The sequence below is a fragment of the Streptomyces sp. NBC_00878 genome, from assembly GCF_026341515.1.
Taxonomy (GTDB): domain Bacteria; phylum Actinomycetota; class Actinomycetes; order Streptomycetales; family Streptomycetaceae; genus Streptomyces.
Genome location: NZ_JAPEOK010000001.1, coordinates 1,492,131 through 1,549,801 on the forward strand (window position 1 = coordinate 1,492,131; position 57,671 = coordinate 1,549,801).

48 protein-coding genes and 1 pseudogene (2 of these 49 cut by a window edge) are annotated in these 57,671 nt (G+C 70.8%); 26 read left to right on the forward strand and 23 right to left on the reverse strand.

The annotated features are described in order from the left end of the window. Positions 1-881: the final stretch of an AfsR/SARP family transcriptional regulator gene (locus OHA11_RS05980; RefSeq protein ID WP_266492708.1), read on the forward strand. Its footprint begins 2,269 nt before the window's first position; only the last 881 of its 3,150 coding nucleotides appear in the window; its start codon lies beyond the left edge, outside the window; it ends in the stop codon at positions 879-881. A 336-nt stretch (positions 882-1,217) separates the two neighbouring features. Here OHA11_RS05980 and OHA11_RS05985 read toward each other — a convergent pair whose 3' ends face one another. The 5 genes from OHA11_RS05985 to ribA form a co-directional block, all read right to left on the reverse strand. Further along, positions 1,218-2,408 carry a saccharopine dehydrogenase family protein gene (locus tag OHA11_RS05985; RefSeq protein ID WP_266492710.1) on the reverse strand — a complete coding sequence of 397 codons (1,191 nt, stop codon included), beginning with the start codon at positions 2,406-2,408 and terminating at the stop codon, positions 1,218-1,220. Next, a complete protein-coding gene (locus tag OHA11_RS05990) occupies positions 2,401-3,462 on the reverse strand; it encodes a saccharopine dehydrogenase (RefSeq protein ID WP_266492712.1) in 1,062 nt (353 codons plus the stop codon). The genes OHA11_RS05985 and OHA11_RS05990 overlap by 8 nt, the downstream gene beginning before the upstream one ends. Continuing rightward, entirely contained in the window at positions 3,459-4,613 is a 1,155-nt protein-coding gene (locus OHA11_RS05995; protein ID WP_266492715.1) for an FAD-binding oxidoreductase, read from the reverse strand. The genes OHA11_RS05990 and OHA11_RS05995 overlap by 4 nt, the downstream gene beginning before the upstream one ends. Further along, on the reverse strand, positions 4,610-5,587 hold the full coding sequence (locus OHA11_RS06000; protein ID WP_266492717.1) for an ornithine cyclodeaminase family protein: 978 nt from the start codon (positions 5,585-5,587) through the stop codon (positions 4,610-4,612). Before OHA11_RS06000 ends, OHA11_RS05995 begins: the two co-directional genes overlap by 4 nt. 159 nt (positions 5,588-5,746) lie before the next feature. Then, positions 5,747-6,406, reverse strand: coding sequence for a GTP cyclohydrolase II (gene ribA, locus OHA11_RS06005; RefSeq protein ID WP_266492719.1), 660 nt, complete (start codon positions 6,404-6,406; stop codon positions 5,747-5,749). Between the two features lie 39 nt (positions 6,407-6,445). Here ribA and OHA11_RS06010 point away from each other — a divergent pair, with 39 nt between their 5' ends. Further along, positions 6,446-7,237: a creatininase family protein gene (locus OHA11_RS06010; protein WP_323186528.1), complete on the forward strand. Its 792-nt coding sequence runs from the start codon at positions 6,446-6,448 to the stop codon at positions 7,235-7,237. A gap of 203 nt (positions 7,238-7,440) precedes the next feature. On the opposite strand, the pseudogene OHA11_RS06015 reads toward OHA11_RS06010, so the two are convergent. From OHA11_RS06015 to OHA11_RS06035, 5 genes and pseudogenes are all read right to left on the reverse strand, one after another. After that, positions 7,441-8,478, reverse strand: a pseudogene (locus OHA11_RS06015) (YbhN family protein); the annotation flags it as partial. Then, entirely contained in the window at positions 8,478-9,431 is a 954-nt protein-coding gene (locus OHA11_RS06020) for a class I SAM-dependent methyltransferase (RefSeq protein ID WP_266506991.1), read from the reverse strand. The gene OHA11_RS06020 and the pseudogene OHA11_RS06015, both read right to left, overlap by 1 nt. A gap of 149 nt (positions 9,432-9,580) precedes the next feature. Beyond that, positions 9,581-10,681, reverse strand: a complete 1,101-nt coding sequence (locus OHA11_RS06025; RefSeq protein ID WP_266506993.1) for a glycosyltransferase family 4 protein — start codon at positions 10,679-10,681, stop codon at positions 9,581-9,583. 23 nt (positions 10,682-10,704) lie between these two features. Continuing rightward, positions 10,705-11,103, reverse strand: coding sequence for a 6-carboxytetrahydropterin synthase (locus OHA11_RS06030; RefSeq protein WP_266492723.1), 399 nt, complete (start codon positions 11,101-11,103; stop codon positions 10,705-10,707). 170 nt (positions 11,104-11,273) lie between these two features. Next, the gene (locus OHA11_RS06035) at positions 11,274-12,296 is read right to left on the reverse strand and encodes a zinc-binding alcohol dehydrogenase (RefSeq protein WP_266492725.1); all 1,023 of its coding nucleotides are present in this window, start codon (positions 12,294-12,296) and stop codon (positions 11,274-11,276) included. Positions 12,297-12,440: 144 nt separating this feature from the next. Between OHA11_RS06035 and OHA11_RS06040 the strand changes: the two genes are divergently transcribed. Further along, on the forward strand, positions 12,441-13,226 hold the full coding sequence (locus tag OHA11_RS06040) for a CDP-alcohol phosphatidyltransferase family protein (protein WP_266492727.1): 786 nt from the start codon (positions 12,441-12,443) through the stop codon (positions 13,224-13,226). 157 nt (positions 13,227-13,383) lie between these two features. On the opposite strand, the gene OHA11_RS06045 is transcribed toward OHA11_RS06040, so the two are convergent. Beyond that, a complete protein-coding gene (locus OHA11_RS06045; protein WP_266492729.1) occupies positions 13,384-14,811 on the reverse strand; it encodes an MFS transporter in 1,428 nt (475 codons plus the stop codon). Between the two features lie 244 nt (positions 14,812-15,055). Here OHA11_RS06045 and OHA11_RS06050 point away from each other — a divergent pair, with 244 nt between their 5' ends. The 3 genes from OHA11_RS06050 to OHA11_RS06060 all read left to right on the forward strand — a co-directional run bounded on the left by OHA11_RS06050 (position 15,056) and on the right by OHA11_RS06060 (position 17,631). Then, positions 15,056-15,634, forward strand: coding sequence for a TetR/AcrR family transcriptional regulator (locus OHA11_RS06050; RefSeq protein ID WP_266492730.1), 579 nt, complete (start codon positions 15,056-15,058; stop codon positions 15,632-15,634). Positions 15,635-15,990: 356 nt separating this feature from the next. After that, positions 15,991-16,263: a hypothetical protein gene (locus OHA11_RS06055; RefSeq protein ID WP_266492732.1), complete on the forward strand. Its 273-nt coding sequence runs from the start codon at positions 15,991-15,993 to the stop codon at positions 16,261-16,263. A 132-nt stretch (positions 16,264-16,395) separates the two neighbouring features. Further along, positions 16,396-17,631, forward strand: a complete 1,236-nt coding sequence (locus tag OHA11_RS06060) for a N(5)-(carboxyethyl)ornithine synthase (RefSeq protein ID WP_266492734.1) — start codon at positions 16,396-16,398, stop codon at positions 17,629-17,631. On the opposite strand, the gene OHA11_RS06065 is transcribed toward OHA11_RS06060, so the two are convergent. Together OHA11_RS06065 and OHA11_RS06070 are read right to left on the reverse strand one after the other, a co-directional pair. Continuing rightward, positions 17,549-18,760, reverse strand: a complete 1,212-nt coding sequence (locus OHA11_RS06065; RefSeq protein ID WP_266492737.1) for an LCP family protein — start codon at positions 18,758-18,760, stop codon at positions 17,549-17,551. The genes OHA11_RS06060 and OHA11_RS06065 overlap by 83 nt on opposite strands. 30 nt (positions 18,761-18,790) lie before the next feature. After that, a complete protein-coding gene (locus OHA11_RS06070) occupies positions 18,791-20,797 on the reverse strand; it encodes a bifunctional polysaccharide deacetylase/glycosyltransferase family 2 protein (protein ID WP_266506995.1) in 2,007 nt (668 codons plus the stop codon). A 522-nt stretch (positions 20,798-21,319) separates the two neighbouring features. Here OHA11_RS06070 and OHA11_RS06075 point away from each other — a divergent pair. Then, positions 21,320-22,378 carry a hypothetical protein gene (locus OHA11_RS06075; RefSeq protein ID WP_266492739.1) on the forward strand — a complete coding sequence of 353 codons (1,059 nt, stop codon included), beginning with the start codon at positions 21,320-21,322 and terminating at the stop codon, positions 22,376-22,378. Further along, positions 22,351-22,767: a hypothetical protein gene (locus tag OHA11_RS06080; protein WP_266492740.1), complete on the forward strand. Its 417-nt coding sequence runs from the start codon at positions 22,351-22,353 to the stop codon at positions 22,765-22,767. The genes OHA11_RS06075 and OHA11_RS06080 overlap by 28 nt, the downstream gene beginning before the upstream one ends. A gap of 45 nt (positions 22,768-22,812) precedes the next feature. Here the strand turns inward: OHA11_RS06080 and fusA are convergent, their stop codons facing one another. Beyond that, the gene (gene fusA / locus OHA11_RS06085) at positions 22,813-25,002 is read right to left on the reverse strand and encodes an elongation factor G (protein ID WP_266492741.1); all 2,190 of its coding nucleotides are present in this window, start codon (positions 25,000-25,002) and stop codon (positions 22,813-22,815) included. A gap of 341 nt (positions 25,003-25,343) precedes the next feature. Next, a complete protein-coding gene (locus tag OHA11_RS06090; protein WP_266492743.1) occupies positions 25,344-26,204 on the reverse strand; it encodes a DUF429 domain-containing protein in 861 nt (286 codons plus the stop codon). Between the two features lie 59 nt (positions 26,205-26,263). Here OHA11_RS06090 and OHA11_RS06095 point away from each other — a divergent pair, with 59 nt between their 5' ends. After that, entirely contained in the window at positions 26,264-26,641 is a 378-nt protein-coding gene (locus OHA11_RS06095; RefSeq protein ID WP_266492745.1) for a DUF952 domain-containing protein, read from the forward strand. Here the strand turns inward: OHA11_RS06095 and OHA11_RS48285 are convergent. Further along, positions 26,622-26,852, reverse strand: a complete 231-nt coding sequence (locus OHA11_RS48285) for a Gfo/Idh/MocA family oxidoreductase (RefSeq protein WP_323186755.1) — start codon at positions 26,850-26,852, stop codon at positions 26,622-26,624. The genes OHA11_RS06095 and OHA11_RS48285 overlap by 20 nt on opposite strands. Before the next feature lie 40 nt (positions 26,853-26,892). After that, entirely contained in the window at positions 26,893-27,675 is a 783-nt protein-coding gene (locus tag OHA11_RS06105; protein WP_266492747.1) for a TIM barrel protein, read from the reverse strand. Between the two features lie 209 nt (positions 27,676-27,884). On the opposite strand from OHA11_RS06105, the gene OHA11_RS06110 reads away from it, so the two are divergent. The 5 genes from OHA11_RS06110 (at position 27,885) to OHA11_RS06130 (ending at position 34,252) form a co-directional block, all read left to right on the forward strand. Then, positions 27,885-28,919 (forward strand): LacI family DNA-binding transcriptional regulator, encoded by a 1,035-nt coding sequence (locus OHA11_RS06110; protein ID WP_266492749.1) that lies wholly within the window; start codon positions 27,885-27,887, stop codon positions 28,917-28,919. Positions 28,920-29,170: 251 nt separating this feature from the next. After that, positions 29,171-29,659 (forward strand): pyridoxamine 5'-phosphate oxidase family protein, encoded by a 489-nt coding sequence (locus tag OHA11_RS06115; RefSeq protein WP_266506996.1) that lies wholly within the window; start codon positions 29,171-29,173, stop codon positions 29,657-29,659. Positions 29,660-29,856: 197 nt separating this feature from the next. Next, positions 29,857-32,253 carry an excinuclease ABC subunit UvrA gene (locus OHA11_RS06120; RefSeq protein WP_266492752.1) on the forward strand — a complete coding sequence of 799 codons (2,397 nt, stop codon included), beginning with the start codon at positions 29,857-29,859 and terminating at the stop codon, positions 32,251-32,253. A gap of 36 nt (positions 32,254-32,289) precedes the next feature. Continuing rightward, entirely contained in the window at positions 32,290-32,685 is a 396-nt protein-coding gene (locus tag OHA11_RS06125; RefSeq protein ID WP_266492754.1) for a molybdopterin-binding protein, read from the forward strand. A gap of 337 nt (positions 32,686-33,022) precedes the next feature. Next, positions 33,023-34,252: a transposase gene (locus tag OHA11_RS06130; protein ID WP_266492756.1), complete on the forward strand. Its 1,230-nt coding sequence runs from the start codon at positions 33,023-33,025 to the stop codon at positions 34,250-34,252. A 34-nt stretch (positions 34,253-34,286) separates the two neighbouring features. On the opposite strand, the gene OHA11_RS06135 is transcribed toward OHA11_RS06130, so the two are convergent. Next, complete coding sequence (locus tag OHA11_RS06135) at positions 34,287-35,147, reverse strand: NAD-dependent formate dehydrogenase (RefSeq protein ID WP_266492757.1); 861 nt, start codon at positions 35,145-35,147, stop codon at positions 34,287-34,289. 172 nt (positions 35,148-35,319) lie between these two features. Continuing rightward, positions 35,320-35,802, reverse strand: coding sequence for a molybdopterin-dependent oxidoreductase (locus tag OHA11_RS06140; protein ID WP_266492759.1), 483 nt, complete (start codon positions 35,800-35,802; stop codon positions 35,320-35,322). Positions 35,803-36,015: 213 nt separating this feature from the next. Here OHA11_RS06140 and modA point away from each other — a divergent pair, with 213 nt between their 5' ends. From modA to OHA11_RS06160, 4 genes are all read left to right on the forward strand, one after another. Further along, positions 36,016-36,876, forward strand: a complete 861-nt coding sequence (modA, locus tag OHA11_RS06145) for a molybdate ABC transporter substrate-binding protein (RefSeq protein ID WP_266506998.1) — start codon at positions 36,016-36,018, stop codon at positions 36,874-36,876. A gap of 125 nt (positions 36,877-37,001) precedes the next feature. Beyond that, entirely contained in the window at positions 37,002-37,841 is an 840-nt protein-coding gene (modB, locus tag OHA11_RS06150) for a molybdate ABC transporter permease subunit (RefSeq protein ID WP_266492761.1), read from the forward strand. Positions 37,842-37,956: 115 nt separating this feature from the next. Beyond that, positions 37,957-39,015, forward strand: coding sequence for an ABC transporter ATP-binding protein (locus OHA11_RS06155; RefSeq protein WP_266507000.1), 1,059 nt, complete (start codon positions 37,957-37,959; stop codon positions 39,013-39,015). Between the two features lie 151 nt (positions 39,016-39,166). Next, on the forward strand, positions 39,167-39,586 hold the full coding sequence (locus tag OHA11_RS06160; protein ID WP_266492763.1) for a molybdopterin-binding protein: 420 nt from the start codon (positions 39,167-39,169) through the stop codon (positions 39,584-39,586). Between the two features lie 59 nt (positions 39,587-39,645). Here the strand turns inward: OHA11_RS06160 and OHA11_RS06165 are convergent, their stop codons facing one another. Beyond that, positions 39,646-40,899 carry a lipase gene (locus OHA11_RS06165; RefSeq protein ID WP_266492765.1) on the reverse strand — a complete coding sequence of 418 codons (1,254 nt, stop codon included), beginning with the start codon at positions 40,897-40,899 and terminating at the stop codon, positions 39,646-39,648. A 295-nt stretch (positions 40,900-41,194) separates the two neighbouring features. Here OHA11_RS06165 and OHA11_RS06170 point away from each other — a divergent pair, with 295 nt between their 5' ends. The 3 genes from OHA11_RS06170 to OHA11_RS06180 all read left to right on the forward strand — a co-directional run bounded on the left by OHA11_RS06170 (position 41,195) and on the right by OHA11_RS06180 (position 48,295). Then, entirely contained in the window at positions 41,195-44,413 is a 3,219-nt protein-coding gene (locus OHA11_RS06170; protein ID WP_266492767.1) for an NACHT domain-containing NTPase, read from the forward strand. 234 nt (positions 44,414-44,647) lie between these two features. Then, positions 44,648-46,705, forward strand: a complete 2,058-nt coding sequence (locus tag OHA11_RS06175; RefSeq protein WP_266492769.1) for an ATP-binding protein — start codon at positions 44,648-44,650, stop codon at positions 46,703-46,705. A 6-nt stretch (positions 46,706-46,711) separates the two neighbouring features. Continuing rightward, positions 46,712-48,295: an ABC transporter substrate-binding protein gene (locus OHA11_RS06180; RefSeq protein ID WP_266492770.1), complete on the forward strand. Its 1,584-nt coding sequence runs from the start codon at positions 46,712-46,714 to the stop codon at positions 48,293-48,295. 13 nt (positions 48,296-48,308) lie between these two features. On the opposite strand, the gene OHA11_RS06185 is transcribed toward OHA11_RS06180, so the two are convergent. Next, complete coding sequence (locus OHA11_RS06185) at positions 48,309-49,715, reverse strand: hypothetical protein (RefSeq protein ID WP_266492772.1); 1,407 nt, start codon at positions 49,713-49,715, stop codon at positions 48,309-48,311. 278 nt (positions 49,716-49,993) lie between these two features. On the opposite strand from OHA11_RS06185, the gene OHA11_RS06190 reads away from it, so the two are divergent. The 5 genes from OHA11_RS06190 to OHA11_RS06210 all read left to right on the forward strand — a co-directional run bounded on the left by OHA11_RS06190 (position 49,994) and on the right by OHA11_RS06210 (position 56,393). Next, positions 49,994-51,397, forward strand: a complete 1,404-nt coding sequence (locus OHA11_RS06190) for a PHB depolymerase family esterase (RefSeq protein ID WP_266492774.1) — start codon at positions 49,994-49,996, stop codon at positions 51,395-51,397. A gap of 183 nt (positions 51,398-51,580) precedes the next feature. Then, a complete protein-coding gene (locus OHA11_RS06195) occupies positions 51,581-52,528 on the forward strand; it encodes a helix-turn-helix domain-containing protein (RefSeq protein WP_266492776.1) in 948 nt (315 codons plus the stop codon). An 81-nt stretch (positions 52,529-52,609) separates the two neighbouring features. Then, on the forward strand, positions 52,610-54,169 hold the full coding sequence (locus tag OHA11_RS06200; protein WP_266492779.1) for a GMC family oxidoreductase: 1,560 nt from the start codon (positions 52,610-52,612) through the stop codon (positions 54,167-54,169). 308 nt (positions 54,170-54,477) lie between these two features. After that, positions 54,478-55,131 carry a response regulator transcription factor gene (locus OHA11_RS06205; protein WP_266492781.1) on the forward strand — a complete coding sequence of 218 codons (654 nt, stop codon included), beginning with the start codon at positions 54,478-54,480 and terminating at the stop codon, positions 55,129-55,131. A gap of 44 nt (positions 55,132-55,175) precedes the next feature. Beyond that, positions 55,176-56,393: a HAMP domain-containing sensor histidine kinase gene (locus OHA11_RS06210; protein ID WP_266492782.1), complete on the forward strand. Its 1,218-nt coding sequence runs from the start codon at positions 55,176-55,178 to the stop codon at positions 56,391-56,393. Positions 56,394-56,413: 20 nt separating this feature from the next. Here the strand turns inward: OHA11_RS06210 and OHA11_RS06215 are convergent, their stop codons facing one another. Together OHA11_RS06215 and OHA11_RS06220 are read right to left on the reverse strand one after the other, a co-directional pair. Further along, entirely contained in the window at positions 56,414-57,652 is a 1,239-nt protein-coding gene (locus OHA11_RS06215) for an ABC transporter permease (RefSeq protein WP_266492784.1), read from the reverse strand. Next, positions 57,649-57,671, reverse strand: the end of a protein-coding gene (locus tag OHA11_RS06220; protein ID WP_266492787.1) for an ABC transporter ATP-binding protein. 820 nt of this gene lie beyond the right edge of the window; 23 of the gene's 843 nt are visible here — the last part of the coding sequence; its start codon lies off the right edge, out of view — the gene reads right to left on this strand; its stop codon occupies positions 57,649-57,651. The genes OHA11_RS06215 and OHA11_RS06220 overlap by 4 nt, the downstream gene beginning before the upstream one ends.

The window sequence follows — 57,671 nt, forward strand, 5'->3', positions numbered from 1 at the left end:
ACATGGCGACGGGGCAGTACGCCCAGGCCGAGCGGACCGCGGACGACGCGCTGCGGCTCGCCAGGGTCGTGCACGACCGGGACGCCGAGGCGGAGGCGCTTCGCGAACTGGGCATCCTCCATTGGCACATGGGCCAGAACCAGCGCGCGCTGGAACTCCAGAAGGAGTCCCTGGCCCTCTGCGCCCGCGCCGGCGACCAGTGGCGCCAGGCACGCTGCCAGAACAACATCGCGATATGCCTGCTCTACCTGGGCGAACACGACATCGCCCTCTCGTACTTCCAGGACGCGATCACCGGCTTCCGTGCCGCGGACGACCAGCGCATGCTGGCCAAGACGCTGAACAATCTCGGGACCCTGTACCTCCACATGGGAAATCCCAAACTCGCACGACGGACACTGGAGAGTTCGCTACAGATCGCCGAACGGACGGGTAACCGGTCGGACAAGGCGACCCTGCAGATCAACCTCGCGGAAATCCTCGCGTCGTCCGGGGACTCCCACACCGCGCTCACCATGTACCGCGCGGCGCTGCCCGTCTTCCGCGAGCTGGGCGATCGGAAGAACGAGGCGATCACGCTCACCCGCCTCGGACATGTCTACCAGGACGCGTCGGAGACGGAACACGCCGTCACACATCTCCAGCAGGCCCTCACGCTCTCCCGGAGCATCGGCGCGGCCCTTGAGGAGATTCAGGCCGAACGCCTCCTCGGCAGGTGCGAGTTCACTCTCGGCCACCTGGATGCCGCCGTACGTCATCTGGAGTCGGCACGCGACTCCGCCCGACGTATCCACGTGCCCGAGGAGGAGGGGCTGGCGGAGGAGTGCCTGGCGGAGCTGCGCCTCCATCGATCAAATTCGAACCCGGCCGATCGAAGGTGATCGATTGCGATCGTAACGCATCGACTAGCCATCCCGGGCCTTGATCGACGATCTACGCGCATCAATCGTCCACACCCTCCCCCTGACCCCGATCGACGTGATAGACCATGGGTCGTCAACATCACGACGACCCAAGGAACAACGTGTACAGCACTCCCCGGATGGCACTCCTGACGCTGACCATCCTGTCGATCATTGCTTTCGCAAATGTCGGCGGATCGTTCCTTCTGATCTCAGGTACGGACTCCTGCATACCCACGACCGCCGTTGTGGGACAGTCCGCGATCGCCTGATCCACCGCACGGGGGCGGCCCTCCGCCGCCCCCACCATGAGCCTCAGCCTTCGGTCCGGAGCGTGAACTCGATCCCGTCTCCAGCCAGTTCGGCAAGCCACTCCTCCGAGCGCTCGGCCGTCTCCGCCGCCCGGTTGAGGCCGGGTGGCAGATCGTCGCCGAGGATCCGCCGTACCCCGAGTGCCAGCGTCCGCGACACGCAGCGCGCCATCGCGCTCTCCTCCGCGTCGCCCTCCAGGTCCAGCAGGTAGCGGCCCGACCAGATCCGGTCCGTCCCGTCCGTCCGGTCCGAACCGGCGCGTACGTCCAGGGAGACGGCGAGGACGACGCGGTCGCGGTCTGCGTCCGTGGTCGGGTAGCGGGCGGCCAACTCCTGGGCGAGGGCGGTGATTCGCCGGTCGTCGCCCTGGCGGAGTTCCTCGAAGACCGGCTGCCAGGCGTCGAGCCAGCCGTCGAGGCGGAGGGTGCCGCGGATGAAGGTCTGCGGCTTCCAGGCCTGGGGCAGTCCGTACTGGTCGATGAAGGGGAGGCTGTCGCGGTTGGGGTAGACCTCGAACGGTTCGCCGTCCACCACGTGGGGGCGCGTGGCCTCCCAGGGGCGGAGCGCGGTCGTCTCGGCGCCGTCCTCGATGTAACGGGCGGGCGAGCGCAGGGCGTTGAGGACGCCGGCCGGGGCCCAGCTGAAGCGGTACCTGAAGTCGTTCGGGACGGCCGGGATGCCTCCGCAGTACGAGGTGAGGCTCACCTCGGCGGCGGTGTCGGCGCCGATCTCCTCGCGGGCCCGGGCGATGAGGCTGTGGGCGAAGAGGTGGTCGATGCCCGGGTCGAGGCCGGCCTCGGTGAGGACGACGACACCGGCCGCCGTAGCGGCGGGGACCTGGTCCAGGACCGCCTCCGAGACGTAGCTGGAGCAGGCGAAGTGGGCGCCCCGGCGCACACAGGCGGCGAGCAGGCCCGCGTGTTCGGGGGCCGGGAGCATCGAGACCACCACGTCGCCGGACGCCAGTTCGGCCGTGAGGGACTCAAGCGTGTACGCGCGGGGGTCTGCGCGGCCGGTGAGGCCGAGGGTCTCCAGGCTCTGGGCGGCCCGCTCCTCGGTGCGGTGCCACAGGCGTACGCGGTCGGCCGCGTCGCACAGGGCTGCGAGGCCGCTGCCGGTGGACAGGCCCGCGCCGATCCAGTGGACGGTGCCGGAAGCGGGGACACCGATGGGCTGGGCGTTGGTCTCAGGCATTGCCGAACTCCCCTCCCCCCAGGCCGAGTTCACGGCACGTCTCGTGGAACCGGTCCAGGTCGCGTCCCCACGCCCCGGCCACCCCGAACTCCAGGAGCTGTGGCGTCAGCGCCGCCGAGAAGTCCGCGCTCGCCTCCTTGGGCAGCAGGGACGGCAGGTTGTCGATGGCGATGAGGTCGAGGACGGGTCGCTCGTGCAGGCGTCGCACGGGGTCGGTCCAGTCCGTGACGGTGTCGTAGACCGGCAGGACGTTGTACGGGGAGCCGACGTCGCAGGTCACGTCGCACACCGTGCGCAGCCGGCGGCCCGGTTCGTCCAGGTCCTTGTCCGTGAGGAAGGGGGTGCTGGGCCCGGTGGTGAGCACGGTGTTCACCATCAACTCGTGGTCCAGCAGGGCCTGTCGGTCCAGGTCGCGGGTCTCGGCGAGGTCCCAGCAGGTGGGGTCGAGCCCCGCCTCGGCGAGCGCGACGCGGGCACCGCGCCCGGAGCGGCCGAGCGCGCCGATCACCAGCGAGGCGAAATCGGCGTCGCCCAGGGCCGGTTGGAGCCCGGCGTCCAGTTCCTCCTTGGACGTCGGGCGCAGGGGAGCGCTCAGCCTGCCCCGGTGGTGCAGTACCGCAAGGGCCGCGCCCACATAACCCGCCCAGTAGCCGAAGGCCGCGAGTCTGCGGCCGTTGTCGTCCACCAGGTACTCCAGGTCGAACAGCGCCCCTCCCCCGGCGACGAACCGGCGCAGCAGCGCCTCGGCCCCGGGCTGCGCCTTGTACGCGTGCCCGAAGAAGACATGGCGGTGCGTCAGCTCGGGTGGTCCGTCCGGGAGTTCCTTGAGTCCGACGATCACCGCGTCCGCCGGTGCGTCGGCCCAGGAGCCCGGCTCGACGACACGGCAGCCCGCCTCCTCGTACGCCTCGGTCGGGTAGACCCGCTGCGGGGACTCCTCGACGGTGAGCGTCACGCCGTTCTCGACGAGCCGTCGGGCGTCGGACGGCACGATCGGGGTGCGTCGCTCGGTCGTACGGGTCTCGTGGCGCAGCCACAAGTGGAGCTCGGTCATACGCGGTTGACCTCCGGTCGCAGGGCATCGGCGGCGAACCGTTCGGCTCGCAGTGGGGTGATGTCGACGAAAGGATCATGCCCCAGGAAGAGATCGCGGACGACCTCCCCCACGGCGGGTCCCTGGAGGAAGCCGTGCCCGGAGAACCCGGTCGCGTACAGGAAGCGGGAGACCGGACCCGCCTCGCCGATCAGCGCGTTGTGGTCGGGGGTGATCTCGTACAGGCCCGCCCAGCCGCCCGTTCTGCGCAGGTCGAGCAGGGCTGGGGCGCGGTGCTCCATGGCCGCGCAGAGGCGGGGGATCCAGCGGTCGTGGGTGTCGGTGGCGAAGCCGGGCCGCTCGTCGGGGTCGGACATGCCGACGAGGAGGCCGGGGCCCTCGGTGTGGAAGTACAGGCTGCTGGTGAAGTCGATGGTCATGGGCAGTCCGGGCGGGAGGTCCGGGACCGGTTCGGTGACGGCGATCTGGCGGCGCAGCGGCTCCACCGGGAGGTCCACGCCCACCATCGCGCCGACGGCCCGTGACCAGGCGCCCGCCGCGCAGACGACGGCCGGTGTGTCGATCCGGCCCAGGCTGGTGACGACGGCGGTGATGTCGTCGCCGCGTGTCTCGATGCCGGTGACCTCGCAATGGCGTACGACCTTCGCACCGTGGCGGCGGGCGGCGGTCGCGTAGCCCTGCACCACGGCCTCGGGTGTGCAGTGGCCGTCGTCCGGGGAGAAGGCGGCGGCGAGGAGTCCGTCGGTGGTGATCAGCGGCGAGAGGCGGCGTGCCTCGGCCGGGTCCGTCATGCGGCTGGGCACGCCGAGTCCGTTCTGGAGGCGCACCCCGGCCTCGAACGCCTCGACCTCCTCCGGTGTCGACAGCAGGAAGAGGTAGCCGACGCGGTGCAGCCCGATGTCCTGGCCCGTCTCCTCGCCGAAGCGGGCGAACGCCTCCAGGCTGCGCGCCCCCAGCTGGATGTTGAGCTCGTCGGAGAACTGCGCGCGCACGCCGCCCGCGGCCCGCGAGGTGGACCCCGAGGCGAGTTCGTCGCGCTCGACCAGCACCACGTCCGGCACTCCGGCCCGCGCCAGGTGGTACGCGATGCTTGTGCCCATCACCCCGCCGCCGATGACGACGACCCCCGCGCGCCCGGGCACCCCGGTCATGACCGCACCCCCTGGGCGCGGGCGGCGTCGATGACGGCCCAGGCCGCGGCGGCGTCCTGGATGCCGAGGCCGACGCTGTTGTAGTAGACGATGTCCCGCGGTGTCGTACGTCCTTCGCGGCGGCCGGTGAGTACCTCGCCGAGCGGGATGAGGTCCTGGCGGGTGAGCGTTCCGGCGCGCAGCGCGTCCACGACCGGCCCCGCGTGTTCCGCCGCGGTCTCGGGGTCGTCGACGACTACGGCCGCGGCCCGCCGTACGACCTCGGTGTCGACCTCGCTGCGGCTGGGTTCGAAGGATCCGACGCTGACGACCGTGCAGCCCGGCGCGAGCCACTCGCCCCTGACGACGGGTGTGCTGCTGAGGGTGCAGGCGGCGACCATGGGCAGCCCGGCCACGGCTTCCTCCGCCGAGTCGACGGCCTTGACGGGGATGGCGAGTTCGGCCGCGAGGAGCCGGGCCGCCCGTGCCCTGTGGTCCGGGGACGGGCTCCAGATCCGTACGGCTCGCAGGTCCCGTACCCGGGCGACGGAGCGCGCGTGCGCGAGGGCCTGGGTGCCGGAGCCGATCAGGCCCAGCTCGGCGCTGTCGGGGGTGGCGAGCGCGTCGAGGGCGACGGCGCTGGCCGCGGCGGTGCGCAGAGTCGTCACCGTGGTGCCGTCCATGACGGCGGCGAGCCGGCCGGTGACCGGGTCGAGCGCGTTGATCACGGCGTGGATCGTCGGCAGCCCGGCGGCCGCGTTGCCCGGGTTGACGCTGCCGATCTTGGCGACGGCCCCGGTGTCCGCGGACAGCCGAGCGAGGTACGCGAACACGACACTGTCGTCGAACCCGCTCGGATGCATGATCTTGCCGGGCAGTTCCGCGGTGCCGTCACCGAGCGCGGTGAAGGCGGCTCGCTGGGACCGGATCGCGGTGTCGGTGTCGAGCAGGGCGGCCACCTGGTCGCGGGAGAGATGGAGGACGTCGTCGGTCATCCCTCTTCCCTTCCCCTGTCCGCGCCGGTGTCACCACGGGAAGGCGTCCGGGTGACGCCCGCCATGGCCATGACATACAGCGCGCCTGCCGCCGCGCGCCACTGGGGACGGGCGGCGCGCGGGGCGGCTGCGGCGATGTTACTGCTGTGGCGGTGCGGGTCAGACGCGGTGGCCCACCACGGCGTCCAGGTGGGGCAGGTCGTGGTCCAGGCGCTCCCGCTTGGTCCGCAGATAGGTGATGTTGTCCTCGCAGGGCGGGATCAGCAGCGGGACCTGTGCGTCAACCTTGATGCCGTGGCGGAGCAACGCCTCGCGCTTGCGCGGGTTGTTGGACAGCAGCCGCACCGAACGGACGTCGAGATCGTGCAGGATCTCCGCGGCCACACCGTAGTCGCGGGCGTCCACGGGCAGCCCGAGCGCGAGGTTCGCCTCGACGGTGTCGAGGCCCTCCGCCTGGAGCTTCATCGCCTGGAGTTTGGCGAGCAGGCCGATTCCGCGGCCCTCGTGCCCCCGCAGATAGATGAGAATGCCGCGTCCCTCCGCCGCGATCTCCCGCAACGCGGTGGAGAGTTGGGGACCGCACTCGCAGTGCCGGGATCCGAACGCGTCACCGGTGAGGCACTCGGAGTGCAGCCGGGTGAGCATTCCCTCTTCCTGGATGTCACCGTAGACCAGAGCCACTTGTTCGTCTCCGCGGGTACGGTCCAGGTAGCCGACGGCCTGGAAATCCCCGTACACCGTGGGCAGCGGGGCATTCACGACCCGTTCGACACCTGCGGAGTGGGCTTTCCCGGCGAGTACGCCATCTATTTCTGTCATGATTCTGGTTCCTAAGCAGAGACGAAAGGTCGCGAGGACATGGTCGGTTCGGGCGGTTCGGAAACACGGCTCACGGTGTCAGGGCAGTTGCCGACAGACACCACGGAAGACGTACGGGCACGAGGTGCCGGCGCTGCCCGGCAGGTCGCCGTGCTTCCCGTGGGCAGCTTCGAGCAGCACGGTGCGTATCTTCCGCTGTCGACCGACACGCTCGTCGCGTGTGCGATAGCCCAAGAGGTCGCTGCCGCATTCCCCGTTCACCTCCTTCCTCCGGTGACGATCTCCTGCTCGCACGAACACGCGGCCTGGCCGGGCACGGTGAGCATTTCCTCCGTGACGCTCCATGCGGTGGTACGGGACATAGCCGACTCGCTGCGCCGGTCGGGCGTGGACACCCTCGTGGTGGTCAATGGACATGGCGGCAATTACGTATTGGGCAATGTCGTCCAGGAATCCACCGCCGCCGGCGCCCGGATGGCCCTTTTCCCGGCCGCGGAGGACTGGGAGGCGGCACGGGTGCGGGCCGGAGTACAGACCTCGCTGCTCACCGATATGCACGCGGGGGAAATAGAGACCTCCATTCTGCTGCACACTCATCCGGAATTGGTCAGGCCGGGTTACGAGACCTCCGACTTCGAGGCCGACGACCGCCGGCAGCTGCTCACGCTGGGCATGTCGGCCTATGCCAAGTCCGGTGTCATCGGGCGCCCTTCGAGGGCGTCCGCCGGGAAGGGGAAGGAACTCCTCGCGTCGCTGGCCGACTCCTTCGGAGCGTACTTCTCCCTGCTGACATCGGAGACCGGGCTTCCGTCGGTCGTCGATCGGCACTGAGTGTCCCCGTTTCCCTCCGCGCGGGCCGAGATCCGGGCTCCCGTCGACTCCACGTGCGAGTCCGGGGCCGGCTCGGCGGCCGCGCTCTCCTGGGGGCGCCGCAGCCCCGCGTACCAACGCGCCACGAGTACGGCGACTCCGGGCAGGCTCGCGGCAAAACTGAGCACGCCGTAGACCACGGCCACGGTCAGGCCCTGGGTCGCGCCCAGGCCCGCCGCGCCGAACGCCCAGGCGGTGACGCCTTCCCTGGGCCCCCAGCCGCCGACGTTCAGCGGCAGCCCCATGGCGATCAGGGCGAGCAGAGCCAGCGGCACCAACTCGGCGACGGACGCGGTCGATCCGGCCGCCCGGGCCGCGAGCAGGAACATCAGGACATGTCCCGCGAGCACCACGACCGACGAGATCAGCACACCCGGCCAGCTCCCGCGGGCGAGCAGTGCCCCGCGTGCCTCGGCCAGCGCGCCGCGTACGGCGCGGTAGCGACGGGACGCGCGCGGCGCCCTTCCCCTGCCGCGAAGCGCGCCCACGGTGACGACCCCGCACAGCGAGACGGCGACCAGCAGCAGGGCGGCGTCCCGGGTCTGGGACAGCACCGGCGAGGGCAGGGTGAGCAGCACGCTCACGCCCACGACGGCCAGGACCGCCTGTCCCGCGACCCGTTCGAGGACGACCGCGCGCACTCCGCGGCCGATGTCCCCGGCGCTCTGCCCGTGCCGTACCGCGCGGTGCACGTCGCCGAGTACGCCGCCCGGCAGGGCCGCGTTGAGGAACAGCGCACGGTAGTAGTCCGCGACGGCCGGGCCGAGCGGCAGCCTGAGCTTCATCCCGCGGGCCACCACGCACCAGCGCCAGGCGCTGAACACGGTGGTGAGCAGGCCGATGCCGAGCGCCGCGAGGAACGTGGCGCCGTCGATCCGGCGCAGGCCGTCCAGGAAGACGCCGGTGCCGAGGCGCCAGGTGAGCACGGTGAGAATGACGACGCCGACGATGGTGCCGAAGTGGGTGCGCAGGACACGGGAGTTGAGGCGGGCCCGGACGGAACCGGCGAAGCGGCCCCGTCCCTTGCGCGGACTCGCGGCGGGCGTGCCCGCCGTCGCGTCCACAGGGTCCGCCGGGTCCACAGGGGCGACCCGTACGCGTCCGGTCTCCTCCTGCGCACCGCCGTCACGGACCGCCGACGACAGTTCGTCGTCCAGGGCGGCCAGTGTCTGTGCCTCGTCCGCCACCGCCGGCGTGCTCATCAGGCTCCCCCTGTCGGGCGGGCCAGTGCGAGCAGGTCGCTGTGGTGCACCACCACGTTCAGCTCGCCCGCCTCGCAGGCCGCGAGGCGCTCCTTGAGGTAGGCGTCGGCGCGCGCGGCCAGTTCCGGGCGCTCCTCGACTGCCGCGCCGACCCAGCCGCGCAGCCACTCCGCCGTCAGCGCGGACTCGTCCCGGCCGAGGCGCCACGCGCTGGGGTGCACCCGAACCGTCGCGCCGTGCCGGGCGAAGGCGTCGCAGGCCGCGTTGATCGCTTCCGGGCCGAGCAGGTCGCCGCGCCGCTGGTGGTTGTTGAACGCGTGGGCGATCTCGTCGTCCAGCGGGTGGGCGGGGGTGAGTTCGACGCGTCCGACCACGGAGAGCGTCAGCAGCGCGGGGCAGCCGGCTCCGGCGCAGGCGGCGGCCAGGGCCTCGATCTCCTCCTGGCCGAGGACGTCCAGCAGCGCGGAGGCCGTCACCAGTGAGGCGCCGGCCAGGGCGTCCGCGGTCAGCCGGGCGACGTCGCCGCGCTGGGTCTCCACCGTGACGCGGCTGCCGTCGGCTGCCGACCGGGGCGACCCGACGGCGGCGAAGTGCAGCAGATACGGGTCGCGGTCGTGGAGCACCCAGTGCTGGGGTCCGTCGAGCCGGGGCGCGAGCCAGCGGCCCATGGAGCCGGTGCCGCAGCCGAGGTCGTGGATGACGAGCCCGCCCGCCCGGCCCGGCAGGTTCGCGAGCCGGATCCGCAGCGGGTCGAGGAGTTCGACCGCACGGGCGGCCGCGTCGACGGGTTCGCGCAACTCCAGCCACTCGGGGGCGTATCGGGGCGTGTCGTCGGTGGCCTCACCGCGGGTGCGGTCGCCCAGCCGAATCGTTCCTTTGTCCCGTACCTGGCCGTCTCGCCCCTGACCCGGCACCACGGCCGCGGCTGCGGCTTCGGCCTCGGTTGTCGTCATCTCGTCGCGTCCCTGTCCTGCCGTGGTCGTCCTGCTCGTCCCCTCGCCACGTCCCGGTGAGGCCGTCGTCGTCTCCTCGTCGAGGGCCGGTTCGGCCGTCGTCGTGGCGTGCCCCGGAGTCCCCGGCTGCGTCGTGCTCGTACTGCTGCTCATGCCGCCCCCCTCCGTGCCTCGCTCTTCAGTCGCCCCAGGACACCCGACAGACTCCGGGCCGTGGCGGCCCAGCCTCCGAGGGAGGCCCTGCGGGCGCGCGCGGCGGCCTTCAGGCGACGGCGTACGTCGGCCTCGCCGAACCAGCCGCGCAGTTCGGCCGCGAGGGCCGCGGGGTTCTCCGGCGGTACGAGGAGCCCCGGCACCCCGCCGTCGGGCGCGCGCCCGACCGCCTCGGGGAGCCCGCCGACGTCCGTGGCCAGCACGGGGATGCCGCGGGCGAGCGCCTCGGTGACGGCCATGCCGTACGTCTCGGCGTACGAGGTGAGGACCATGAGGTCGGCGGCGGCGTAGCTCGCGTCGAGGGCGGCGCCGGACCGGGGGCCGGCCAGCTGGAGCCGGTCGCCGAGGCCGTGCTGGTCGATCAGCGCCCGGAGCCGGGCGACGTACTCGGGGTCCTGGTTGAGGCCGCCGACGAGGACGCAGCTCCAGGGGAGGTCGGTGACGGCCGCGAGGGCCTCGACCAGGCGGTGCTGTCCCTTGCGCGGGGTGACCGAGGCGACGCACAGCAGGCGCGAGACACCGTCGGTGCCGGGAGCCAGGGGCGCGATGTCGGCGCCGGGCGCGGCCACATGGACCCGGTCGGGCGCGAGCCCGTGGTGGGCGACGAGCCTGCGGGCCGCCCACTCGCTGGTGGCGACGACGGCGGGCACGGCCCGCAGCGTGCGGCGCTCACGGGCGTCCAGGTCCGCGGCGAGCGCGGGCGTGAGTCCCGTCTCGTCGCCGAGCGGCAGGTGCACGAGGACGACCAGGCGCAGTCGTTCGGCTTCCGGGATGACGATCTCGGGGACCGCGCAGGCGACCAGGCCGTCGAGGAGTACGACGGTGCCGTCGGCCAGGTCCGCGAGGGTGCGGGCCAGTTCGGCGCGGGCGGGGGCGCCGGGCTGGGGCCAGCTGCCGTCGATGGCGTGCTTGTGGACCTGCCAGCCGAAACCGGGCAGGTCGAGGCTGATCCGGGCGTCGTAGACGTTGCCGCCGCTGGGCATGGTCGGGTCGTCCACCGCGCCGGGCATCACGAAGTGCATGGCGCGCAGGGACATGGGGATGATGTCGGCGTTGTGGCTCACAGGGCACGCTCGTAACTCGCCCAGGCGATGTGCGACTCGTGCAGGGTGACGGTGATGCCGGCCAGGCCGCGGGCCCCTTCGCCCAGCGCGCCCTTCTCCACTCGCTCGGCGAGGCGGTCGGCGACAACCTTGGCCAGGAACTCCGTCGAGGTGTTGGTGTCGGCGAACGCGGGCTCGTTGTCGAGGTTGCGGTAGTTCATCTCGGCCACCACCTCCCCGAGTTCCCTGGTGGCCAGTCCGATGTCGACGACGATGTTGTCGTCGTCCAGCTCGGCGCGGCGGAACGTGGCGTCCACGAGGAACGTCGCCCCGTGCAGGCGCTGCGCGGGTCCGAAGACCTCTCCGCGGAAGCTGTGGGCGATCATCAGGTGATCGCGGACGGTGATGCTGAACAACGGACGACCCTCCAGGTGCGGCGCGTCTGACCCCTCTGCCGGGGCGTGCCGTCTAGTACGGCCGGTCCGTTCTCCGTGTTCAGGGGGTTCGGCTCGGAGTTTCGGACGGTGCGCTCCGCTGGGTGGGGCGGTTGGGTTCGGTGTGGTGGGGGTGACTTGGTGACTGCGGGTCAGTGGGGGCTTGTCGCGCCGTTCCCCGCGCCCCTGAGGGGCGCGGTTGCCTCGTGGCGGACGAGGTGGCACATCCCCGTCGATTCTGCCGCAGCGAGCCCGGTCATCGTCTCCGGCAGCTCCTCGAAGGAGGACTCGCCGGTGATCAGAGCGTCGAAGGCCGGGTCGTCGAGCAGGTCGAGCGCGAGGGCGAGCCGGTCGGCGTAGGTGCGGCGGGCGCTTCTGGCCGGGGAGACGGTGCCGACCTGGCTGCCGCGGATGACCAGGCGGCGGGAGTGGAACGCCTCGCCGAGCGGCAGGCTGACCAACCGGTCGCCGTACCAGCTCAGTTCGAGGACGGTGCCCTCCGGGGCGAGGAGTTCGAGCGAGCGGGCGAGCCCGGCCTCGCTGGCGCTGGCGTGGACGACGAGGTCGCGGTCGCCGGCGGCGTCCGCCGGGAGCGCGAAGTCGACGCCGAGGGCCTGGGCGATGTCGGCGCGCGCCGGGTTGGCGTCGACGAGTTGGACGCGGGCTGCGGGGAACCGGGCGAGGAGCGCGGCGACGCTCGCGCCGACCATGCCGGCGCCGACCACGGTGATGCGGTCACCGATCAGGGGGGCCGCGTCCCAGAGGGCGTTGACCGCGGTCTCCACGGTTCCGGCGAGTACGGCGCGCGAGGCGGGCACGGTCTCGGGCACGGGTGTCACGGCGCTCGCCGGGACGACGTACCGGGTCTGGTGCGGATAGAGACAGAAGACGGTCCGCCCGAGGAGTTCCGCCGGGCCCTCCTCCACCAATCCCACGTTCAGGTAGCCGTACTTGACCGGCCCGGGGAACTCGCCTTCCTGGAAGGGCGCCCGCATGGCGGCGTGCTGGCTCTCCGGCACGCCTCCCCGGAAGACGAGCGTCTCGGTTCCCCGGCTCACCCCCGAGAAAAGTGTTCGCACCACGACCTCGCCCTCGGCGGGTTCGGGCAGTTCGACATCGCGGATCTCGCCATGGCCGGGAGAGCGGAGCCAGAAGGCGCGGGCGGAACGGTCCATTCGGCATCCTCCTGAGTAATCCATGTGCAGGGGCTGAGCAAATGAGCTGAACGATCGGGCGGCGAGCCACGTACCGACCTTTGCGAAGCCGCGCACAAGGTACGCGGCATTGATCGACTCTGTCACCTGGCCGGAGGATGTGCGGTGGCCCTGAACAACACGTACGACGCGAGGCTCTTGCAGCAGGAGACGGCCGTGGGAGCGGGTGTGCAACTGCTGTTGCTCACCGTGCTCGGCACGGCGCTCGGCATGGGGCCCGCGGGCTGGCTGACGGGACTGGCGTTCGCGCTCGCGACGTGGGCCGTGCTCTCACGGGCCCTGCACCGCACGCGGCCCCGGTCCTTCGGTCCCGCCAACCGCGTGACCCTGGGCCGGGCCACCCTCGTAGGCGGAGTGACCGCGCTGGTCGCCGACTCCTTCCAGAGTCCGCCGCCGGTGACGGTCCTGGTCGCCCTCACCGCGGTCGCCCTGATCCTCGACGCGGTCGACGGCAAGGTCGCCCGCCGGACGGGTTCCTCCTCCGCGCTGGGCGCGCGGTTCGACATGGAGGTCGACGCGTTCCTCATCCTGGTGCTCAGCGTGTACGTCGCCACGACCGTGGGCCCCTGGGCCCTGCTGATCGGCGGTATGCGCTATGCCTTCGTGGCCGCCGCGAAGTTCCTGCCGTGGCTGAACGGCACGCTTCCGCCGAGCACGGGCCGCAAGACGGTGGCCGCCCTCCAGGGCGTCCTGCTGCTGCTCGCGGGCTCGGGGGTCCTCCCGTACGCCCTGATGTTCGGCGTCGTCGCGCTCGCCCTGGCCCTGCTGACGTGGTCGTTCGGCCGGGACATCGCGTGGCTGTGGCGCACGAAGGGCTCCGCCGAGCGGGAGATGGCGGCGGTGGAGGTGGAGCTCCTCTACCGGGAGACGGCCGGTGTGGGCGCCCCGTAGGGAGGCGCCCACACCGTCCAAGGGGTGCGGGGAACTGCGCGCCCAGCCACACACAACCCGCAGCGAAGGCCGTATCTCGACTGCGGGTTGTGTGTGGCTGGGCGCGCCCACGCGGCGGAGCCGCATATTTCACAGCCCCGCGCCCCTCGGTGGTGGATCAGCGGCCGATCTTGTCCAGTTCCGCGATCTCGTGGAACTCGTGGCCGAGGACACGGCCCGTGCGCTGGGCCGGGACGAGCAGCGCGGCCAGGGCCGCGGCGAGGCAGAGCACGGCGAGCAGGGTGAATCCGTGGGTGTAGCCGGAGGCGTACGGCAGGCCCGAGGGCTGTAGGTGGCCGGTCACCAGGACGCTGGTCACCGCGGCGCCGATGGAGCCGCCGATGGTCCGGATGTTGGCGTTCATGCCGGTGGCGGCGCCGGTCTGCTCGGGCGGGACGCTGCCCACGATCAGGTTGGCCATCGAGGCGAAGGCCAGTCCGATGCCGAGGCCGAAGACGCCTGCCACGAAGGCCACCTGCCACTGCTGGTCGTGCCAGAGGGCGAGGAAGCCGCAGGCGACCGCGCCCAGCGCGGCACCGGTGGTGAGCAGTTTCTTGGCACCCAGTACGGGTTCCAGGCGGCCGCCCAGGATGCCGGAGCAGAACATCGCGATCAGCATCGGCAGCATGAGCAGCCCGGACTCGGTGACGCTCGCGCCGAATCCGTACCCGGCGGAGCTGGGTGTCTGGACGAAGCCGGGCAGGAAGGACCAGATCGCGTACATGCCGGCGCCGAACAGCAGCGCGGCGGTGTTGGTCGTCCACACGGCGGGCAGCCGCATGATGCGCAGGTCTATCAGCGGGCTGCGGGAGCGCGACTCGGCGAGCAGCCACAGTGCGAAGAGCACCACGGCGGCGGCGAACAGCCCGATCACCCGGGCCGAGCCCCAGCCCCACTGGCCGGCCCGGCTGAGCGGCAGCAGCAGCGCCACCAGCCAGGCCGACAGCAGGACGGCGCCGAGCCAGTTGACGCTCCCCTCGGCCCGGCGGGGCGACTCGGGGACGTAGCGGACGGCGATCAGCGTGGTGACCGTGACGATGCCGACGGGGATCCAGAACAGCCACCGGTAGTCGAGCGCGGTCACGATGGGGCCGGCCGCCACCATGCCGACGCCGCCGCCGGCCGCGATCACGGCGGACAGGTTGCTGATACTGGGGCTGACCTGGGACGCCGCGAACTCATCGCGGATGATGCCGAAGGACAGCGGGAACAGGGCGCCGCCGATGCCCTGGACGACCCGGGCGACGATGAGTACGCCGATGGTCGGCGCGAGCGCGGCGAGCAGACAGCCGACCGCCACGGTCACGAGGACGGCGACGAGGGTGCGCTTCTTTCCGATCAGATCGCCGACCCGGCCGAGGATCGGTGTGAAGACCGAGGCGGACAGCAGATACGCCGTCATCACCCAGGTCACGGTGGACTGCGAGGTGTCCAGCGCGTGCTGAACGGTCGGCAGGGCCGGCGCGATCAGCGACTGGAGCATGGAGAACACGCCCGCACCGGTCGCGAGGACCGCGAAGGTGAGGCGGGTGGACGTCCTGGGCATGAAAAGCCTCTCCGAACAGGATGCGGCCGAGGGTCTGTGGCCACGGTCGTACGGGGTGGGCGGGCCGCGGGGCGGCGTCAGGTGCCGCGGGGCAGCGTCGAGCACGCCGACGACCGCGCGATGCGGTCGCGGAGGGGTGTGATGAGGGGGTGGTGAACGCACCCCGACTGGTAAAGTGGAGGTGTGCCTCCACTGTAGCGGAGGCACACCTCCGCTTCAACCGTGTCCGACCCTGGGAGGCACCGTGACGGCTCAGCCGTTCCCCGTCAGCGAGATCGTCGCGTCCCAGCGCCCGCACCGCAAAGACGCCGCACGCAACTACGACGCCCTGCTGGCGGCCGCCCGTGAGGCGTTCGCGGAGAAGGGCGCGGAGGCCTCCCTGGAGGACATCGCCCGTCGCGCGGGGGTGGGGATCGGCACGCTCTACCGGAACTTCCCCACGCGTCGCCACCTCTTCGAGAGCGTCTACGCGGACGAGGTGAGCGCGCTGTGCCGGCTGGCGCAGGAGGTCGCGGACCTGGAACCGTGGGAGGCACTGGCCTCGTGGCTGCGCCGGTTCGTGGACTACACCACGACCAAGCGGGCCATCCGCGAGGCGCTCAACAACGAGTCGGACATCTTCCTGGCCTGCCGGGACTCGATGTACGCGGCGGGCGGCCCGCTGTTCGACCGGGCGCAGCAGACCGGTCAGGTCCGTACGGACATGACCTTCGACGACCTCCTGCGGATGGTCGCCGGCATCACCTCGACGGCCTACCTCGACGACGCCCAGCGTGACCGCGTGCTGGCCGTCGCCCTGGACGGGGTCCGCACAGCACGCTGAGGCCCGCGGCGGGCGCGCGTACGCACAGCCGTGCACGGCAGGGTGGCGCCCCGGCGGGCCGGCGCCGGGGTCCGGATGCGGCGCGGGCCGGGTCCTGAGGGGAGTACGGTTACCACACCGAGCGCACCTCGCACGCCGTCATCCGTTTCGGCGTCGCCCTCGGGACAACGGCACAGGCCGGCGCACTTCGGATCCGGCCGGAAATGAGCCGCACCATGCCTCCTGGCTCGTACTGTCCCGCCGCCTTCCTTATCCGGTCCCGCGCAGCGCATTAGCGGATTTCCCGCTCACCGGTGTGCCCCGAGGCATTCCGGCATCCCGTGCACGGCCTGAACCGATCAAGAGGATGCGGACACATGTATTCACAGGACTCCATCTCCAGCCACCGCCGCGGCCGTCCCGAACCGACCCCGGAGATGCTCTCCGGACTGGCCTGCCTCATGTGCGGCACCGACTACCGGAACACACCCGACCCGGAGGCGGTGGTGGTCTCGCACCGCGACGACAAGCAGCTCCTCGCCTGCCACGGGACGTGCGCACGGATGGCGAGCGGGTCGGTCAACGGCCTGGACGAGACGCCCCTCCCCCTGGCCGAGCGCGTACGCAGGCACCGGGCCGACGGCTCCTGACGCCGACGGCTCCCGGGACCAGGACCCCGGGCAGCCACGACGAGCCCGACGAACACCACCAGCACACGAGCACCACACGCACGTCGAGCACCACGAGCGCCACATGACGCGAACCAAATGATGAGGAAGCGTATGAGCCTGTTGAGTCTCGGAGTAGTCGCCTCCTCCAGCAAGGAAAACGAGTTCCGCCTGCCGTTGCACCCCGCCCACCTCGGCCGGATCGCACCGGACGTACGCGAGAAGATCTTCCTCGAACAGGGCTACGGCGAACGCTTCGGCGTCGCCGACGACGCGCTGCGACCGCTCGTCGCGGGCCTGCGCTCCCGCGAGCAACTCCTCGACGAGTGCGACGTGTTGATGCTGCCCAAACCCATGCACGAGGATGTCGCCGCGCTGCGCCAGGGCCAGGTGCTGTGGGGCTGGCCGCACTGCGTGCAGGACGAGGCGATGACGCAGCTCGCCATCGACCGGCAGCTGACCCTCATCGCCTGGGAGGCCATGAACCACTGGACGTCCACGGGCGCCTTCAGCGTCCATGTGTTCCACAAGAACAACGAGCTCGCGGGGTACTGCTCGGTGCTGCACGCCCTGCAGCTCGGCGGGCTGACCGGCAGCTACGGGCGGCGCATGCGCGCGGTGGTCATCAGCTTCGGCGCCACGGCGCGCGGAGCGGTCACGGGTCTGGGCGCCATGGGTGTCTCCGACGTCACGGTGCTCACCCAGCGCGCGGCGGCGGCGGTGGCCTCGCCGATGCCGTCGGTCGTGATGGGCCATTTCGAGGAGGAGCCGGACGATCCCTCGCGCCTGCGGGCGCTCACCGGGCTCGGCCCCGTACCGCTCGCGGAGTACCTGGCCGGCTTCGACATCATCGTCAACTGCATCCGGCAGGACACCGACGCGCCGCTGACGTTCGTCACCGAGGAGGAACTCGCCGTGTTCCGGCCGGGGACCTTCTTCATCGACGTCGCCTGCGACGAGGGCATGGGCTTCAGCTGGGCCCGGCCGACCACCTTCGTCGATCCGATGCCGACCGTCGGTCCCGGCTGCCACTACTACGGGGTGGACCACAGTCCGTCCCACCTGTGGAACTCGGCCACGTGGGAGATCAGTGAGGCGCTCCTCCCCTATCTGCGCAAGGTCATGAGCGGCCCGGCGGCCTGGGACTCCGACGTCACGGTCGGAAAGGCCATCGAGATCCGCGACGGTATCGTCCTGAACCCGAAGATCCTGTCGTTCCAGCACCGTTCGGCCGACTTCCCCCACACCCGCGCCAAGCCCGGCAAGGTCACTTCGCGGGCGGGAGCGTCACCGGCAGGTCGTCCCGCAGTTCCGCGAAGAGTTGCCGTGCCCGACGGTCGTCCCATGTGACGGCGCTGCCCTTGGAGGTGGCGAAGGCGGGGTCGGAGACGGGCACGTTGATCTGCCTGCCGTTGCCCGCCGAGACGCTCCGCATCGCCTCGAACAGCGACATGAGGTCCTTCAGGCCCGTGTCCTTGTCCACCACGAGCGTGTCGAGGCCCGCGCTGAGGGTCGGGAAGGACTTGGTGGGGTTGAGGAGGGTGCCCGGGGTGACCGCCTTCTTGGCGAGCGCGGTCAGGAACTTCTGCTGGTTGCGGGTGCGGCCCAGGTCGCCCTCCGCCTCCTGTTTGCGCTGCCGGACGAACGCCAGTGCCTTGGTGCCGTCGAGCGTCTGGCAGCCCTTGGGCAGGTCCGCGCCGGACTTCTCGTCCTTCACGGCCCGCTCCAGGCACAGGTCCACGCCGCCGACCGCGTCCACCACCCCGACGAAGCCCGCGAAGCCGATCTCCGCGTAGTGGTCGATGCGCAGCCCGGTGTTGCGTTCCACCGCCCGCACGAGGAGGTCGGGGCCGCCGAGCGAGAACGCCGCGTTGAGCTTGTCCGGCTCGGCGGAGAAGCTCCTGCCGGTCTCGGGACGGACGTACGGCGGAAGGGTCACCCACGAGTCGCGCGGCAGGCTCATCATCGTGGCGCCGTTCGAGCCGGTGTGCAGCAGGATCATCGAGTCGGTGCGGCGGCCCTCGGCCGAGCCGGTGCGCAGATCCTTCCTCGCCTGCTCGGACAGACCGGCGCGGCTGTCCGAGCCCACGATCAGGTAGTTGGTCCCCTTTCCGGCCTGCGGGCGGTCCGGCAGCGCGCCGAGGTCCACCTCCTGGTCGAGCTTGGTGTCGGCCCACACGTACGTCCCTGCGGCGGACGCGAGCACCGCGACGACCAGGAGGATCGCGAGCCGCGTGACCTTGCGGCGCCTGCTGGCGGGCGGCTTGGGGGACCTGCCGCCTCCCGCGTCCCCGGGAGGCCGGCGTCCGTGCCCGGTGCGGCCCGGCGTCGCGGGCGAGGGCATGCCCGGCAGTGGTGCCGTACGTGTCGAGGGCGAGGACGCGTTGCCGCGCGCCACCCGGCCCGTGACGGCACTCGGCGGCTGGGCCGCGCCGCCGCTCCGGTCAAAGCCCACCGGAAGGTCGGTGCGTTCACTCATCGGCCTGTTCAGTCCCTCACCACATGGGGGTCATCTCATCGGCACGCTCTTATACGGTGACGGACCGTCGATCTGTTCAGCGGCCGTGCCCGAACGCTTCATACGCTGCCACTTCAGCCGGCTGCCGAGGAGCAGGGCGACCACGGACTGGATGACGACCAGGTACATGAGCTGCCGGTAGACGACCAGTTGGAACGGCATCCACCACAAGGTGCGTACGCGCTCCCCGTCGAGCTTCAACGCGTAACCGGCGCAGAGCAGTTGGATGCCCAGGAAGCCGAACCACACCCCGGCCGAACTCAGCGGATCGAGGAACAGCACGCCGTACAGGGCGAACACGTCGATGACCGGCCCGAGCAACGGCAGGGCGACCTGGTTGATCGCGAGGTAGGTGAGTCCGCGCCGGCCGAAGCGTCCGGCGACGCCCCCTTCCAGGACGGCACCGCGGTGCTTCCACATCGACTGGATCGTGCCGAAGCACCAGCGGTAGCGCTGCCGCCACAACTGCCGCAGCGAGGTGGGTACTTCGGTCCAGGCGACGGCGGACTCCTCGTAGAGCACGCGCCAGCCCGCCCGCCACAGGGCCATCGTGAGATCGGTGTCCTCGGCGAGGGTGTCGTCGCTGACCCCGCCCACGCCCAGGATCGCGTCCCGGCGGAACGCCCCGATGGCGCCGGGGACGGTGGTCATGCACTCCAGCACCTCGAACATCCGGCGGTCGAGGTTGAAGCCGAAGCAGTACTCCAGGTGCTGCCACTTGGCGAGCAGGCCCCGCCGGTTGCCGACCTTGGTGTTGCCGCTGACCGCGCCCACGGCGGGGTGCGCGAGCGGCTGGACGAGGTGGTGGATGGCGTCCGGTTCGAAGACGGTGTCGGCGTCGACCATGATCACGATGTCGTGACTCGTGTGTTCCAGGCCGGTGTTGAGGGCCGCGGCCTTGCCGCCGTTGGGTTTGCGGACCACCAGGACGCGCGGGTCTGAGATGCCTTCGGCGAGCACCGCCGTGCGGTCCGTCGAGCCGTCGTCGATCACGATGATCTGCAACTGCGGGTAGTCGGAGGCGAGCAGGGAGCGGACGGTGGACTCGATCCCTGCCTCTTCGTTGTAGGCGGGCACGAGCACGGACACCGGTTCCGTGACCTCCCGCAGCCAGGGCGCGCCGGGCCGGGAGCGTTCCAGCCGGCGGACATGCGCCCGGGCGAAGACGACGAGCGCCGCCATCCGCAGCACCCCGAGAGCCCCCGCGATGCCGAGCGTCCAGGTCATCGCGTTCGAGAACGCGCGTCCCAGGGAAGTGGCCCAGACGAGGGCGGTGCCGCGCCAGCGCTCGACGGCCGACACCGACTCGTACGGGGCCAGCCCGAGGCCGGCCGAGACGGTGGTGAAGCGGTCGACGCCCGGGTTCTTGAGCAGCTTCTCCGTCTCCCGGTAGGCGGTCTCCGTCTGGCTGAACTGCCGGACCAGACCCTGAGCCGGTTTCCGGGACCCCTTGTCGGCGGCGACCAGCACGTACCCCTGGGCGGCGGCACGCCGCGCGGCCGCCCACTCGCGGCCGCAGAGCGTGTCCGGCGAGGTGGTCCTCGGCATCCGCAGCAGATTGGTACGGATACCGGTGGTGCCCGCCAACGTGGCCTGTGTCAGGTCGAGTTCGGCGGAGAAGCGGACGGACGACGCCTCGCCCAGGGCGGCTCCGGTGTAGGTGTTCGAGCCGATCTCGTGCCCCTCGGCGCGGATGCGGCGCACCAGGTCCGGATGGCGGGCGGCCTCGGCGCCGAAGAGGAAGAAGGTGGCGCGCGCCCGGTGCCGTCGCAGCAGGTCGAGCAGGCGCGGGGTCCACACGGGGTCGGGGCCGCCGTCGAAGGTGAGCGCGACGGTGCGGGCGGGCATCGAGCCGGTCTGTATCCCGTTGCCGTTGATCCCCACCACGGGACCGCCGGCGACCACCGCATCGGGGGCGGGTGAGGTGCAGGCGGACCGCGTCTTCGCGGCGTCCACCTCGTGGTTGGTCCAGCCCTCGAAGAGCAGGGCCGCGAACATCGCGGGGAGGACGAGGATCAGTAGCAGCCAGTGTGCGCGCGGATCGCGTGACTGCTTGTGCCGAGCCTTCACGGGCCGTCGTCCCCCCTCTCCGCGGCTGTGCGGTACGGCTCGCGGCCGGCCTGTTCCACCGGCGGTGCGACCGGCGGCGGGACCGGCGGCGGGACCGGCGGCGGGACCGGCGGTACGAGGCTCATCCGGTCGCCTCGTGGGGCCGTGTTCGGGGTCGTTCTTCTCCAGCCGTGAACGTTGACGCGCGACGCGCGAAGGGTTGTCTTCTTCCACTGCCGGATGGGGCTGGCGCTACGCATGCTGCGCGAGTCTAGCCACAGCTTTGCGACCGCACGGCCGCAACAGCGAGCCTCACAGAAACGCGGCGAATGCTGTCACGACCGTGAGTGCCTGGCGCCCGGTCCTCGTCAACTGGCAAGAGGGGCAAGCGTTTTCGGTAGCTGCCGAGGTGGCGGGTTTTAGGGCCTACTGTGTGGCGCACGGGTCGAACCGACATGGTGCCGATGCCCCGTGGCTGAGCTGGGCACGTCCCCGGACGCGGTCACCGGGACGGATGCCGTCGCCGAGGCGTACGCCGACGTGCTGCCCGCCGTGCCCGAGCCCCGCCCGGTGCCGGGCCCCATCGCGACGGCTGCCGAGGTCGCGCAGGAGGTCGCGGCGGTCGTCGCGAACGACCAGGACGTGGTGGCGTTCGAGCGTGCCCTGGACGGACTGGTCCGGCACGCCCACCTCGACCGGACCGCACTGGCCGACGCGCTGAGGCCGGTCATGCGCAGGGAACCGAAGAGCAAGGTCGACTGGGTGCAGTCCGACCTCTACGACGTGGCGCGCGCGGTACGTGGCGACGAACCGCGAGGCCGGGCCGCCCTGATGCTCCGGGCCGTCCACCTCAACCGGACCACCCCGAGCCGCAGCCACTCCCTGGCCGGCTCGATGCTCGCGTCACGCCTGGCCGAGGCGATGGACGTCATCGAGTCCGGCACCCAGCCGTTCCTGCTGGCCGTGCCGACCCTCGCCACCGGCGCGCTGGACGCCGCCGTACCGATGGAGCGGATCTCGGCACTCGACGAACTCGGTGTCACCCCCGCGCCCGTCGACCTGGCCCAGGCTCTGCTGCGGGTCACACCGACCACGGACCAACAGGTGCTCCGCGCGGCCGAGTCACTCGCCTCCGACGCCGGACAGCGGCTGGCGCGCTGGCTGCGCGAGGGCGGCCCGGCGCACCAGGACGCGGAGCCGAAGGGATGGCCCCACCGCAAGCCGCCGAAACCGGCGTCGCAGGGCTGGTGGACACCCGCACGCCCCGGAGTCGTCATCGATCCCCCGCTCCCCCAGGTCGCGGCGTCCCTGATCGGCCCGTATGTCGGCAACTCGGGCCTGGCCGACCCGATGGCACCCTTCTGGGTGGCCCAATTGCCGCATCACCGTGAGGAGTTGATGGCACGCGACTACTTCGAGCCGCGCATGTCCCAACAGCGGTGGCCCCGCAACCTGCCGTACGTCGTGGAGTCCGGCGGTCCGGCGGTCCGGCGGGTTACTCGGTGCACCTCGCGCTCGCGTTCGGGCTGATCTGGCAGATGGATGGCGGCGCGGTGGTGGACGCCGTGCTGGTACTCGCCGCACGGAAGCAGCTGGACACAGGACTGCTCGGACGGCAGTTGGAGGCGCTGCTGAATCACGGGTGGCCCTACGCGGACAAGGCAAGCGGCTCGCTGCGGGCTGTCGCCGAGACAGGCGCGTACGCCACCGTGTGGTCCGTACTCGAAGCCGCTCTGCCCGGTCTGCTGGGCGACGGCACCCCGGTCCGGGGCACGGGGGCCCTGCTCGCGCTCGCCGTCGAGTGCGCGTCTCGGTGCGGGGCCAAGGGAGAGATCGCCGAGGTCACGGCGCTGGCCGACCGCAAGGGATCGAGCCGGACGGCGAAGAACGCCAGGCTGCTGCGCGACGCGTTGGGCTGAGGGGACGACGGTCCCGCCCGCGTACGGGCGGGACCGTCGCCGCGGCTACCGGGCCGGTGTCCCGTCGGACATCGGGCTCGGTGCCGAAGCCGCGGCCGGAGCCGGTGCGTAGCCGGTGGGCAGGGCGGTGAAGGTTCCCCGGCCCTGCGTCCGGCTGCGCAACCGGGTCGCGTAACCGAACAACTCGGCCAGGGGCACGGTGGCGGTGATCACCACCGTGCCCGCTCCCGTCCCCGCCCCCATGCCTGCTCCCGCTCCCCCGCGCGTGGTGGAGTCGGAGACCCGCCCGCGCCGCGCGGCCAGGTCGCCGAGCACCCCGCCCACGGAGTCCTCGGGCGCGGTGACCGTGACCTCGACCACCGGTTCCAGGAGGACCATCGCGCTGGCGCGCAACGCCTCCCGGAGCGCGAACCGCCCGGCCGTCCGGAACGCCATCTCCGAAGAGTCCTTCGGATGAGTCGCGCCGTCGGTCAGGACGACCCGCAGTCCGGTCACCGGATGACCACCGAGCGGCCCTTCACTCAGCGCGTCACGGCAACCGGCCTCCACCGCCCGGACGTACTCCTGCGGTACGCGACCGCCGACCACGACCGACCGGAACTCGAAGCCCGTCGCACTGTCACCGGCCGTGCCGGAGGCAGTCGGCAGCGGCTCCACATCGAGGACGACATGCGCGAACTGCCCCGCGCCACCGTCCTGTTTGACGTGCCGGTGGACATGTCCGGTGACCCCGCGTACGACCGTCTCCCGGTACGCCACCTTCGGCCGGCCGACCCGGACGTCCAGCCCGTGGGCGCGCCGGATCTTCTCCACCGCCACCTCCAGATGCAGTTCGCCCATGCCGGACAACACGGTCTGACCGGTTTCGGGGTCGGTTCGTACGACCAGCGAGGGATCCTCCTCGACCAGCCGTGTCAACGCCGACACCAAGCGGTCCGTGTCCGTACGGGCACGGGCCTCGACCGCGACGGAGACGACCGGTTCGGCCGTGGTCGGCGGTTCGAGGACCAGCGGAGCCCCGGGCGCGCACACGGTCGCACCGGCGCGGACGGCCTTCAGCCCGACCACCGCGACGATGTCCCCGGCCACGGCCCGATCCAACTGGGCGTGCCGGTCGGCCTGGACGCGCAGAATCCGCCCGATCCGCTCGGTACGCAACGCGCCCGCGCCCGCGCCACACACAGCCACGGCCTCTCCCTTCCGGATCGTTCCCGAGTACACACGCAGGTAGGTCAGCCGCCCGGTGGCGGTGGCGTTCACCTTGAACACCAGCGCCGCGAACGGAGCCGCGGGGTCGGCGACCCGCTTCTCCTCTCCACTGTCCAGGTCCCCGTCCCGCTCTTCTGCCCGGACACCGCGCACGGCGGGCACGTCCAACGGCGAGGGCAGGTACGCCACCACGGCGTCCAGCAGCGGTTCGATCCCCCGGTCGCGATAGGCCGAGCCGCACAGCACGACCACACCGTCACCGGTACGGGTCAGGTCGCGCAGCGCGCCTTCGAGGGTCCGCGCGGAGAGGGCGGACTCCGCGCAGAACTCCTCCAGCGCACCGGGATGGAGTTCGGCGACGGCTTCTTCCAGCACCCGACGCCGCCGCCGGGCCTCGTCGAGCAGGTCGTCGGGTACGGGGCCCTCCTCGACCGAGTCACGGCCGTCGGCCCAGACCAACGCCCGCATACGCGGCAGATCGACGACCCCGATGAACCCGTCCTCCACGCCGATCGGCATCTGCACGACCAGCGGGGCCGGATGCAGCCGCTCCCGGATCGACGCGACCGCCGCGTCGAGATCGGCGCCTGCCCGGTCCAGCTTGTTGACGAAGGCGATGCGCGGCACGCCGTACCGGTCGGCCTGCCGCCACACCGACTCGCTCTGCGGCTCGACGCCCGCGACGGCGTCGAACACCGCGATCGCTCCGTCGAGCACGCGCAGCGACCGCGCGACCTCATCGGAGAAGTCGACGTGCCCGGGGGTGTCGATGAGATTGATCCGATGCCCATCCCAGGCACAACTCACCGCCGCGGCGAAGATGGTGATCCCACGGTCACGCTCCTGGGAGTCGAAGTCCGTGACGGTCGTGCCGTCATGGACCTCACCGCGCTTGTGCGTGGTCCCGGTGACATACAGGATCCGCTCGGTGACGGTGGTCTTCCCGGCGTCGACATGGGCCAGGATGCCCAGATTACGGACGGCGGTCAGCGGGTTGACGAGATCGCGGTGCAGTTCGGTACGCACGGCCCATGGCCTTTCAGGATGATCCAGAAGGGGTCGGCGCGATTCCCGGACGAACGGGCCATGACCTACGGGCACTTCCGCACCGGCACGCCCGAACAGACGCAACCGCGACGGGATGCGCGTGCGGGGCGGGCGAGGGAGCGTACGGAGATCAGGCGTTCGTGTTCGTCAGGACAATCCGGTCACGGCCGCGCAGCCGTCACCGGACACCCGAAGACACGAGGATCACCTCGTACCGCGACAGGGGAACAACAACAGCGGTGCGGTAACGCATGGCCGGGCTCCCCTCATTGGTCACGGGGCGCGCCACGGTGATGCGCGGCGCGCGGTGTGGGGCGAGTCTAGGGAACAGGACGGGGGCGGGGCACTGGATTTTCCTTGTCACGCCGCTGCTCCGGGCGGGCGGGCGCGATGATGGTCGGGGCGCTGCCGGGCGGCACGAGGCTGTCTCCGCCGAGTACTTGGCAGCGTGCCGAGCCGTGCCGGGACCACAGAGCGGCCGTCCACGCGCAGAGCAGGGCGTCGATGAGGTCTTCGCGGTGCTTGTAGTCGGCGTCCCGTTGAGGTGAGGGCTCGTCGAGCAGTTGCCGGGAGACCGGGTGGGAGGCGAGCAGGAGGGGCGGATCGGCGGTGGCCAGGCCCGCCATGCGCCCGATCAGCTTGTCGCATTCCGTTGCCCGCACGGCTCGCCACTCCGCCGTCGGCACACGCGCCGGCCGACGTTTGTACGTGGGCCGCTCCTGGTCGTATCCCAGCTCGGAGGCCCCGACCAGCGTCGTGTACGGATAGCACTCGGACATGACAAGACCGCCCGTCGGGGGTCCGTCCCTGCCGTCGTCGTAGACCCAGCGGTTCTCCTCCAGACCTGCCCGTAGGAGCACGCCGGCCCGGCGGGGAGTGCCCTGGTTGGTGCTGTTCGCGCTCACCTTCCAACGCCCGTACCGTTGGCCGACCTCCCGCTCGCACGACCGCTGGCCTGCCGGATTGTCGACGACCAGCGGCGCGTCGACGAAGACCAGGGTCGATCCGTCGACGGCTGTCCTGGCCAGCCATGCCATCGTCTCCTCGGGCCCGCGGGTCCAGCCGCATTCGAGCACCACGCCGCGACGGTCGATGGCGGCCACGCCGGTCTCGTTGGCCTTGGCACGCGTTCCGCCCTGCGCCCAGGCGAGGTCGATGCCGATGAACCGCTCTATCCCCATGGGTCGGTAGTACCAGACATCCCGTCGCCCTCGCGTGGAGGAGCGGCTATAACCGGACCATGATCTATCACGCCGTGCCGCTCGGTGACTGGACCACCGATCCCGACCAGCCGTACGCCCCGGCTTCCCTCGCGGAGGACGGTTTCGTCCACTGCTCCCCCGACGAGAAGACCACGCTGGCCGTCGTCAACGCCTTCTACCGAGACGCGCCGAGGCCGCTGCTGGCCCTGCTCCTCGACGAAAACCGGCTCACCGCGAGGTGCATACGGGAGGCGGCCGATCCATCGCCGCCGCCGGGGGTCGACGACGGCGTCCTGTTCCCGCACGTGTTCGGCCCGATCAACCGCGACGCCGTCGAACGCGTACTGGAGATCCAGTGGGATGAGGAAGGCCGGGCGACGGGGTTCGAGGAAGCGCCTACTCGGCCTCGGCCTTGAGTTCGGCGACACGGACAGGACCGCCGGTGGTGACCGACTGGATGGCGGCCATGGCGATGGACAGTGCGGCGCGCGCGTCCTCGCCAGTGGCGGAGGGGGTGCGCCCGGTACGGACGCTGTCGGTGAAGTCGGCGAGTTCGGCGACGTACGCGTCGTGGAATCTGTCGCGGGCGGCGCGGAAGCCGGGGTCGTAGCGGCGGTTGAAGCCGATAGGGAGTGACGCGGCGTCGTCAGGGCGTCAAACAGCACCGTCAGGGCGTGAAGGCCGAGCGGAACCTCTCCAGGGCGAGGTCGCTGTCGCTGGACGCCCAGGCCTCCATGGCGACGGTGCCCTCGTAGCCGAGGTCCACGAGGGCGCTCGCGACGGCCGGGTAGTTGATCTCCCCGGTCCCCGGTTCGCAACGGCCGGGTACGTCGGCGACCTGGATCTCGCCGATCAGGCCCAGGCCGTGGGCCCGGCGGACCAGTTCGACGAGGTTCCCCTCGCCGATCTGCGCGTGGTAGAGGTCGAGGTTCATCCGCAGCCCGGGGCGGTTCACGGCGGCGACCAGCGCCAACGTGTCGGCGGCTCTGGCGAACGGCACCCCGGGGTGGTCCACGGCGGTGTTGAGGTTCTCCAGCGTGAAGGTGACTCCGGCGCTCTCGCCCAGCTCCGCGAGGCGGGTGAGTGTGCGGTGGGCGGCGATCCACATCTCGCCGGTGGGCTCGCCGGTCACGGGCACCACCGGCAGTCCCTCGCCGTCCAGGCCTGTGCCGTGCAGGTTCAGCCGGGGGCAGCTGAGCTGCTCGGCCGCGCGGATCGACTCCTCGGCGGTGCGCAGGAGTTCGGCCGCTCCGTCCTCGTCGGTGAGGCTGCCGCGGATGTAGCCGGTCATCGAGGAGAACTCGGCCGGGGTCCGGGCGAGGGCGTCGAGGTCGTGCCGGGTCCAGTCCCAGATCTCGGCCTGGAAACCGGCGTCGTGAATGCGCCGTGCCCGCTCATGGATCGGCAGGTCCCGGAAGACCATCTCGGCACAGACCCCCAACGTGAACATCGCTGCTCGTCCTCTCTCGGTTCGCCACGGGCACACCCGACTAGAACGTTCTATATTCAGTCGGGAGTAGCAGTACGCCAGCCGCCGAGGCGCCGTGTCAAGTTCAGGACGACCCGGATCTAGAACGTTGCAGCTCTCTCCGACCAGCGCGTTTCCCCTTGGTCTACGATCGTCGGCGGAAGCACACACCTCGACCGGGGAGGCCGACGATGCCAGCGACCCCCGTGGTCCCGGACGGAAAGCGGCCGACCCTCGCCGACGTGGCGGCCCGGGCCGGTGTGTCCACGGCGTTGGTCTCCATCGTGATGCGCGAGGCGAAAGGCGCCAGCGCGGCGACGCGCGAGCGGGTGCTCAAGGCCGCGCGGGAGATCGGCTACCGGCCCGACTCCCGGGCGCGGTTGCTGCGCAGCAACCGCTCGCGTCTGCTCGGGGTGCAGTTCGGTCTCCAACAGCCCTTCCACACCGACCTCGTGGAGGGCATCTACGCGGCCGCCGAGCCCGCCGGCTACCAGGTCGCCCTCAGCGCCGTCGCCCCCAGCCGCGGTGAGCGGCAGGCGGTGGAGGCGCTGCTCGGCGACCGCTGCGAAGCCCTGATCCTGCTCGGTCCGCAGGCCCCTGCCGCACGGCTCGCCGAACTCGCGGCACACCTGCCGGTGGTCTCCGTGGTCCGGCGGCTGCGTCCGGCCGCCGCCGGTGTGGACGTCGTGCGCACCGCCGACGACGCGGGTGCCCGCCAGGCCGTCGATCATCTGGTGGCCCTCGGCCATCGCGACATCGCCCACATCGACGGCGGCCGGGCACCGGGCGCCGCCGACCGACGCCGGGGCTACCGCACGGCCATGAACGGCCACGGTCTCGCCGACCTCGCGCGCGTGCTGCCCGGCGGCCTGACCGAGGAGGACGGCGCCACGGCCGCCCGTACTCTCCTCGACGTCCGGCCGCGGCCCACCGCCGTCCTCGCCTTCAACGACCGCTGCGCCACGGGCATCCTGGACACCTTCCTGCGCGCCCGCGTCCCCGTACCCGACGAGGTCTCCGTGGTCGGCTTCGACAACAGCCACCTCGCCCGCCTCGCCCATATCGACCTCACCACCGTCGGCCAGGACATCCCCCGCCTCGCCGAACTCGCCGTCGGCCGGGCCGTCGCACGGCTGGAGGGCGAGGAGCCGTCCGGTACGGATACGGTCATCGCCCCGCGTCTCGTGACCCGCGGCACCACGGCGGCACCGCCGCACGGCGTCTAGCCGGTCGTACGTGGTGAAACGACCGAGCCGGTCGTACCTGGTGAGGCGCCTGAACGCATCGGTCAGGAATCGAGAAGCGCCGCCCCCGAGCCGCGGCTAGCGTGACCGTCATGTGCCTCACCACTCAGCCGGGTTTTCCCCCGCGTGACAACACGAACGCGTCCCCGGCGAACGCGTCCCCGGACTCGTCGCCGGACTCGTCAGACACGACGGATACGACGGATACGACGGATACGACGGACGGTCCTGCGGTGCGGTCGGCCCCGCGGACCCAGACGTCACCGCCGGCCAGCGCCGCTCCCCGCTCCCGCGCCCAGCGTCGTCGCGACACCCAGCACCGGCTCACCCACGACGTCGATCTCTGGGTGGCCAGCGCCTCGGCGGACGGTGCGCCGTACCTCGTACCGCTGTCCTTCGACTGGGACGGCGAAGCGCTGCTGGTGGCCACGCCGACGGACAGCCCCACCGGCAGGAACCTCGCCGCCACCCGAACCGTTCGGCTGGGGCTGGGCCCTACCCGAGACGTGGTCATGATCGATGGCGAGGTCGAGGTCCTGGAGATCGACGCGCTGCCGAAGGAGCGGGGTGACCGGTTCGCCGCGCAGACCGATTTCGACCCGCGGGCCCTGGCCACGCCGTACCGATGGTTCCGTATCTCTCCGCGCCGTATCCAGGCCTGGCGCGAAGTGAACGAGCTGGCCGACCGCGAGCTGATGCGCGACGGCCGCTGGTCGGTCTGACGCCTCGGCCGGGCGCGCCACATGGCCAGGGCCGGACCCGGCCGACGCCGCCCATCAGGGAGTACGGCGGACCGTTGCCGGGACCGCCGCCGACGAAGTAGAACCAGACATGCTGCTCGAAGCCGGTCGGGTCGATCGGGCCAGGCGACAGCGACGGAGAACCGCGGGAGCGGTCCCGTCCCACGGAGGGAGACACGATGAGCAAGGCCACGAGGACGGACGCGCAGTCGCCTGCGCCGCACGACGCCGACAGCCACGACATGATCCGCGTGCACGGCGCGCGCGAGAACAACCTCAAGGATGTCGACATCGAGATCCCGAAGCGGCGGCTGACGGTGTTCACCGGTGTCTCCGGCTCGGGCAAGAGCTCCCTGGTGTTCGACACGATCGCCGCGGAGTCGAAACGGCTGATCAACGAGACCTACAGCGCCTTCCTGCAGGGCTTCATGCCGACGATGGCGCGGCCCGAGGTCGACGTACTCGACGGGCTGACGACCGCGATCACCGTCGACCAGCAGCGGATGGGCGGCGACCCCCGCTCCACGGTCGGCACCGCCACCGACGCCAACGCGATGCTGCGCATCCTCTTCAGCCGGCTCGGCAAGCCCCACATCGGCCCGCCCAGCGCGTACTCCTTCAACACCGCCTCGGTCCGGGCGAGCGGCGGGATCACCGTCGAACGCGGTGCCGAGAAGACCAGGACCGTGAAGGCGACCTTCAACCGCACCGGCGGTATGTGTACGCGCTGCGAGGGCCGGGGCAAGGTCTCCGACATCGACCTCACCCAGCTCTACGACGACTCCAAGTCGCTCGCCGAGGGCGCGTTCACCATCCCCGGCTGGAAGTCGGACAGCCAGTGGACCGTGCAGGTCTACGCCCAGTCCGGCTTCGTCGACCCGAACAAGCCGATCCGCCAGTTCACCAAGAAGGAGATGCGGGACTTCCTCTACGGCGAGCCGACCAAGGTGAAGGTCAACGGCGTCAACCTCACCTATGAAGGACTGATCCCCAAGATCCAGAAGTCGTTCCTGTCCAAGGACAAGGAAGCGATGCAGCCGCACATCCGGGCGTTCGTGGAGCGGGCGGTCACCTTCGCCACCTGCCCCGAGTGCGACGGCACCCGGCTCGCCGAGGGGGCCCGCTCGTCGAAGATCAACGGGAAGAGCATCGCCGACGCCTGTGTGATGGAGATCAGAGACCTGGCCGAGTGGATCCGCGGCCTCGACGAGCCGTCGGTGGCGCCGCTGCTCACCGCGCTCCAGCAGACCCTCGACTCCTTCGTGGAGATCGGTCTCGGCTACCTCTCGCTCGACCGGGCGTCGGGCACGCTGTCCGGCGGCGAGGCGCAGCGCGTCAAGATGATCCGCCACCTCGGCTCCTCGCTCACCGACGTGACGTACGTCTTCGACGAGCCCACCGCGGGCCTGCACCCGCATGACATCCAGCGGATGAACAGCCTGCTGCTGCAACTGCGGGACAAGGGCAACACCGTGCTCGTCGTGGAGCACAAGCCGGAGGTGATCGCGATCGCCGACCACGTCGTCGACCTCGGCCCCGGCGCCGGTACGGCGGGCGGCACCGTCTGCTTCGAAGGCACCGTCGAAGGGCTGAAGGCCGGCGACACCATCACCGGCCGCCACCTCGACGACCGGGCCTCCCTTAAGGAGGAGGTGCGCAAGCCCACCGGTGCGCTGGAGATCCGGGGCGCGACGGCGAACAACCTGCGGGACGTCGACGTGGACGTCCCGCTCGGGGTGCTCAGCGTCATCACCGGTGTCGCCGGCTCCGGCAAGAGCTCGCTCGTGCACGGGTCGATCCCCACCGAGGAGGGTGTGGTGTCGATCGACCAGAGCCCGATCCGCGGCTCGCGCCGCAGCAACCCGGCGACGTACACCGGCCTCCTCGAACCGATCCGTAAGGCGTTCGCGAAGGCCAACGACGTGAAGCCGGCGCTGTTCAGCGCCAATTCGGAGGGCGCCTGCCCCACCTGCAACGGCGCCGGGGTCATCTACAGCGACCTGGGCATCATGGCCGGAGTCTCCAGCACCTGCGAGGACTGCGGCGGGAAACGGTTCGACGCGTCGGTGCTGGAGTACCGCCTCGGGGGCCGCGACATCAGCGAGGTGCTCGCGATGCCGGTGACGGAGGCCGAGGAGTTCTTCGGCGCCGGTGAGGCGCACACGCCTGCCGCGCACAAGATCCTCCAGCGGCTCGCCGATGTCGGACTCGGCTACCTCACGATCGGCCAGCCGCTCACCACGCTGTCCGGCGGCGAGCGGCAGCGGCTCAAGCTGGCGACCCACATGGGAGACAAGGGCGGCGTCTACGTCCTCGACGAGCCGACCACCGGCCTCCACCTCGCCGATGTCGAGCAGCTGCTCGGCCTGCTCGACCGGCTCGTCGACTCCGGCAAGTCCGTCATCGTCATCGAGCACCACCAGGCGGTCATGGCGCACGCCGACTGGGTCATCGACCTCGGCCCCGGCGCCGGCCACGACGGCGGAAAAATCGTCTTCGAGGGCACGCCCGCCGATCTCGTCGCCGCCCGCTCCACGCTCACCGGCGAGCACCTGGCGGCCTACGTCGGCGCTTGATCGCCTGTCTCGCCCGCATCGCCTATCTTGGCGCGCATGCAGTCCTACACGATCGGCCAGGCAGCGCGGCTGCTCGGGGTGAGTCCGGACACCGCGCGGCGGTGGGCGGACGCGGGCCGGGTGGCCACGCACCGGGACGAGGGCGGGCGGCGCCTCGTCGACGGGCGGGACCTGGCCGCCTTCTCCGTCGAGCTGGCCAAGAGCGGCGGTGGCGAGGAGGACGTCTCGTACACCTCCGTGCGCAACGCCTTCCCCGGCATCGTCACCGCCGTGAAGCTCGGCGATGTCGCGGCCCAGGTGGAGATCCAGGCCGGGCCGCACCGGCTGGTTTCGCTGCTGACCCGGGAGGCCGTGGAGGAGCTCGGCCTGGAGGTCGGGGTGGAGGCCACCGCCCGTGTGAAGTCGACGAACGTGCACATCGACCGCGCTTGAGGGGAACGGGGGTGACCTCCGCCGGTCATGCCCCGGCCGAGAGGCCGATCACTCGTCTCTTGTGAGGGGGCCCGGCGTTCACGCCGGGGTGGGGGTACCTCCCGCTTGCGGGGGAGAATCGCATCCCGTGACAGTGATGCGGAGCGTCGCCGCATCCTGCTTTCCGGGCGCGGTGCGCCGCTGCGGGTTGCCCGGCGGAGCCGGGTGCAGGCGAACGCGTGTGCCCGTGTTCGCTGATGGGGGTGATAGCGGTGGGAGAGGGGCGCGGGTGTGTGGATCTCGTACGTATGGTCGTCCGGCAGGGTTCGGGGGCCGGAACGTGGATGGGGGTGAGGGCGTGGCGGAAGCGGCGGGGGCCGACGGGGCGGGGCATGCGCGGTACACGTTCCGGCTTCGGGTGCCGTCCACCGCCCACACGCTGCTGATGGCGGAGTGGGACCGGTGCCGGTGGGTGTGGAACGAGTGCGTGGCCAAGTCGAAGCAGGTCCACGCCTGGAACAGGAATCGTCCCGAGGGCACCGACAAGCGGACCTGCGGCCCGGCCCAGCTCGACAAGATGCTGACCGAGGCCCGCAAGGTGACACCCTGGCTGCGGGAAGGCAGCTCGGTCCCGCAGCAGCAGCTCATCCGTGACTTCGGCAAGTCCAGGGCCAAGGCCCAAAAAGACATCCGTGAGCGCGTCCCGCAGCACCGCCGGTCCGGGATGCCGCAGTGGAAGAAGAAACGCGAGGCGGCGCCGACGCTGAACTACACCCGGCGCGGCTTCCGCCTCAAGGACGGCAAGCTGCACCTGGCGGGCGGCATCGCCTTGACGGTGGTGTGGTCGCGGGACCTTCCCACCACCCCCTCCAGCGTGCGCGTCTATCAGGACACCATCGGGCACTGGTACGCCGGCTTCGTCGTCCCCGCCCAGGTGCAGCCGCTCCCCGCCACCGGCCGCGTGATCGGCGTCGACTGGGGTGTGAACGAGACCGCGACCACCACCAGCGACGCCCATGACCTCCCGCACGCCCAGCACGGGCGGAAGGCCAAAGAGAAGCTGACCCGGTACGACCGGATGATGGCCCGCCGCAGACCGAAGAAGGGGAAGACCGGGTCGAAGGGCTACCGCACAGCGAAGCAACTCCGGGCCAAGACGCACCACAAGGTCACCCGGCAGCGCCAGGACACGGCCCGCAAGTGGGCCAAGTCCGTCGTCCGCGACCACGACGCCCTGGCCGTCGAGGACTTCAGACCGAAGTTCCTCGCCAGGACCACCATGGCCAGGAAGGCCGCCGACGCCGCCATCGGCGCCACCAAGCAGGCCCTGATCGAGATGGGCCGCAAGCACGGCAGGATCGTGCACCTGGTCCACCCCGCGCACACCACGATGGACTGCGCGCAGTGCGGAGCGAGAGCCAAGCACACACTGCCGCTGGGGACGCGCACCTACACCTGCACCGCCTGCGGAACCGTATCCCCACGGGACAAGAACTCCGCACGCGTCATGCTCGTCCGGGCTGGTCTCAACCCGGCTGGTGCCGAGGGCACAAGACCACCCGGGGCGCTGCCCCGGACGGCTGCCTGAGCCAGGAATCCCCTCCCTTCAGGGAGAGGAGGATTCAATTGGCGACCGAGTACGAGTGCGCGCCCGTTCCCGCCAGTGCGCCGCCGTCCACGATCAGGTACTCGTCGCGGATCGCGCGCCCGGCGAAGAAGGCCTCCAAGATCTCCCGGGTGCCCGCCGCGTAACGGGCCTGCGCGGAGAGGGAGGAGCCGGAGATGTGCGGGGTCATGCCGTGGTGCGGCATGGTCCGCCAGGGGTGGTCGGGCGGCGCCGGCTGCGGATACCAGACGTCGCCCGCGTAACCCGCCAACTGGCCGCTGCGCAGCGCCCGGTCGACGGCGTCGGGGTCGGCGATCTTCGCCCGCGCGGTGTTGATGAGGTACGCGCCGCGCTTCATCCGGCCCAGCAGCTTGTCGCCGAACAGCCCTTCCGTCTCAGGATGCAGCGGCGCGTTGATCGTGACGACGTCGCAGTACGGCACCATGTCGGCGGCCGTCGGATGGAAGGTCAGGCCCAACTCCCGCTCGACGTCCTCGGGCAGGCGGTGGCGGTCCGTGTAGTGCAGCTGTACGTCGAAGGGCGCGAGGCGTCGCAGCACCGCGAGGCCGATGCGCCCGGCGGCCACCGTGCCGACGTGCATGCCCTCCAGGTCGTACGAACGGGCCACGCAGTCGGCGATGTTCCAGCCGCCGTCGAGCACGACCTGATGGGACGGCAGGTAGTTGCGGACGAGGGACAGCGTCATCATCACGACGTACCGTCTCCCGCGCCGCACGATCGGGACGCGCAGCTCGTGTTCGAGGCGGCGGATCGCGGCGGACAGCGAGGGCTGGGAGACGTAGCAGGCCGCCGCCGCACGGGCGAAGTGGCGCTCGCGGGCGAGGGCGACCAGGTATTCCAGCTGGCGCAGTTGCATGCGTGACCTCCGCGGGAGGGGGCTGCGCGCCCGGGGTGCCGGCGTGCCGCTGTGCCGACGTACAGGGACGTACGGCGACGTACAGCGCGACGTACAGCATGGGCCGGGCGACGCGCGGCAGGGGAGGCGATCGGGAAGGCCGTGGACTAGGCGGGGCAGGTCGCGGGCGGTGTCACGCCCACTCGGTGTAGCCGCCGTCCACGCGGATCGTGTCGATGCCGCTGATGTGCCGGGCGCCGCAGCGGTCCTGGGGCAGGACGAGCTGAGGTCCCTCGCGGTCGAGTGCGGTGTCGTCGATGCCGACCGCGAGCAGGACCGGCGCACGGCCGAAGTCGGGGTCGATCTCGGCCCAGGACAGCAGCGCGTGGTGGCCGTCCCTGCCGGACACCGCGATCAGGAAGCGCAGCCGGTCCTTGCGCCGGACGGGGTCGAAGCCGGGGCCGGCGGCCGTCAGCACGTCGTGCAGGAGCGGTCCGGTGAAGTGGTGGTGCTGGATTCCGCTGGTGGCGCACTCGAAGCTGACCTCGGCCTCGTGCTGCGGCCAGGCGAGCAGGTCGGGCACCGTCAGCCGCGCCGGACGGTCCAGATCACCGGTGAGGATCAGTTCCGGCACCGGACCGGCGGCCGTACGGGCAGCTGCGAGGGACTGGCTCACGGGCTACCACCTCCCGGATGACCGTACCCGGACCGGCATCCCGTACAAACGCACATGCCATCCCAATGGAGATCAGATCCGGCTCATGCAAAGCGACAGGAGACTTTTCCCTGGTATCTGCGGCACTATCATCTGCACGTGCATACCTACCGGGCCCTGTCGGCGTACGTCCGGCAGGCGCTCCGCGTCAGGACCAGAGGGAGTGGACCCGTGATGACCCGTACCGCGCGCCGCAGTCGCCGGAGCAGCCAGACCCGCCGCACTCTGCGGGCGGCCGGCGCAGGCGCCGCCGCCCTGCTGGCCCTGAGCGCCTGCTCGTCCGACGACTCCTCGTCGGCGAAGTCGGACGCCTCGGACTCGTCGTCTTCTTCGTCCTCGTCATCCTCGTCGGACGAGCTGTCCGGCACGGTGACCGTGTTCGCCGCCGCGTCGCTCAAGGAGAGCTTCACGACGCTGGGCAAGGAGTTCGAGAAGGCGCACCCGGGTACGAAGGTGACCTTCAGCTTCGGCGGCAGCGACACCCTCGCCGCGAGTCTCACCAGCGGTGCCCCGGCCGACGTGTTCGCCTCCGCCAGCCCCAAGACGATGAAGATCGTCACGGATGCGGGCGACGCCTCCGGGACGCCCGCGACCTTCGTACGCAACCAGCTGGAGATCGCCACCCTGCCGGGCAACCCAGACAAGATCTCCTCGCTCAAGGACCTCACGAAGTCGGGTCTGAAGGTCGTGCTGTGCGACAAGGAGGTGCCGTGCGGAGCCGCCGCGCAGAAGGCCCTGGACGCGAGCAAGCTGAAGCTCACCCCGGTGTCGTACGAGCAGGACGTCAAGGGCGCGCTGACCAAGGTCGAGCTGAAGGAAGCCGACGCCGCGGTCGTCTACAAGACCGACGTGAACGCGGCGGGTGACAAGGTGGAGGGCGTGGAGTTCCCCGAGTCCGCCGACGCCATCAACGACTATCCGATCACCCTCCTCAAGGACGCGCCCAACGCCGAGGCGGCCAAGGCGTTCATCACGCTGGTGCGGTCCGCCGACGGCCAGAAAGTGCTGACCGAGGCCGGGTTCCTCAAGCCGTGACCTCCCCGACCGGCGCGTCCGGTTCATCCAGCCCGTCTGGTCCGGCCGGTACGTCTGGTCCGGCCGGTACGTCTGGTCCAGCCGGTACGTCTGGTGCACCTGGCACGCCCGACAAGTCCGCCGCCGTGGGCGACACCCTCCGGGGTGGGCCGCGGCGGCGGCGCGTGCGGGTGAGACGCGGTGGCGGTCGAGGTGTGCCCCTGCCCCTGCTGGTGCCCGCGCTGCTCGGCCTGGCGTTCCTGCTGGTGCCGTTGATCGCCCTGCTCGTGCGGACGCCGTGGCACAGCCTGCCCGAGCAGCTGACGAGCGCCGAGGTCTGGCAGGCGCTCCGGCTGTCCCTGGTGTGCGCCACGGCGGCGACGGCGGTGAGTCTGGTCATCGGCGTGCCGCTGGCCTGGCTGCTGGCCCGGGTCGAGTTCCCCGGGCGCGGGCTCGTACGCGCCCTCGTCACCCTGCCGCTCGTCCTGCCCCCGGTGGTGGGCGGTGTGGCGCTGCTGATGGCGCTCGGCCGCAACGGCATCGTCGGGCGGTGGCTGGACTCGTGGTTCGGGATCACGCTGCCGTTCACCACGGCGGGGGTCGTGGTCGCGGAGGCGTTCGTGGCGATGCCGTTCCTGGTCATCAGCGTCGAGGGCACCCTGCGGGCCGCCGACCCCCGCTACGAGGAGGCGGCCGCCACGCTCGGCGCCTCCCGCTTCACGGCCTTCCGCCGCGTCACGCTCCCGCTGATCGCGCCGGGCATCGCGGCGGGCGCCGTACTGGCCTGGGCGCGGGCGCTGGGCGAGTTCGGCGCGACGATCACCTTCGCGGGCAACTTCCCCGACCGTACCCAGACCATGCCCCTCGCGGTCTACCTCGCCCTCCAGAGCGATCCGGAGGCCGCGATCGCCCTCAGCCTGGTCCTGCTCGCCGTGTCGATCGCGGTGCTCGCGGGCCTGCGCGACCGTTGGATGGCAGCGGGATGAGAGCAAGATGACCGAGGTCCACCGGATGGCAGTGGGACGATCGAGGTCCACGGATGAGAGCAGCATGACCGAGACCCACGACACCCACGACACTCACGGCACCAGCGCCCACGGCATGCGGACCGATCCCTCGGCCGACGGGCTCGACGCCCGGCTCGTCGTCGACCGCGGTTCGTTCCGGCTCGATGTGGCGCTGACCGCCGCGCCCGGCGACGTGGTCGCGCTGCTGGGTCCCAACGGCGCCGGCAAGACCACCGCCCTGCGCGCCCTGGCGGGCCTCGTCCCGCTCACCGGCGGCCATCTCCGCCTGGACGGTGCGGAGTTGGAGCGTACGGCGCCGGAGTCGCGCCCGGTCGGCGTCGTCTTCCAGGACTACCTGCTCTTTCCTCACCTCACCGCCCTCGACAACGTGGCCTTCGGTCCGCGCTGTCACGGCGTCGGCAAGGCGGAGGCCCGTGCTCAGGCCGCCGAGTGGCTGGACCGCATGGGCCTCGCCGAGCACGCCGGTGCCAAGCCCCGCCGCCTCTCCGGCGGCCAGGGCCAACGCGTCGCCCTCGCCCGCGCCCTGGCCACCCGCCCCCGGCTGCTCCTCCTCGACGAGCCCCTGGCGGCGCTGGACGCCCGGACCCGCCTGGAGGTGCGCGCCCAACTCCGCCGCCATCTGGCCGAGTTCGAGGCGGTCGCCGTACTCGTCACGCACGACCCGCTCGACGCGATGGTGCTGGCCGACCGGCTGGTCGTCGTGGAGCACGGCCGGATCGTCCAGGAGGGCGGTCCCTCCGAGATCGCCCGGCACCCGCGCACGGAGTACATCGCGCAGTTGGTCGGGCTGAACCTCTACCGGGGAGACGCCGAGGGCCACTCGGTGCGGCTCGACGCCGACCTCACGATCACCACCACGGAAGGCCTGTCCGGGCCGGTCTTCGTGGCGTTCCGGCCGAGCGCGGTCACCCTCTACCGCGATCGCCCCACCGGTTCCAGCGCCCGCAACCTCTGGCGCTGCGAAGTCGCCGGACTGGAGACCCACGGCGACCAGATCCGCGCCGACCTCACCGGCGAGCTCTCCCTGGCCGCCGACCTCACCACCGTCGCCGCGGCCGAACTCGACCTGCACCCGGGCGCACCGGTCTGGGCCACGGTCAAGGCGACACAGACCCACGCCTACCCCGTCTGACAACGGGCGGAAAGCGGGCGGGAAGGGCGCGGGGAGCGGTCGGCGAGTCGAGCCGTGCCGCCGATAATGCCCGCGTCCGACTACGGTGAAGTGACAGTAGGGGATAAATGCAACAAATCCGCTCTTTTGTTTCTCCGTGAGGCGTTCCACCATGAGCCTGAGCATCCGCAACCAGATCCCCGGCACCGTCACCGCCATCACCCCCGGGGAGGTGATGGCCACGGTCAAGGTCCGCCTCGACGGCGGCCAGGACCTCACCGCGGCGATCACGGTGGAGGCCGTCGAAGACCTCGGTCTGGCCGAGGGCTCGGCGGTCCGCGCCCTCGTGAAGTCCACGGAGGTCTCCCTGGCCACCGGCCCGCTCGAGGGCCTGTCCATCCGCAACCAGCTGCCCGGCACCGTCACCGGCGTGGTCACGGGCGGCGCCATGGCCTCGGTCAGGATCACGGTCGACGGCGCCGAACTGACCGCCGCGATCACCAAGGACGCGCTCACGGACCTCGGCCTGACGGCCGGCTCCCCCGTCGTGGCCCTGATGAAGTCGACCGAGGTCTCCCTCGCGACCGCGTGAGCCGACGTCCGGGACATCCTGGGCTTCCGCCGAGGACCCCGGAGCCGGGTCGTTCCAGGTCACCTGCCGCGCAACTCACCGAACCAGCGCACGATCGCCGACGTAGCCGCGACATTGGCCCCCAGGTGACGAGACCCCCGGTAGTCGACATCGCCGAGATCGACCACCGGAGCGTCCACGCCGTTCCCCGAGAAAGCCGCCTGGCAGTGCTCGGTGTTGGCGGTGACGGCTTGCTCGTCCCCGGTCGCCATGTACAGCCGGACCGGGGCGCTGGGGGCCCAGTCAGCGCATACCGCGTCGGTCGTGCGCAGCGCCGCCGCCAGCGGCCCCGTCGGATGCGCGAGCACCTCACGACCGTGTTCGGTCAGCAACTCGTCCAGAGTGCCCGGGGTTCCCCGCATCAGCTGCTCCCCCGTGTGGGCGCCGTCGAACAGCGCCTCGACGGTACGGTCATAAGGAGCTCGGAAGACGTCGCCAGGGCTGTCGTAGATGTGGTGGAGCCGGTTGAACGCCACCAGTGTGTACGCCGCGTACAGCACACCGGACTTGGGGTCCACCCGGCCCTCGACCAGTGCGGGCAGTTCGGCGCCGCCGAAGTCGTACGCGCCGCTCACCGGTGCCAGCGCGCCCAGCCTGAACCAGCGGTCCTCGCCCGCCTCCAGAGCCCGGCCGAGCCCCAGCGCCGCCGAGGCGCCCTGTGAGAAACCGGTGACCATGACGTCGCGCTCCAGCAGGTGGCCGGTGCGGGGCGCGAAGGCACGGGCCGCGCGCAGCATGTCCAGGGATGCCGTGGTCTCCGAACCGATGTCCATCCAGGGGTGCGGTCCGGGTCCTTTGCCCATTCCGAGGTAGTCGGGGGCGATCCCCGCGGCACCGGCCGTCGCGTATGCGATCACCGGCGCGGACTCGAAGTCGCCACGCCGCATGGACGGGGAATCGTCCTTGTGAGTGCCGGTGCCGTGCCCGAAGGACATCGCCCACAGCCTTCTTTCGCTCTTGAGCGGCAGCGCGAACAGCCCGCTCGCCGTGGTGGGCCGTCCGTACACGTCGACGGTCCGGTAGATCAGCCGGTACGCGACCACGCCGTGCCGGACGGTGACGTCGTCGAACCCGGCCCCGCGCAGCTCAGCGGCCACGGCCCGCGGCGTCGCGAGCGTGTACAGCCTCTCGGCGGAGACCAACGTTCCCCGGCCGCGCTGTTCGTGCTGGTGCTCCTCGTGCTGCGCGTGCGCTGGGGCATGGACGGCGGGCGAAGCTGCGGCGACGGCGACTGCCGGCCCGCCCAGCAGCAGGCCGCAGCACACCGCTGCCACGTGCGCTCGGAGAGCGCCGCGGTGCCGGGTTCCGCGGCGCGATGATGTTGAGGTCGGGAAGACCACGATTTCCCCCAAGTACGGCTCGACAACTGTCCGTTCAGCCTCACGCGCAGCGACATTCGCCGCACTGGTGCAGGCCCCCGAGCCCTCCTGGTGTCCACACCCGGCCGGGAGCCGAAGCGGCTGCGGCCTCTGACGCGAGGCGGGTGTCCGCGGCTAGGGTGAACGGGATTCGAGGGGCCTGCGAGTTCGGGGCGGGCGTGCGTCGGCGCTGGTTGAGGGAGGGGCTGCTGTGGACGGCGGCACGGTAGGCCTGCGGATCGCGTCGGCGGTGGTCGTGCCGGTGCTCAAACGGCTGCTGCTGCCGCCCGCGAGCGTGCCGGGGGCGGAGTTCGGCGAACGACCTGTTCCGATCCGTCGTCTGGTGTCGTTCGGCAAGGAGCCCCGCGCCCTCACCGAGGACGATCTGCACAAGCTCGCCCGCGAGTTGGTCCGCCGCGCCGTACGGGCCGCCGGGCCGCACGATCCGCCGATCGGCGCGGATGAGCACGACGCCGTCGGGCAGGCGCTGACCCGCACCCTGCACGCGCTCGGCGATCTCGACATGGACGACGTCCACGCCTTCGGGCTCGGCCCCGAGAAACTGGCCGCGGAACTGTCCAGGAGCGCCGGCCCCAGCACGCGAAGGCTCCTGAGCGACGACGCCGCCCGCTTCCACGACCGTCTCCTGGAGACGGCCTGCGTGCATCTCATGCGCCTCTTCAGCCAGCGGCCCGGATTCGCAGCCCGTGCCCAGATCGAGCAGAGCCGCGAGATCCGGGAGCAGAGCGAGAAGTTGGACAGAATCCTGCGGCAACTGCCGGACATCAGCCGCCAGGATGCCGAGTTCGAGGAGGAGTACGCGCGCTACATCGTCGAGAACCACGGCAGGCTCACGATCTACGGTGTCGACCTGCGCGAACCCGACGGCCAGGACTGGCCGTTGGAAGCCGCGTATCTGAGTCTGGAGGCCGTGCCGTACCGCGACGGAGCCGATCCGGTTCCGGTGGTGAACGGCGGGCCGGGAGCCGACCGGGACACGGAGGCCGAGCAGGCCGCGGGTCCGGCCGAGGCGGTCCTGGCCGGCCATGAGCGCGTGCTGCTTCGCGGGGTCGCGGGCACCGGCAAGACGACCCTGGTGCAGTGGCTGGCCCTCGCCACGGCCCAGCAGGAGCAACTGCCCGGCAGACTGTCGCAGCTGTTCGGACGCGTCCCCTTCGTTCTGCCGTTGCGCACCCTGGCGCGCAAGGACGCCGAACTGCCCGTGCCCGAGGACTTCCTGCGCCGGATCGGCTGCCCGCTCGTAGGCACGGAGCCCGACGGATGGGCGGCGCGGGTGCTGCGGCACGGGCGCGGCGTGATCCTCATCGACGGGGCCGACGAGATTCCGAAGGACGACCGGACCCGCACACGGGCCTGGCTCAGAAAGCTGCTCGCCGTCTTCCCCGGCAACCTGTGGCTGCTCACGTCCCGCCCCTCGGCCCTGGAGCGGGGCTGGCTGGCCCGCGAGGGCTTCCAGGAGTTCGCGCTCGCCGCGATGCGGCCCGCCGACATGAAGCAGTTCATCCGGCGCTGGCACACGGCGGCGGGGGCTTCGGAGGAGCTCGGTGAGTCGCTCACGCTGTCGTTGCGCAGCAGCCCCGAGTTGAGCCGCCTGGCGACCAATCCGCTGATGTGCGGCCTGATCTGCGCTCTGCACCGGGAACGCCGCGGCTTCCTGCCACAGGGCCGCGCCGCCCTGTACGAGGCGGCGCTCTCCATGCTTCTGGAGCGGCGCGACGTGGAGCGCGAGGTGTACGGCCGCGACCGCCCGGCACTGGACCAGAGGTCGGCGACGGAACCGCTCCAGAGACTCGCGTACTGGCTGATCCGCAACGAGCGGACGCAACTGGACCGGGCGGACGCGGTGGACGTGGTGCGACGGCTCCAGCCGTCCGTGCCCCGCCTCGCGGAGGTCGGGACGGCGGAGGAAGCCCTGCAACACCTCCTGGAGCGTTCCGGCCTGCTGCGCGAACCCGCCACCGGCACCGTCAACTTCATCCATCGGACCTTCCAGGACTTCCTGGGCGCCAGGGCCGTGCTGGAAGAGCGTGACATCGGCATGCTGGTGAACAACGCGCACCTGGACCAGTGGGAGGACGTGGTCCAGATGGCCGTCGCGCAGGCGCGTCACCAGGAGCGCGCCGACCTGCTGACCCGGCTGCGTGAACGGGGCGACCGGGAGCGGGACACGGCGGTGCAGGCGCGGTTACGGCTCCTCGCGCTCGCCTCCCTGGAACAGGCCACCCGTCTCGAACCGGCGGTGCGTGAAGCCATCGAGGACCGGGCCGCACGGATGCTTCCGCCGCGCAGTCTGCGGGAGGCCGGGGCACTGGCGCAGACGGGCCCGCTGCTCATCGGGCTGCTGCCCAGGGCGAAGGACCTGGAGGGCGACGAGGAACTGGCCACCGTCCACGCGATCTGTCAGATCGGCGGGGACGCGGCCATCCCCAGGCTCCGGGAGTTCCTGGGGACCGGCCAGGGGGCGGTACGCGCTCAACTCCTCGGCCACTGGGACCGGTTCGACACGACGGTGTACGCCGAGGAAATCGTGCGGCCGCTCCTCCACACCGCTCCCGACGAGACCGTCACGGTGCGCTCGCACGCCGAGCTGGACGCCCTGCGCTCCATGTCCCGGTACCAACGGGTGGGTATCCACGGCGACTTCAGCCCCGAGGAGATCCGTACCTCGCTCGATCCTCGGCGGCTGCGCGAACTGCGCCTTCGCCACACCCTGCAACTGCGGGACCTCGACCTGCTCTCCGCCTTTCCCGAGCTCGAAACACTCGTCCTGCAAGGCTGCCGGAACGTGAAGGACCCCACGCCCCTGACGCGGCTGCCGCAACTGCGGAGGCTGGAACTGCGGGATCTCCCCCAGTTCGAGCCCCTGCTGAAACTGGCGGACTGCCCACGGCTGGAGGCACTCCTCGTGGGACCGGAGGTGCCCTGGCGCGGCTTGCCCGATCTCCCTCGCGCCGCCGAGCTGCGCCTGCTGTCGCTCCCGTCGTCGGCGGCACAGCTCTCCGGCATCGTGGCGTGCCGGGAACTCGAAGAACTGCGTCTGCAGGACGCGAGCGAGCGCTTGACGCCGGACGGCTGGGGCTCTCTTCTCAGTGCGCTGCCGAAGCTACGCAGACTGACGCTCTCCCCTCAGCAGTTGAGCATCCTGCTGTTCGCCCCGCGCACCGAGATCCCTCAGGTCACCCACCTGGATGTGCGGGCCAGGTCCGGTTCGGCCGTTCCGCTGCGGCGGATCGCCCGGCGTCTGCCGGGGCTTGAGGAGATCCATCTGTCGCAGGTCGCGGAGCTCGATCTGGCACCCCTCGCCGGACTGCCCCGGCTGCGCCGGGTACGGCTCGCCTACCCCGGCGAGATCCGCGGGGCGGATTCGCTTCCCGAAACCGTCGAACTCGACATCCACCCGCACCCCTGACGCCCCTGCGTCGCGGTCCCGAACACACGTATGAACTGGGGTGTCCCACCGGTCACTTCCGGGTAACACAGCCCCGAGTGCACCTGGCGGGATGTTTGCGGGAACGGTAAATTCTGCGCCTCCAGGTATACCTGGTAACGATGTCAGCGGCTGAAGTCTCGGGGGACGGTGCCGCCTGCCTCCGAGGTTGTGGCTGCCGGGCAACACCGGACGACGGAAGCGGGACGCAGCCAGATGCACGTATCGGAAGGGTCGCCGCTTCATGGCCGGGACCCGCTGCTGCGTTCGCTCGTGCCCCGGCTCACCGGCCTGGCCTACGACGAGCACTCCCGTACGGTTCGGGAGCACCACGGCGACCTGCCCGTGGTGCTGGTGACGGGACATCACGGCATGGGGCGCAGCGCCGTCCTCGAGGAACTGGCGGCACGCTACGCGGGCCGGCTGCCCCTCGCCCATGTCCGGGCCGTGGCAGCCGACTCCGGCGCGTTCCCGCTCGCCCCGGTCGACGGTACGGCTCCCACCGCCTCGACGCTCGTCGAGATCCTGACAGAACTGGTCTGCGGGCTCGCGCCCGAGCTGCGCCGAGGCTTCCCCGTCCTGGTGCCCGGCCTGTTCGCCGTCTCCGGCTGGAACCACGACAACGCCGATCAGCGGGACGCGGCATGTCTCCGGTACGCCCGGCTGCTGCTCGCCTGCCGCCTCACCGGTGGGGACGAGAACGCGCTGCGGCATGCCTGGGCCACCGCGGTCGAAAGTCGGCTTGAGGGCGCCGACGCGCCCCAGAGCCGGGACGCGGTCACCGCGGCCGTGGTGGCGGAGTACGCCGGCCAGTACCGGGCGACCGCGGCTCAGGAGTGGTACCGGCACCGCTTTCCGCGGGGCGCGGAGGTGCACGACCCCCTGGTGCTGCTCGGTGAGTGGTTCCAGCAGGGCGGCGACTTCCGGCACGCGGCCGAGCAGAGCCTGATGGCCGCCTTCCTCCACGATGTCGCCGCCTCCTACGGCAGGCTGCAGCGGTGGAACCGTGAACCGTGGCCGCTCATCCTGCTGGACGACGTGCACCGCGCCGCGGGGAAGGACTTCCTCGAACTGCTCCTCGAACACCGTGCGATGCCCGAACGCCCCGACCGCGAGGAGCTCGTCGTCGTGGCCACCCGGCTCGGCGGCTTACCGGAGGACGCGTCCGCCGCGATCCGCCGCGGCCTCCCGGAGCTGGTGAGATCCTCCGGCTGGGAGCGCAGGGGCCTCCTCCCTTCCGCCGGGCTGCTCGCCGTCCCCCTCACCCCACTGAGCCGGGACGACATCCTGCCCCTGCTCGTACAGGACCGGCCCGCCCGACCGCTCCACCCTCAGCTGGCCACCGCCGTGCACTCCCTGACCGGTGGGCATCCCACGGTGGCCACCATGCTGTGCGCCGCGGTCCTGGCCGCCGCCGAGCAGGGCCGGGACGTGGGTCCGCGGAATCTCCTCGACCTGAGCACGAAGGACGGCCGTCCGGTCACCGAAGCGGTCCTTGAGCGGCTGCTTCCGGACCGCCGTCAGCGCGACCGGCTCACCGTGCTCTCGCTCGCCCGCGACAGCACCGCGGCGGAGGCACTGGCGGACCACCTGCGTCTCCAGGGCCCCGATCAGCTGCCCGCCAACTCAGCCACCGACTACCTCGAAGAGCAGCAGTGGCAGCAACTCACCGACCCGGACGAGCCGTTGGTCACCGACCCGTTGCTGCGGACGCTGCTCGTACACGAGATGCGCCGTACCTCTCGTGGCGGCGACGACGGCCGCGGCTGGCAGGAGATCCACCGTTTTCTGCAGTTGCATCATGCCCAGCGCGGCGAGAGCGGCGAGGCGGACGCGCTGCGGCACATGCTCGCGGCCGGGAACGCCGAGACGGTGGTGGCCACCCTGGCGGAGGAGTTCCAGTCGGAGCAGGACGAACAGGCCGCCGCGCACTGGCTGCTGTGCCTGCGGTACTCCGCCACGGCACCCACACCGCCCACCCCACCCGCCGGGGAGTGGACCGACGAACGGAAGCAGGTCGCACTCGGTGCGCACGATCGCCGGTACGCGAACCTGCACGAGATCGAGCGCTGCGTCAACCGGCTGCTGCACGCCCTGTGGCAGGTTTCCGAGCCGCACGCCGAGACGGACGCCGACCTGTGCAGGGCGGTCGGCGAAGAGCTCGCGTTCCTCTCACCGCGGCACCCGTCCTGGCACGCCGCCCTGGGCCAGGCCGCCCGCGGCTGGCCGACGGCGGCTCGGCAGAAGCGTCCCCTCCCCATACCTGGTCAGTGAGGAAGCATGCTCGTCCGTCTGTTCCGTCGTCATCCCCGCGAGTGGGGGCCGGTCGCATGGCTGGCCGCCCTCGGACTCGGTGCGCTGGTCGCCGTCGTGATCACCGTCATCGTCGGCGTCGCGCGGGGCCCCGGCAGGTGCGGTGACGAGCTCCAGGAGATCAACGGAGACTGCGTGGGCGTCACCGCGGACGCCTTCGAGGCGGACCCGGGCATCGCGAGTCTCATCGACGCGGTGGCGAAGGAGAACGCCCGGGTGAAGAAGGGCTGGGAGTCCCCGCCGAGCGGCCCCAGGATCCCGTACGTGCGTATCGCGCTGATGATGCCCTTCACCTCGGACGAGCACAGCGCGATGACGACGGACATGATCCGCCGCGGACTCGCCGGTGCGCTGGTCGCCCAGCAGCAGGCCAACCACTTCGGCGGACCGCGCTACCAGTTGCTGCTCGCACCTGACGGCCGGAACCTCGACGCGTGGGAGCCCGTCGTCGCGCGGCTCGCCGAGTTCGCCGAGGACACCCGGGCGCCGCTGGTGGGCGTGACCGGCATACCGAGCAGCACAGGCGAGACACGTAAGGCGATCGCCGCGCTCAGCAAGCATGAAATCCCCACCGTCGGCCCTGTCATCACCGCGGCCGACATGAATTCCCCGTACTTCTTCAAAACCTCGCCCAACAACGAGGAGTTCGCTCGCGCCCTCAATCTCTATCTGAACGAGAAGCCGGAGCGGCGCAAGGGTTTCCTGGTCTGGGACAACCGCAAGGACGACGTCTACTCGCAGAATCTGCGCAGCGTCTTCGAAAGGCATTTCGCCGGCGAGTACGACCTCACGAACCACAGCTCGAACTTCACCGGCTCGTCCGGAACCGACGAGGGCATCCCCCAGCGGTTCACCGATGCCGTGCAGAAGATCTGCAACGAGCAGTCCGACACCGTTTTCTTCGCCGGCCGTGACCAGGACCTGCCCGCGTTCATCGAGCGCCTGGCCGAGGAGGGCCCCTGCGGGCGCACCACGAAAGTGCGCATCCTGAAGGTCGGCATCGGCCTGGAGCCCACCCTCACGACGGGCGCACTCACGCGAAGACTGGACGAGGCAGAGGCCATGATCGTCGACGCGTCCTCCGTCGATCCGGCCTGGTGGGCCGGGAAGAACAAGCCCGGGAAGGGGCTCGGCCCGTTCCTCGACCGCTTCGAGACGATCAAGAACCGGCACGAACTGGGTACCAAGCCTCTCGACGACGGCTATGCCGTCATGTACTACGACGCCTTCGCGCTGCTCACCGACGCCGTGGACCGCACGGTCGACGAGTTCGACAAGGACGGCGACCAGGCCTCGACCGCCCTGCGCATGCCCGGCAAGGACGACGTGTACAACACCCTCATCCTCCCGAGCATCGCCGGCAACACGTGCAGCAACAACAACTGCCTGGTGGGCGCCGCGGGAACCTACGGCTTCGAGGGCCCGGACAGGAACAACCAGTGGGCCGTGTGCAAACCGGTACCCGTCGTCGAGTACCCGGCCGGCCGTGAGAACTCGCTTCCCCTGTACCGCACCTACCGGAGCGGCTCCGAGAACGCCTGCCCGCGTTGACGGGAACGAGTGTTCAATCGCGCAGCGAGTGCAGCATGGTGGCTATCTTCGCCGCGACCGTCTCGGCCGCGCCCTGGGCGTACGACGAGTCCATCGCCTCGTAGGTGATCCGGGCGTAGCTCTGTGCCTCGGCCATGTTCTTCGAGCCGCCTTCGAGCATCGACATGACGGCGGTGTGCGGGAACGGCGAGTGCTTCTTGATGGCCAGCGCGGTGTCGGTGGACAGCTCCGGTGCCACCCCCACGAACGCGCCGCTGCCGACCTGGAGGATCCAGACCGGTACGTCGGCCGTGCCGGTCGGGGTGAAGTCGTACGTCGTCGCCGGTCCCGTCGGGTGTCCCATCGTCATCGTGTTGACCGTGACCGAGTCGGTCAGGAGGCGCAGCGTCGAGCCCGCGCCGCCGCCGGAGGTTCTGATCGTTTCGCTGACCCGGACCGCCTCGGTGCCGAGGCGCTCGCCCTGCACCGTGAGGAGCAGCCAGCCGGCGTCCCGGGCGTCGACCTGGGACCACTTCTTGTCCTTGTCGATGGTGTAGCGCTTCGACCTGAACGCCGGAGCCTGGTCGCCGCAGGAGCCGACCAGGAAGAACCCGACGACATCGCCGCCGTACTGCTTCTCCAGGTGTTGCACCGCCGCGCCCGCCAGGTCCGCGGTGATCGGCAGGTCGCCGTTGGCCATGACCGACTCCATCATGACCGAGGACTGGACGCCGTAGTTGATGAGGACGGCGATGGGGTTGCCGTCCAGGTCGTCGAGGCGGGTGACGCCCACGCTCTTGTCCGACGAGCCCGTCTCTCCGGTGCCGAGCCACCAGCCGTCGGCGGTACGGACGTCCCGGTTGACGTTGACGTCGCAGGTACCGGTGCCGAAGCCGGCCCGCGCGGACGTGAGTCCGTCGACCGCCGCCGCGATCGCGGTCGCGGCGGCCTTCGTGATCGCCCGCACCAACTGTGCCGCCCCCGTCGACGAACCGGACGCCTGCACATGCGGGGCGGAGAACGTGTGCGTCACGGTCACGACGATGTCGGCCGTCGCCACGCCCGACGCCTCCGCGATGGTCGTCCTGATCGTGGCGATCGCCTCCGCGCTGATCGACGTCAGGTCCAGCACGACCAGGGCCACGCGGCGCGAGCCGTTCTCCAGGAGCAGGATCCGTACGTAGAGGTCGTCGTGGACCGTGGTGAAGCCGTCGAGCGGGAGCAGCGAGGACGGGATGTCGATCGCCGCGCGGCCGGATCCCGCCTTCAGTAACGGCTTGGCGCCCGCGGCCCGCGCCGCCGCGGCGCTTCCAAGGACCGTGGCACTCCCGAGCGACGTGGCTGTCACCACCGCGGCGAGGGAGCCGTTCAGGAACGACCGCCGGTGCAGCGGGCTGCCGAGCCGAGTGTTCTCTTGCTCATTCTCATCCTTGGGAACCACAGCTTTCTCCTTCGCATTCAAGACGCGCGGCAAAAGTCAGAATTCTGCGAATTTTCGCCATCGCGATTGGCGCGCCAGGATCGTCACACCGGAAAATGTGGGCGTCAACAATTGCCGCACGTTATCTAAGGTTGCGCGCCGCGCATTCACGTACGCGACCAGGAAACCTTTGCGCAGCCTGTGAAAACAGGGCCGTTTCCTTGGAACGCTTCACAGCTTGGGGCGGAAGGGTGGCGGTCAGCAGCCCCGACCATCACTCTCGAAGGAGCTCACCTTCCATGAACAGGCGTACCTTCATGGCCGCATCCGCGACTGCGACAGCCGGGACCCTGGCGGTGTTGGGCAGCGTGACCACCGGTTCAGCCGCCGAGACGAGCGGGACGGGCGCGGAGGATGACCACGTACGGAGTGTCACCGCCGTCACGCAGGTCTTCGGCACCGGGCAGAAGCTGGTCGCCGTAGCGGTCGAGTACGACAGCGAGATCGACGGCTCGACGCTGTCGAAGTCGACGTTCACGGTCGCCGATCGCACCGTGACCAAGGTCTACGCGAACCGGACGGCCGACCTCGCGCAGCGGAGCAGGGACGGCCGGTACGTCATCGTCGAGCTGTCACCCGACGACACGGCGGCGGCCCTGTGGGTGACCAAGCAGGGCTCCGGCACCCCTTCCGACGGCGGTTCCGACGACGGCGGGTCGGCCGATGACAGCGGGTCCGGCGATGGCGGCGGGCCCGGGGCGGGGGGCCCGAAGGTCGGCGACACCACGCCGGGCGGAACCATCGTCGCGGCGAAGGCCACGCTGACCCAGACGGGCACCGTCACGACGACCCGTGGCCGCCGCTACGCCGCCGACGGCACGGCGCGGACCACCGACGCCGTGGTGAACCTGATCGTCGACGACTTCCAGCAGTTCTCGTTCACCGACCCCGCGACCGGACAGACCCTGAGGTACAACCTGTTCGTCCCGAAGAACTACGACCGCCGCAAGAGCTACCCGATGGTGCTGTTCATGCACGACGCGAGCGTGGTCAACGTCGCGACGGAAGGCCCCCTGGTCCAGGGCCTCGGCGCCGTCTGCTGGGCGAGCCCGGCGGACCAGGCACGGCACGAGTCCTTCGTCCTGGCCCCCGAGTACGGCTCCGTGGTGATCGACGACACCTACGAGCCGTCGACACTGTTCGAGGCCACCGCCAACCTCGTGCGGTCGGTGACTCGGCAGTACAGCATCGACCCGAACCGGCTCTACACGACCGGGCAGTCGATGGGAGCGATGATGTCGCTGGGCCTGAACATCAGGTACCCCGACCTGTTCGCGGCCGCGTTCATCGTCGCCGGCCAGTGGCCGGAGGCCCAGGCCGCGCCGCTGGCCAAGAAGAAGCTGTGGATCCTCGTCTCCGCGGACGACACCAAGGCGTACCCCGGCGAGCAGGCCATCACCGAGGTCATCCAGGACCAGGGCACGCAGGTCAGCACCGCCCTGTGGGACGGCCGGTCGACGGACGCCGAGTTCGCCGCGGCCGTCCGGAGCATGAAGGCCCAGCGGACCCCGGTGAACTTCGCCGCCTTCGAGACCGGCACCGTCGTGCCGTCCGGCTCCACCACCAGCGCGCACATGGCCACCTGGCAGGTCGCCTACACGATCCCCGGCGTCCGGGACTGGATCATGCGCCAGTCCCTGTAGGCCACGCCAGTCCCTGTAGGCCACCCCACCAGGCCGCCCCTGTTGACCCCGGCCGCCGACCGGGCCGTACAGCAGGGTGCACTCGGCCCCGGCTGGCTTACACTCCACGCCAGGGGTCGGCCGTCCGGTCCCTATCCCGCGTCCTCGGGCCGGATTCGGGAAGGTCGGGGAGGGGAGAGGCGCATGTCCTCGATCACGACACCGAGTGACGAGAACTCCGCGGCACGGCTGGAGTTCTGGCGTGACACCGTCAGCCGCAACTTCGTGCCCCTGGAGATCGTGCCCCGCCAAGGGCCCTATTTCCACGCACAGTTGCGCATCGCCCGGGTCGGCGCGGTCCAAGTGTCCGTCATCACCACACCGCCGCACACGGCTCGCACCCGGCGGCGGCCCGGTTCGGACGCGTCCGACCACGTCAAGGTCAGTCTGCAGCTGACCGGGCACTGTGTACTCACCCAGGGCGACCACCAAGCCGAGCTGAAACCAGGTGAGTTGGCGGTCTACGACACCCGTCACCCCTACACCCTCGACACCGACCGGCCCGGCCGCAGTCTGGCCCTGATGTTCCCCCGAGCCATGCTGCGGATGCCGGACCGCGACCTGGCGCGCGTGACGGCGACCTCGGTGTCGTGCCGCGACGGGCTGGGCACGGTGGTGCGCCCCTTCCTGCACGGACTCGCCCGCCAGGTCGACGAGTTGGAGTCGCTCGGCACGCCCCGGCTCGCCGACAACGTGGTCGATCTGGTGGGCACCCTCCTCGCGGAACACACGGGTGCCGACCGGACACCGCGGCATGACGACGGGCGGCAGGTGCTCACGCGGCGCATCCTCGCCTACATGGAACAGCGGCTCGCCGAACCGGAGTTGGGACCCGACCAGATCGCGGCCGCCCATCACATCTCCCGCCGCTACCTGTACAAGCTGCTCGCCGAACACGGGTACACCGTCTCGGGCTGGATCCGCGAACACCGTCTCGCCCGCTGCCGACGCGACCTCGCCGACCCGACACTGGTCCAGCTGCCGGTCGGCGCCATCGGCAGCCGCTGGGGCTTTCCCGGCCCGGCCCACTTCAGCCACGCCTTCAAGACGGCGTACGGCATCAGTCCGAGCGAGGCCCGCCCGGCACGATGACCGGGTTACCGTGCTCAGCTCGGCAACTCCCCGTGCACCGCCGTGAAAGCCCGTACGCCCACCGGGCGACACCCTTCGGCCATGGAAGCCACGCAGAAGACTTACGACCACATCGTGGTGGGCGCCGGGTCCGCCGGCTGCGTCATCGCCCGCCGACTCGTGGACGCCGGCCGCAGCGTCCTGCTGATCGAGGCCGGCGGTCCGGACGACAACCCCGCCATCCACGACCCGGGACGCATGTGGGAGCTGTGGACCTCGCCCGAGGACTACGCCTACCTCACCGAGCCCCAGCAACACGCCGACGGCACCCGGGTGTTCTGGCCGCGGGGCAAGGTGCTCGGCGGGACCAGCGCCATCAACGCCATGATCTACGTACGGGGGCACCGGTCGGACTACGACGACTGGGTCACCCGGCACGGGGCCACCGGCTGGTCCTACGACGAGGTCCTGCCGTACTTCAAGCGTTCCGAGGACTTCGAGGACGGCCCCTCGCGGTACCACGGGGCGGGCGGCCCGATGCCGGTCACCCGTAACCACACGCCCAACCCGGTCTCCGTCGCCTTCATCGAGGCCTGCGAGCAGTACGGGATCCCGCACAACGACGACTGCAACGCCGAGGAGATCCTCGGTGTGAACCTCCTGCACCTCAACGTCCGTGACGGCAAGCGGGTCAGCGCCTGGACCGCCTTCGTACAGCCCGTGCTCGACAGCCCGCTCCTTACGGTGCTGACGGGCGCACCGGTGGCCCGGATCCTCATCGAGGGCGAGGGCGACGGCGGGCGCGAGGGCGGACGTGCCCGCGGAGTCGAGGTGATCAAGGACGGCCGGACCGCCTCCGTACGCTGCTCCGGCGACGTGGTCCTGTCCGGCGGCACCATCGGCTCCGCCCAACTGCTGCTGCTCAGCGGGATCGGCCCGGCCGACGAGCTGCGTGAGCTGGGCATCGGCGTGGTCGCCGACCTGCCGGGGGTCGGTGCCAACCTGCACGATCACGCGCTCGCCCCGGTGGTGTACTCGTCGGCCCGCCCCGTACCGCCGGGCACGTCCAACAAGATCGAGGCCCAGTACTTCGCGAAGACCGACCCCGCGCTGGCCGCCCCCGACCTGCAACCGGTGATGTCCCACGTGCCGCTGCCCGTCGTGGGTCAGGAGGTCCCGGAGGAAGGGCACGGCTACAGCATCGCCCCCGGCACGATCCGCACGCTCAGCCGCGGCCGGTTGTGGCTGCACTCCGCCGACCCCACCCAGGCACCTGCCCTCGACCCCCGGTACTTCGCCGAGCCCTACGACCTCCAGGCGATGGTGACGGCGGTCAAGCAGGCCCGGGAGATCGGTGACCAGAAGGCGCTGGCCGACTGGCGTGCCCACGAGGTCGCGCCGGGCCCGGGGGTCGTCACCGCCGACGAGATCGCCTCGTACGTCAAGCGCAACCTGGCCAGCTACCACCACCAGGTGGGCACCTGCCGCATGGGCACCGGTCCCGACGCGGTCGTGGACCCCCAACTGCGGGTCCACGGCGTGCCGGGCCTGCGCGTCGCGGACGCCTCGGTCATGCCGGCCGTCCCGTCCGGCAACACCCACGCGCCCACCGTCATGATCGGCGAGCGCTGCGCCGACTTCCTCCTGACGGGCACCTCCTGACCACCGTCGCGCCCGGTGTCGTACGACACCGGGCCCGTGTCGATGTCCTCGCCTGCACCGGTTTCCGGAGGAGGCAGCGCCTGTCTCAACGCCGCCATCCCTGTGGGGTCTTCCATCGTTTTGCCGCCCTTCGATCAAGTCAGCGAGAGTCCAGGAGGCGGCACTGACACAGGCCGTGGTGTCTTCGACGGTCCAGCGGTGGTGTGTGAGGAAGCGGTGATGAACGGCTAACGCGCGCTTAACCTCACCTGACACATCCTGGCTGCGCAGCGGTGGGCCTGCCGCTCGGACGAGGAGAGGAGCCGGCCGTGCGCGTGCTGATCGTCGAGGACGAGGCGGACCTGGCCGAAATGATCGCAGACGGTCTGCGTGCCGACGGCATGACGCCGGACATCGCACCCGATGGCGCCAGGGCCCTCGAAATGACCGCGGCGGCGGACTACGACATTCTGATACTCGACCGGGATCTTCCCATGATCCACGGCGACGCCGTCTGCCGTTCCCTCAATATCGCGGGGTACCCGGCCCGGATCCTCATGCTGACAGCGGCCGGAACCCTCGAAGACATCGTCGAGGGCCTTGGCCATGGCGCTGACGACTATCTCGCGAAACCGTTCTCGTACCTGGAACTCGTCGCGCGGCTACGGGCACTCGGCCGACGCGGCATCGCCGGCACACCCATCGTGTTCGAACGCCGCGGAGTGCGCCTGGACACGGTGCGGAGACTGGCCGAGCGGGACGGAAGGCTCTTGCGTCTCACGGCGAAGGAGTTGGCCGTTCTCGAAGCGCTGCTGGCAGCCGATGGCGGGATGGTGTCCACCGCCGAACTGATCGACATCGTATGGGACGGGGAAGTCGACGCGTCGAGCAGTGTCCCCAAGGTGACCATTCATCAGTTGCGCCGCAAGCTGGGGAACCCTCCCCTCATCGAAACAACTCAGGGGCTGGGATACCGGATATGAAGCAAACCCTCCCGCGCCTGAGCATTCGCGTCAGGCTGGCACTCATGAATACGGCGGTATTTGTAGTCGGCGGCATCATGCTCTTGACGACAACCTGGCTGAGTGCGCGTCACATCATCGAATCCAACAGCTGGATCATCGTCGACAACACCGCCGCGACGCAGGCCGTACCGTCGATCGGCGATCCTTCGATCGGCGATCCTTCACAGGTGCCCGATCAGCGCGAAACGATCGAGGAATCAGCCGCTCGCTCAGAGGCCCTTGAGCGGTTCGCTTCCTTCCGTGACGACGTTCTCGACGATCTGGCGAAGAGCCTGATTCTCATTCTCGCCGTACTCGCCGCCTTCTCCCTCCTGACCACCCTGTGGATCGCCAGACGAAGCCTCGCCAGGATCGGAAAGGTCACCACGGCCGCTCGGCATATCGGGAACGAGAATCTCGATGCCCGCCTGCGCCTCGTGGGGCCGGACGACGAGGTGAAAGAGCTCGCGGACACGTTCGACGGGATGCTGGACCGGCTGGAGCGCAGTTTCACCGATCAGCGGAGATTCACGGCTCACGCCTCACACGAACTGCGCACCCCTCTCACGCTCCAACGCGCCGCCCTCGAAATTCCGCTCGCCCACGGCCGCGTGCCCGCCGAGCTCCAACCGAACATGCGGCGCGCCTTGGCGGCCACGGACCGCTGCGAACGCCTGCTGGCCTCGCTGCTCGCACTGGCGCGCGGCGAAAGCGGAGTACTGCAGCACCGCACCGTTGACCTGGCCGATCTCGCGCGCACGGCCGTGGCGGACGTCAACGCGGAGGCGGAGAGCGCCGATGTGGCCGTACACGCGCTGCTCCGCCCGGCACCGCTGTCCGGTGATGCCCCACTCCTGGCCCAACTCGTCGCGAACCTGGTGACCAACGGCGTACGACACAACCACGCCGGAGGAACGGTGCACGTCGAAACGGGAACCGATCCCTCCGGCGACACCCGAGTAACCGTGTCCAACACGGGTCCGGTGATTGAGGCCGCAACCCTCCCGGCACTCTTCGAGCCCTTTCAGCGGGGCACGGTGCGAGGGGCCGGGGCGGGCCTCGGACTCGCGGTCGTACGGACTGTCACCAGCACCCACAAAGGGCAGTTGGAAGCCGAGCCGGGCCCTGAAGGTGGTCTTTCGGTGAGTATTACGTTTCCTGGCTCGGCCTCGGCGACCGAGCCGGACGACCGCCCCGTCGGAAGAGGTCACCGACCATCCGGAGCGCCTACAGCCACCTGAGCCCGGGGCCTGACGGCTGCTCAGCCCGCCGCCCGCAGTGCGCCCGTCGGGGACAGCCGGGCGGCACGCAGGGCCGGGTACAGTCCGGCGACGGTACCGACAGCGACGGCGACGGCCGGACCGACGGCGGCCCAGGTGGTGGGGACGGTGGCGGGCCAGCCCTGGACCGCGGCGTAGCCGTAGACCACGGTGGTGCCGAGGACGACCCCGGCCAGCCCGCCCAGCAGCCCGAGCAGAATGGCCTCGATGAGGAACTGCACGGCTATCTGGCTCTGTCGGGCTCCCAGCGCCCGGCGCAGCCCGACCTCACCCCGGCGTTCCATGACCCCGACGACCATGGTGTTCGCGATTCCCACGCCTCCCACCAGAAGCGCGACCGCGGCCAGCGAGAGCACCAGGCCGCTGAGGGTGTCCTTGGTCTCGGTACGGGCCTTGAGAAGATCCGAGGGGCGTGAGACGGAGACCAGGTGAGGCGCGGCCGGGTTGGCGGTGGGCCCGGCGATGACCTGAACGTCGGTGACCTTGTCGGGCCGGGCACGGACGTACACGGTGGAGGGGGTGCCGTCACCGTCCAGGTGGGCAACGGCCTGCGCGCTGCCGACCAGGGCGCTTTCATCGATCTCGGGGGCGAGTTCGCTGGGCTGAAGGATGCCGAGAACGGCGTACCACTCGCCGCTGTTTCCGCCCTCTCCGTTTTCTCCGCGTTGGATCCAGACCTTCTGTCCGGGGTCGGCGACTCCGAGGGCCTGGGCCGCACGATGGCCGAGGACAACGACCGGGAGCTTTTCGGTACCCGCGTCGAGCCAACGGCCCGACCGCAGCCTCACCCGCAACGTGTCCAGGAGGTCGAGCCGGGCCGACCGTACGGACAAACCGTTGGTCTGGTTGTCGGGAACGAAGCCGGTGCGGTAGACGGCGGCCTTGGTGTCGCCGGTGGCGCTAGCCTTCTGTACCGCCGTGATGGCGCCGAGCATGGTGACGGACTCCTTCGGCAACGGCACCACCTTCTGGTCGACGTCCTTGCCTGGCGTGACGGTGATCAGGTTGCTGCCGAGCCGGTCGAGCCGGTCAAGGAGGTGGGCTTGGTTGGAGGAGGAGATTCCGGTGACGGCGACGACCGCGGCGATGCCCAGCGAGATGCCGAGTGCGGAGAGTGCCGAGCGCAGCCGCCGGGTGCGGAGGCCGATCAGGCCCACGCCCAGCAGGTCGGCCGGACGCAGTCGTGCCGACCGGAGCAGTGGAGTTCGGCGGTCTGTCATGCGGGCTTCCTTGCCATCC

Excerpts from the sequence above, each read along its gene's own strand:
- OHA11_RS05985 (WP_266492710.1), bottom strand. The coding sequence starts at position 2,408 with ATGCCTGAGACCAACGCCCAGCCCATCGGTGTCCCCGCTTCCGGCACC.
- OHA11_RS05990 (WP_266492712.1), bottom strand. The coding sequence starts at position 3,462 with ATGACCGAGCTCCACTTGTGGCTGCGCCACGAGACCCGTACGACCGAG.
- OHA11_RS05995 (WP_266492715.1), bottom strand. The coding sequence starts at position 4,613 with ATGACCGGGGTGCCCGGGCGCGCGGGGGTCGTCGTCATCGGCGGCGGG.
- OHA11_RS06000 (WP_266492717.1), bottom strand. The coding sequence starts at position 5,587 with ATGACCGACGACGTCCTCCATCTCTCCCGCGACCAGGTGGCCGCCCTG.
- ribA (WP_266492719.1), bottom strand. The coding sequence starts at position 6,406 with ATGACAGAAATAGATGGCGTACTCGCCGGGAAAGCCCACTCCGCAGGT.
- OHA11_RS06010 (WP_323186528.1), top strand. The coding sequence starts at position 6,446 with ATGGTCGGTTCGGGCGGTTCGGAAACACGGCTCACGGTGTCAGGGCAG.
- OHA11_RS06020 (WP_266506991.1), bottom strand. The coding sequence starts at position 9,431 with ATGACGACAACCGAGGCCGAAGCCGCAGCCGCGGCCGTGGTGCCGGGT.
- OHA11_RS06025 (WP_266506993.1), bottom strand. The coding sequence starts at position 10,681 with ATGTCCCTGCGCGCCATGCACTTCGTGATGCCCGGCGCGGTGGACGAC.
- OHA11_RS06035 (WP_266492725.1), bottom strand. The coding sequence starts at position 12,296 with ATGGACCGTTCCGCCCGCGCCTTCTGGCTCCGCTCTCCCGGCCATGGC.
- OHA11_RS06045 (WP_266492729.1), bottom strand. The coding sequence starts at position 14,811 with ATGCCCAGGACGTCCACCCGCCTCACCTTCGCGGTCCTCGCGACCGGT.
- OHA11_RS06055 (WP_266492732.1), top strand. The coding sequence starts at position 15,991 with ATGTATTCACAGGACTCCATCTCCAGCCACCGCCGCGGCCGTCCCGAA.
- OHA11_RS06060 (WP_266492734.1), top strand. The coding sequence starts at position 16,396 with ATGAGCCTGTTGAGTCTCGGAGTAGTCGCCTCCTCCAGCAAGGAAAAC.
- OHA11_RS06065 (WP_266492737.1), bottom strand. The coding sequence starts at position 18,760 with ATGAGTGAACGCACCGACCTTCCGGTGGGCTTTGACCGGAGCGGCGGC.
- OHA11_RS06070 (WP_266506995.1), bottom strand. The coding sequence starts at position 20,797 with ATGTTCGCGGCCCTGCTCTTCGAGGGCTGGACCAACCACGAGGTGGAC.
- OHA11_RS06090 (WP_266492743.1), bottom strand. The coding sequence starts at position 26,204 with ATGGGGATAGAGCGGTTCATCGGCATCGACCTCGCCTGGGCGCAGGGC.
- OHA11_RS06095 (WP_266492745.1), top strand. The coding sequence starts at position 26,264 with ATGATCTATCACGCCGTGCCGCTCGGTGACTGGACCACCGATCCCGAC.
- OHA11_RS06105 (WP_266492747.1), bottom strand. The coding sequence starts at position 27,675 with ATGTTCACGTTGGGGGTCTGTGCCGAGATGGTCTTCCGGGACCTGCCG.
- OHA11_RS06110 (WP_266492749.1), top strand. The coding sequence starts at position 27,885 with ATGCCAGCGACCCCCGTGGTCCCGGACGGAAAGCGGCCGACCCTCGCC.
- OHA11_RS06120 (WP_266492752.1), top strand. The coding sequence starts at position 29,857 with ATGAGCAAGGCCACGAGGACGGACGCGCAGTCGCCTGCGCCGCACGAC.
- OHA11_RS06125 (WP_266492754.1), top strand. The coding sequence starts at position 32,290 with ATGCAGTCCTACACGATCGGCCAGGCAGCGCGGCTGCTCGGGGTGAGT.
- OHA11_RS06135 (WP_266492757.1), bottom strand. The coding sequence starts at position 35,147 with ATGCAACTGCGCCAGCTGGAATACCTGGTCGCCCTCGCCCGCGAGCGC.
- modA (WP_266506998.1), top strand. The coding sequence starts at position 36,016 with ATGACCCGTACCGCGCGCCGCAGTCGCCGGAGCAGCCAGACCCGCCGC.
- OHA11_RS06155 (WP_266507000.1), top strand. The coding sequence starts at position 37,957 with ATGCGGACCGATCCCTCGGCCGACGGGCTCGACGCCCGGCTCGTCGTC.
- OHA11_RS06160 (WP_266492763.1), top strand. The coding sequence starts at position 39,167 with ATGAGCCTGAGCATCCGCAACCAGATCCCCGGCACCGTCACCGCCATC.
- OHA11_RS06175 (WP_266492769.1), top strand. The coding sequence starts at position 44,648 with ATGCACGTATCGGAAGGGTCGCCGCTTCATGGCCGGGACCCGCTGCTG.
- OHA11_RS06180 (WP_266492770.1), top strand. The coding sequence starts at position 46,712 with ATGCTCGTCCGTCTGTTCCGTCGTCATCCCCGCGAGTGGGGGCCGGTC.
- OHA11_RS06190 (WP_266492774.1), top strand. The coding sequence starts at position 49,994 with ATGAACAGGCGTACCTTCATGGCCGCATCCGCGACTGCGACAGCCGGG.
- OHA11_RS06195 (WP_266492776.1), top strand. The coding sequence starts at position 51,581 with ATGTCCTCGATCACGACACCGAGTGACGAGAACTCCGCGGCACGGCTG.
- OHA11_RS06200 (WP_266492779.1), top strand. The coding sequence starts at position 52,610 with ATGGAAGCCACGCAGAAGACTTACGACCACATCGTGGTGGGCGCCGGG.
- OHA11_RS06210 (WP_266492782.1), top strand. The coding sequence starts at position 55,176 with ATGAATACGGCGGTATTTGTAGTCGGCGGCATCATGCTCTTGACGACA.
- OHA11_RS06215 (WP_266492784.1), bottom strand. The coding sequence starts at position 57,652 with ATGACAGACCGCCGAACTCCACTGCTCCGGTCGGCACGACTGCGTCCG.